Source organism: Streptomyces kanamyceticus (assembly GCF_008704495.1).
GTDB classification, from domain to species: domain Bacteria; phylum Actinomycetota; class Actinomycetes; order Streptomycetales; family Streptomycetaceae; genus Streptomyces; species Streptomyces kanamyceticus.
In genome coordinates this window covers 3,042,971-3,099,987 of record NZ_CP023699.1, presented here as the reverse complement: position 1 = coordinate 3,099,987, position 57,017 = coordinate 3,042,971, and the positions used below count along the sequence as shown (strand labels likewise).

At 70.8% G+C, this 57,017-nt stretch carries 53 protein-coding genes and 5 tRNA genes (2 of these 58 running past the window's edge); 35 read left to right on the top strand and 23 right to left on the bottom strand.

The window, feature by feature from the left end; all coding sequences use genetic code 11:
• The 3 genes from CP970_RS12415 to CP970_RS12405 form a co-directional block, all read left to right on the top strand.
• Positions 1-618: the end of a polysaccharide lyase 8 family protein gene (locus tag CP970_RS12415; RefSeq protein WP_055545920.1), read on the top strand. The gene continues 1,731 nt to the left of window position 1, outside the view; only the last 618 of its 2,349 coding nucleotides appear in the window; the start codon falls outside the window, past its left edge; it ends in the stop codon at positions 616-618.
• A gap of 185 nt (positions 619-803) precedes the next feature.
• The gene (locus CP970_RS12410; protein ID WP_055545922.1) at positions 804-2,405 is read left to right on the top strand and encodes an acyl-CoA carboxylase subunit beta; all 1,602 of its coding nucleotides are present in this window, start codon (positions 804-806) and stop codon (positions 2,403-2,405) included.
• 37 nt (positions 2,406-2,442) lie between these two features.
• Positions 2,443-2,637 carry an acyl-CoA carboxylase subunit epsilon gene (locus CP970_RS12405; protein ID WP_055545924.1) on the top strand — a complete coding sequence of 65 codons (195 nt, stop codon included), beginning with the start codon at positions 2,443-2,445 and terminating at the stop codon, positions 2,635-2,637.
• Positions 2,638-2,681: 44 nt separating this feature from the next.
• Here the strand turns inward: CP970_RS12405 and CP970_RS44920 are convergent, their stop codons facing one another.
• The 10 genes from CP970_RS44920 to CP970_RS12360 form a co-directional block, all read right to left on the bottom strand.
• The gene (locus tag CP970_RS44920) at positions 2,682-4,145 is read right to left on the bottom strand and encodes an NACHT domain-containing protein (RefSeq protein WP_063806050.1); all 1,464 of its coding nucleotides are present in this window, start codon (positions 4,143-4,145) and stop codon (positions 2,682-2,684) included.
• The gene (locus CP970_RS44915; protein ID WP_224058391.1) at positions 4,087-5,724 is read right to left on the bottom strand and encodes an NACHT domain-containing protein; all 1,638 of its coding nucleotides are present in this window, start codon (positions 5,722-5,724) and stop codon (positions 4,087-4,089) included. The genes CP970_RS44920 and CP970_RS44915 overlap by 59 nt, the downstream gene beginning before the upstream one ends.
• 93 nt (positions 5,725-5,817) lie before the next feature.
• A complete protein-coding gene (locus tag CP970_RS12395; protein WP_030361923.1) occupies positions 5,818-6,402 on the bottom strand; it encodes a GTP-binding protein in 585 nt (194 codons plus the stop codon).
• Positions 6,383-6,973, bottom strand: coding sequence for a DUF742 domain-containing protein (locus tag CP970_RS12390; protein WP_150493286.1), 591 nt, complete (start codon positions 6,971-6,973; stop codon positions 6,383-6,385). Before CP970_RS12390 ends, CP970_RS12395 begins: the two co-directional genes overlap by 20 nt.
• A gap of 95 nt (positions 6,974-7,068) precedes the next feature.
• Positions 7,069-7,482, bottom strand: coding sequence for a roadblock/LC7 domain-containing protein (locus CP970_RS12385; RefSeq protein ID WP_055564496.1), 414 nt, complete (start codon positions 7,480-7,482; stop codon positions 7,069-7,071).
• 10 nt (positions 7,483-7,492) lie between these two features.
• Positions 7,493-10,648: a sensor histidine kinase gene (locus CP970_RS12380; RefSeq protein WP_055552775.1), complete on the bottom strand. Its 3,156-nt coding sequence runs from the start codon at positions 10,646-10,648 to the stop codon at positions 7,493-7,495.
• A 339-nt stretch (positions 10,649-10,987) separates the two neighbouring features.
• Positions 10,988-11,572, bottom strand: a complete 585-nt coding sequence (locus CP970_RS12375; RefSeq protein WP_055552773.1) for a GTP-binding protein — start codon at positions 11,570-11,572, stop codon at positions 10,988-10,990.
• Complete coding sequence (locus CP970_RS12370; RefSeq protein WP_055552770.1) at positions 11,553-11,957, bottom strand: DUF742 domain-containing protein; 405 nt, start codon at positions 11,955-11,957, stop codon at positions 11,553-11,555. Before CP970_RS12370 ends, CP970_RS12375 begins: the two co-directional genes overlap by 20 nt.
• 130 nt (positions 11,958-12,087) lie before the next feature.
• Positions 12,088-12,507, bottom strand: coding sequence for a roadblock/LC7 domain-containing protein (locus CP970_RS12365; protein WP_098244998.1), 420 nt, complete (start codon positions 12,505-12,507; stop codon positions 12,088-12,090).
• Positions 12,508-16,584: a sensor histidine kinase gene (locus tag CP970_RS12360; protein WP_224058389.1), complete on the bottom strand. Its 4,077-nt coding sequence runs from the start codon at positions 16,582-16,584 to the stop codon at positions 12,508-12,510.
• 575 nt (positions 16,585-17,159) lie between these two features.
• Here CP970_RS12360 and CP970_RS12355 point away from each other — a divergent pair.
• The 9 genes from CP970_RS12355 (at position 17,160) to CP970_RS12315 (ending at position 21,162) form a co-directional block, all read left to right on the top strand.
• Positions 17,160-17,360 (top strand): hypothetical protein, encoded by a 201-nt coding sequence (locus tag CP970_RS12355; protein ID WP_055552765.1) that lies wholly within the window; start codon positions 17,160-17,162, stop codon positions 17,358-17,360.
• 123 nt (positions 17,361-17,483) lie between these two features.
• Positions 17,484-18,272 (top strand): fumarylacetoacetate hydrolase family protein, encoded by a 789-nt coding sequence (locus CP970_RS12350; RefSeq protein ID WP_055552763.1) that lies wholly within the window; start codon positions 17,484-17,486, stop codon positions 18,270-18,272.
• Positions 18,265-19,743, top strand: a complete 1,479-nt coding sequence (gene gltX / locus CP970_RS12345) for a glutamate--tRNA ligase (RefSeq protein ID WP_079043833.1) — start codon at positions 18,265-18,267, stop codon at positions 19,741-19,743. Before CP970_RS12350 ends, gltX begins: the two co-directional genes overlap by 8 nt.
• 79 nt (positions 19,744-19,822) lie before the next feature.
• Positions 19,823-20,551: an HAD family hydrolase gene (locus tag CP970_RS12340; RefSeq protein WP_055552759.1), complete on the top strand. Its 729-nt coding sequence runs from the start codon at positions 19,823-19,825 to the stop codon at positions 20,549-20,551.
• An 87-nt stretch (positions 20,552-20,638) separates the two neighbouring features.
• Positions 20,639-20,710: transfer RNA gene (locus CP970_RS12335), tRNA-Gln, on the top strand.
• Positions 20,711-20,750: 40 nt separating this feature from the next.
• Positions 20,751-20,823 (top strand) — tRNA-Glu (locus CP970_RS12330).
• 62 nt (positions 20,824-20,885) lie between these two features.
• A tRNA-Glu gene (locus CP970_RS12325) sits at positions 20,886-20,958 on the top strand.
• 31 nt (positions 20,959-20,989) lie between these two features.
• Positions 20,990-21,061: transfer RNA gene (locus tag CP970_RS12320), tRNA-Gln, on the top strand.
• Between the two features lie 28 nt (positions 21,062-21,089).
• Positions 21,090-21,162: transfer RNA gene (locus tag CP970_RS12315), tRNA-Glu, on the top strand.
• A 48-nt stretch (positions 21,163-21,210) separates the two neighbouring features.
• On the opposite strand, the gene CP970_RS12310 is transcribed toward CP970_RS12315, so the two are convergent.
• The gene (locus tag CP970_RS12310) at positions 21,211-21,870 is read right to left on the bottom strand and encodes a MerR family transcriptional regulator (RefSeq protein ID WP_191094906.1); all 660 of its coding nucleotides are present in this window, start codon (positions 21,868-21,870) and stop codon (positions 21,211-21,213) included.
• A gap of 94 nt (positions 21,871-21,964) precedes the next feature.
• On the opposite strand from CP970_RS12310, the gene CP970_RS12305 reads away from it, so the two are divergent.
• On the top strand, positions 21,965-22,450 hold the full coding sequence (locus CP970_RS12305; protein WP_191094905.1) for a DUF4188 domain-containing protein: 486 nt from the start codon (positions 21,965-21,967) through the stop codon (positions 22,448-22,450).
• A 163-nt stretch (positions 22,451-22,613) separates the two neighbouring features.
• Here CP970_RS12305 and ndgR read toward each other — a convergent pair whose 3' ends face one another.
• The gene (gene ndgR, locus CP970_RS12300) at positions 22,614-23,330 is read right to left on the bottom strand and encodes an IclR family transcriptional regulator NdgR (RefSeq protein WP_055552755.1); all 717 of its coding nucleotides are present in this window, start codon (positions 23,328-23,330) and stop codon (positions 22,614-22,616) included.
• Between the two features lie 181 nt (positions 23,331-23,511).
• On the opposite strand from ndgR, the gene leuC reads away from it, so the two are divergent.
• From leuC to CP970_RS12280, 4 genes are all read left to right on the top strand, one after another.
• Positions 23,512-24,936: a 3-isopropylmalate dehydratase large subunit gene (leuC, locus tag CP970_RS12295; protein ID WP_055552753.1), complete on the top strand. Its 1,425-nt coding sequence runs from the start codon at positions 23,512-23,514 to the stop codon at positions 24,934-24,936.
• Positions 24,937-24,941: 5 nt separating this feature from the next.
• Positions 24,942-25,535 (top strand): 3-isopropylmalate dehydratase small subunit, encoded by a 594-nt coding sequence (gene leuD / locus CP970_RS12290; RefSeq protein ID WP_055552751.1) that lies wholly within the window; start codon positions 24,942-24,944, stop codon positions 25,533-25,535.
• Positions 25,536-25,773: 238 nt separating this feature from the next.
• Positions 25,774-26,010 (top strand): SCO5555 family protein, encoded by a 237-nt coding sequence (locus tag CP970_RS12285; protein WP_055552748.1) that lies wholly within the window; start codon positions 25,774-25,776, stop codon positions 26,008-26,010.
• Between the two features lie 162 nt (positions 26,011-26,172).
• Positions 26,173-26,874 carry an HU family DNA-binding protein gene (locus tag CP970_RS12280; protein ID WP_055552746.1) on the top strand — a complete coding sequence of 234 codons (702 nt, stop codon included), beginning with the start codon at positions 26,173-26,175 and terminating at the stop codon, positions 26,872-26,874.
• A gap of 116 nt (positions 26,875-26,990) precedes the next feature.
• Here the strand turns inward: CP970_RS12280 and CP970_RS12275 are convergent, their stop codons facing one another.
• Together CP970_RS12275 and cofC are read right to left on the bottom strand one after the other, a co-directional pair.
• Complete coding sequence (locus tag CP970_RS12275) at positions 26,991-27,194, bottom strand: hypothetical protein (RefSeq protein WP_055552743.1); 204 nt, start codon at positions 27,192-27,194, stop codon at positions 26,991-26,993.
• Positions 27,195-27,252: 58 nt separating this feature from the next.
• Positions 27,253-27,888, bottom strand: coding sequence for a 2-phospho-L-lactate guanylyltransferase (gene cofC / locus CP970_RS12270; RefSeq protein ID WP_055552741.1), 636 nt, complete (start codon positions 27,886-27,888; stop codon positions 27,253-27,255).
• A gap of 199 nt (positions 27,889-28,087) precedes the next feature.
• Here cofC and CP970_RS12265 point away from each other — a divergent pair, with 199 nt between their 5' ends.
• From CP970_RS12265 to CP970_RS12255, 3 genes are all read left to right on the top strand, one after another.
• Positions 28,088-28,870 carry a lysophospholipid acyltransferase family protein gene (locus CP970_RS12265; protein WP_055552739.1) on the top strand — a complete coding sequence of 261 codons (783 nt, stop codon included), beginning with the start codon at positions 28,088-28,090 and terminating at the stop codon, positions 28,868-28,870.
• Between the two features lie 74 nt (positions 28,871-28,944).
• Entirely contained in the window at positions 28,945-29,895 is a 951-nt protein-coding gene (locus tag CP970_RS12260; protein WP_055552777.1) for an NAD(P)H-dependent glycerol-3-phosphate dehydrogenase, read from the top strand.
• Between the two features lie 34 nt (positions 29,896-29,929).
• Positions 29,930-31,111: a D-alanine--D-alanine ligase family protein gene (locus CP970_RS12255; protein ID WP_055552737.1), complete on the top strand. Its 1,182-nt coding sequence runs from the start codon at positions 29,930-29,932 to the stop codon at positions 31,109-31,111.
• Between the two features lie 49 nt (positions 31,112-31,160).
• On the opposite strand, the gene CP970_RS12250 is transcribed toward CP970_RS12255, so the two are convergent.
• Entirely contained in the window at positions 31,161-31,658 is a 498-nt protein-coding gene (locus tag CP970_RS12250; protein WP_055552735.1) for a DUF3515 domain-containing protein, read from the bottom strand.
• A 20-nt stretch (positions 31,659-31,678) separates the two neighbouring features.
• Positions 31,679-31,912 (bottom strand): Lrp/AsnC family transcriptional regulator, encoded by a 234-nt coding sequence (locus CP970_RS12245; RefSeq protein WP_016642988.1) that lies wholly within the window; start codon positions 31,910-31,912, stop codon positions 31,679-31,681.
• A gap of 209 nt (positions 31,913-32,121) precedes the next feature.
• Here CP970_RS12245 and CP970_RS12240 point away from each other — a divergent pair, with 209 nt between their 5' ends.
• Both CP970_RS12240 and thiD read left to right on the top strand, forming a co-directional pair.
• A complete protein-coding gene (locus tag CP970_RS12240; protein ID WP_055552733.1) occupies positions 32,122-33,090 on the top strand; it encodes a thiamine-phosphate kinase in 969 nt (322 codons plus the stop codon).
• Positions 33,087-33,881, top strand: a complete 795-nt coding sequence (gene thiD / locus CP970_RS12235) for a bifunctional hydroxymethylpyrimidine kinase/phosphomethylpyrimidine kinase (protein WP_055552731.1) — start codon at positions 33,087-33,089, stop codon at positions 33,879-33,881. Before CP970_RS12240 ends, thiD begins: the two co-directional genes overlap by 4 nt.
• On the opposite strand, the gene CP970_RS12230 is transcribed toward thiD, so the two are convergent.
• The 3 genes from CP970_RS12230 to rpmB form a co-directional block, all read right to left on the bottom strand.
• Complete coding sequence (locus CP970_RS12230) at positions 33,854-35,125, bottom strand: FAD-dependent monooxygenase (RefSeq protein WP_055552728.1); 1,272 nt, start codon at positions 35,123-35,125, stop codon at positions 33,854-33,856. The genes thiD and CP970_RS12230 overlap by 28 nt on opposite strands.
• A 35-nt stretch (positions 35,126-35,160) precedes the next feature.
• Positions 35,161-38,175, bottom strand: coding sequence for a BTAD domain-containing putative transcriptional regulator (locus CP970_RS12225; protein WP_150493284.1), 3,015 nt, complete (start codon positions 38,173-38,175; stop codon positions 35,161-35,163).
• Between the two features lie 118 nt (positions 38,176-38,293).
• On the bottom strand, positions 38,294-38,479 hold the full coding sequence (gene rpmB / locus CP970_RS12220) for a 50S ribosomal protein L28 (protein WP_016642993.1): 186 nt from the start codon (positions 38,477-38,479) through the stop codon (positions 38,294-38,296).
• Positions 38,480-38,691: 212 nt separating this feature from the next.
• Here rpmB and CP970_RS12215 point away from each other — a divergent pair, with 212 nt between their 5' ends.
• From CP970_RS12215 to mutM, 9 genes are all read left to right on the top strand, one after another.
• Positions 38,692-40,434 (top strand): DAK2 domain-containing protein, encoded by a 1,743-nt coding sequence (locus tag CP970_RS12215; RefSeq protein WP_398656923.1) that lies wholly within the window; start codon positions 38,692-38,694, stop codon positions 40,432-40,434.
• Between the two features lie 83 nt (positions 40,435-40,517).
• Positions 40,518-42,749, top strand: coding sequence for an ATP-dependent DNA helicase RecG (gene recG, locus CP970_RS12210; protein WP_055551077.1), 2,232 nt, complete (start codon positions 40,518-40,520; stop codon positions 42,747-42,749).
• Between the two features lie 70 nt (positions 42,750-42,819).
• Entirely contained in the window at positions 42,820-43,413 is a 594-nt protein-coding gene (gene rsmD, locus CP970_RS12205; protein ID WP_055551075.1) for a 16S rRNA (guanine(966)-N(2))-methyltransferase RsmD, read from the top strand.
• Between the two features lie 26 nt (positions 43,414-43,439).
• A complete protein-coding gene (gene coaD / locus CP970_RS12200) occupies positions 43,440-43,919 on the top strand; it encodes a pantetheine-phosphate adenylyltransferase (protein WP_191095048.1) in 480 nt (159 codons plus the stop codon).
• A 99-nt stretch (positions 43,920-44,018) separates the two neighbouring features.
• On the top strand, positions 44,019-45,128 hold the full coding sequence (locus CP970_RS12195; RefSeq protein ID WP_055551071.1) for a hypothetical protein: 1,110 nt from the start codon (positions 44,019-44,021) through the stop codon (positions 45,126-45,128).
• A 132-nt stretch (positions 45,129-45,260) separates the two neighbouring features.
• Entirely contained in the window at positions 45,261-45,947 is a 687-nt protein-coding gene (locus CP970_RS12190) for a YceD family protein (protein WP_055551069.1), read from the top strand.
• A gap of 2 nt (positions 45,948-45,949) precedes the next feature.
• Entirely contained in the window at positions 45,950-46,123 is a 174-nt protein-coding gene (rpmF, locus tag CP970_RS12185; RefSeq protein ID WP_026165248.1) for a 50S ribosomal protein L32, read from the top strand.
• 7 nt (positions 46,124-46,130) lie between these two features.
• Positions 46,131-46,952: a ribonuclease III gene (gene rnc, locus CP970_RS12180; RefSeq protein ID WP_079043746.1), complete on the top strand. Its 822-nt coding sequence runs from the start codon at positions 46,131-46,133 to the stop codon at positions 46,950-46,952.
• A gap of 102 nt (positions 46,953-47,054) precedes the next feature.
• A complete protein-coding gene (gene mutM / locus CP970_RS12175; RefSeq protein ID WP_055551065.1) occupies positions 47,055-47,915 on the top strand; it encodes a bifunctional DNA-formamidopyrimidine glycosylase/DNA-(apurinic or apyrimidinic site) lyase in 861 nt (286 codons plus the stop codon).
• Here the strand turns inward: mutM and CP970_RS12170 are convergent.
• A complete protein-coding gene (locus CP970_RS12170; protein ID WP_055551062.1) occupies positions 47,888-48,268 on the bottom strand; it encodes a winged helix-turn-helix transcriptional regulator in 381 nt (126 codons plus the stop codon). The genes mutM and CP970_RS12170 overlap by 28 nt on opposite strands.
• Before the next feature lie 95 nt (positions 48,269-48,363).
• Positions 48,364-49,269: a CAP domain-containing protein gene (locus tag CP970_RS12165; RefSeq protein ID WP_055551060.1), complete on the bottom strand. Its 906-nt coding sequence runs from the start codon at positions 49,267-49,269 to the stop codon at positions 48,364-48,366.
• Between the two features lie 129 nt (positions 49,270-49,398).
• On the opposite strand from CP970_RS12165, the gene CP970_RS12160 reads away from it, so the two are divergent.
• The 4 genes from CP970_RS12160 (at position 49,399) to CP970_RS12145 (ending at position 55,713) form a co-directional block, all read left to right on the top strand.
• Entirely contained in the window at positions 49,399-49,680 is a 282-nt protein-coding gene (locus tag CP970_RS12160; protein WP_055551058.1) for an acylphosphatase, read from the top strand.
• A gap of 403 nt (positions 49,681-50,083) precedes the next feature.
• The gene (locus CP970_RS12155; protein WP_055551056.1) at positions 50,084-50,287 is read left to right on the top strand and encodes a hypothetical protein; all 204 of its coding nucleotides are present in this window, start codon (positions 50,084-50,086) and stop codon (positions 50,285-50,287) included.
• A 226-nt stretch (positions 50,288-50,513) separates the two neighbouring features.
• On the top strand, positions 50,514-54,068 hold the full coding sequence (gene smc, locus CP970_RS12150; RefSeq protein ID WP_055551054.1) for a chromosome segregation protein SMC: 3,555 nt from the start codon (positions 50,514-50,516) through the stop codon (positions 54,066-54,068).
• A gap of 220 nt (positions 54,069-54,288) precedes the next feature.
• A complete protein-coding gene (locus CP970_RS12145) occupies positions 54,289-55,713 on the top strand; it encodes a sugar porter family MFS transporter (RefSeq protein WP_055551052.1) in 1,425 nt (474 codons plus the stop codon).
• A gap of 51 nt (positions 55,714-55,764) precedes the next feature.
• On the opposite strand, the gene CP970_RS12140 is transcribed toward CP970_RS12145, so the two are convergent.
• Together CP970_RS12140 and CP970_RS12135 are read right to left on the bottom strand one after the other, a co-directional pair.
• A complete protein-coding gene (locus CP970_RS12140) occupies positions 55,765-56,748 on the bottom strand; it encodes an LLM class flavin-dependent oxidoreductase (RefSeq protein WP_055551050.1) in 984 nt (327 codons plus the stop codon).
• Between the two features lie 156 nt (positions 56,749-56,904).
• Positions 56,905-57,017 carry the 3' portion of a purine-cytosine permease family protein gene (locus CP970_RS12135; protein WP_055551048.1) on the bottom strand. The gene runs 1,345 nt beyond the window's last position, so the window shows 113 of its 1,458 coding nt (coding positions 1,346-1,458); its start codon lies beyond the right edge, outside the window; its stop codon occupies positions 56,905-56,907.

The following is a 57,017-nucleotide window of genomic DNA, read 5'->3' as shown; positions in this document are numbered from 1 at the left end:
ACCCTCGACGACCGCCGAGAACCGCGCTGGGCCCATCTCGAAGGGCACGGCGGCTGGGTCTTCCCCGGCGGCACCGGGGCCCTGAAGACCCTCCGCGAGGAGCGCACCGGAGCCTGGTCCGACATCAACTCCACCAGCTCCACGGAGCGCCGCACCCGCCGCTGGCAGACGCTCTGGCTCGACCACGGCACCGACCCCGAGGACGCCGCGTACGTCTACGTGCTCATGCCGGGAGCCTCGCGCCGCACCCTCGCGGCCCGCTCCCGCGACCGGGGCTGGTTGTCGGTCCTCACCAATTCGGCCACGGTCCAGGCAGTGGCCGTCGACTCGCTCGGCCTGACCGCGGCCAACTTCTGGCAGGCGGGACGGGCCGGGAAGATCGCCGTCTCCCGGCCCGCGAGCGTGCTGGTCCGCCGCCGGGGGAGAAGCGCTACGGTTCATGTGAGCGAGCCTCCGCGCACCGGAGAACCCCTCGAATTCACCTGGAACCGGCCAGGACTCCGGGTCGTCGGCAAGGATCCTTCGGTGGAGGTGCTCGGCACGGGCGGGGCCTTGCGGCTGCGGATCGCGCCGGGGACCGCGTGCGCGAGTCACCGGTGTGAGGTGTCTCTCATCTGACCCGGGTCCCCGGAAGGATCGCTTCCGGAGGGATCTTTTGTGGAATCCCTACAGCTGGCGGGGGGCTGAACAGTCACTTCTTCAGTAACCCCGCCCTCTTCTGTTCGGGGCTGCCAGGAAAACGGCCCGGAGACTGTACAGAGTCGACGGTCCGTTTCCATGGCGCTGCTCCGTAAGGTCGATCCATGACCGTTTTGGACGAGACCGCTTCCGCCGGTGATTCGGCGGGCGAGCCCACCGACGCGCGTGGCCGCGTGGCCGAGCTGCACGGGATCCGTGCCCAGGCGCTGCGCGGGCCCAGCGAGAAGGCGACCGAGGCGCAGCACGCCAAGGGCAAGCTGACCGCACGCGAGCGGATCGAGCTGCTCCTCGACCCGGATTCGTTCAACGAGGTCGAGCAGCTGCGCAGGCACCGCGCCACCGGCTTCGGCCTGGAGGCGAAGAAGCCGTACACCGACGGTGTCATCACCGGCTGGGGCACGGTGGAGGGCCGCACGGTCTTCGTCTACGCCCACGACTTCCGGATCTTCGGCGGCGCCCTGGGCGAGGCCCACGCCACCAAGATCCACAAGATCATGGACATGGCCATCGCGGCCGGTGCCCCGCTGGTCTCCCTGAACGACGGCGCGGGCGCCCGCATCCAGGAGGGCGTCTCCGCCCTCGCCGGGTACGGCGGCATCTTCCAGCGCAACACCAAGGCGTCCGGCGTCATCCCGCAGATCTCGGTGATGCTCGGCCCGTGCGCGGGCGGCGCGGCCTACTCGCCCGCCCTGACCGACTTCGTGTTCATGGTCCGCGAGACCTCGCAGATGTTCATCACGGGACCCGACGTGGTCCGCGCGGTGACCGGCGAGGAGATCTCGCAGAACGGCCTGGGCGGCGCCGACGTGCACGCCGAGACGTCGGGCGTGTGCCACTTCGCGTACGACGACGAAGAGACCTGCCTGGCCGAGGTCCGCTACCTGATCTCGATGCTCCCCTCCAACAACCGGGAGAACCCGCCGGCGCACGAGTCGGAGGACCCGGCCGAGCGCCGCTCGGACGTCCTGCTCGACCTGGTCCCCGCGGACGGCAACCGTCCGTACGACATGACCAAGGTCATCGAGGAGCTCGTCGACGACGGCGACTACCTGGAGATCCACGAGCGCTGGGCGCGCAACATCATCTGCGCCCTGGCCCGCCTGGACGGCAAGGTCGTCGGCATCGTCGCCAACCAGCCGCAGTCGCTGGCCGGTGTCCTGGACATCGAGGCGTCCGAGAAGGCCGCCCGCTTCGTGCAGATGTGCGACGCCTTCAACATCCCGATCCTCACCCTGCTCGACGTCCCCGGCTTCCTGCCCGGTGTCGACCAGGAGCACGGCGGAATCATCCGGCACGGCGCCAAGCTGCTCTACGCGTACTGCAACGCGACCGTGCCGCGGATCTCGCTGATCCTGCGCAAGGCCTACGGCGGCGCGTACATCGTCATGGACTCGCAGTCCATCGGCGCGGACCTGACCTACGCGTGGCCCACCAACGAGATCGCGGTGATGGGCGCCGAGGGCGCCGCCAACGTGATCTTCCGGCGTCAGATCGCCGCCGCCGACGACCCCGAGGCCATGCGCGCGCGCATGGTCAAGGAGTACAAGGCCGAGCTGATGCACCCCTACTACGCGGCGGAGCGCGGCCTCGTCGATGACGTCATCGACCCCGCCGAGACCCGCGAGGTGCTCATCAAGTCCCTCGCGATGCTCCGCAACAAGCACGCCGACCTGCCCTCGCGCAAGCACGGCAACCCTCCGCAGTAATCCTGCGCCGCAGTAGCCCACAAGGAGAACGCTGCACATGACCACCCCCGACATCCGCGTCGAGAAGGGCCACGCCGACCCCGAAGAGGTCGCGGCCATCACCGCCGTCCTGCTGGCCCGCGCCGCGGCCCAGCCCACCGCTCCGGCGGCCCGCCGCGGCCGCGACAGGGCGGGCTGGCGCCGCCTGGAGCGCACCCCGGGCTTCCGGGCGCCGCACAGCTGGCAGGGCTGATTCCCCGCTCACGGCTGCCCCGCCCTCCCACCGGAGGGCGGGGCTCAGCTGTTCCTGCGGTGGGTGCGGCCGTCCGGAGTGCGGCAGCTGCGGATCGTGCACGTGGGCGGCAGCTCCAGGCCGAACGGCAGGACGCATTCGGAGGCGAACCGCAGACACCGGGGGAAGGCGCCGCGCAGCGGCGGCCAGTCGCCGAGGTCGAAACCGCACAGCTCCAGGGCCGTCAGCCGGCCCGAGCGCACCATCTCGTCGATGCCGCGCGGCCGGCCGCTGCCCACCAGGACCAGCCGGGACAGGTGGGGGAGCCGGTCCAGCGCCGTCAGGTCGTACCCCTCGGAGATCTTGTTCAGCTCCAGCTCGGCCAGCGAACCGGGCAGGGCCAGCTCATCGAGCGGCGGCAGCGACGACCACGACCGCAGGGCCAGCATGGCCAGCGCTCCCAACCCGTCGAACCGCACGTTCCGCAAGTGCCCCTGCCCCGCAAGGCCCAGCGCCTCCAGCTCCGGGCGGGCGGTCACGGGGGAGAGGTCGGTTTCCCCGCGCAGCCCGTCCAGGAACAGGCCCCGTAGCGGCGGCAGTTGGTCGAGGCCGGTCAGGTCCTGGGCGGCGGAGAGGTCCACCACCAGCCAGCGGACCTCGGGGAGCCGGGCCACGGCGACCCGCTGCCCGACGTGGGTGAGGTGCAGCGCCAGCTCGTCCAGCGGCAGCTGCCGCAGCACCCGGCCGCCGTACTCCTCGGCGTCGAAGTACTCCCAGGCGCGCGCGAGGAGCCGGCGCACGTTCCTCCTCGGGTCCCTCGCGTACCGCGCCAGATTGGCCAGCGCGCCCTCGCCGCCGATCCGCACGCTGGTGAGGACGGTGGCCTCGGCGGCCGCGTCGGTCAGCCGGTCCAGGGACGGCGGCAGCCGTCTGAGCAGGGGAGTTCCCACGGCCGCCAGGTACTCCGCCTCCGAAGGCCGCTGGGGCGGGATCAGCCGGGCCAGCGTGCTGTCCAGGCGCATGCCCAGGGCGTGCGGCACGGACGGCATGGTCTCCTGGCAGGAGGCCGCCACCAGCCACAGGGCCCGCGTGTGCCGCGGCTCCTGCGCGGCCCGCTCCAGGATGCCGTGGAGCAGCGCCCCCTGCTGGGTCCGGTTCGCATGGCCCGCGGCCATGATCACGGTCTCCCGCCACAGGTCCAGGTGGGCCCGTTCCACCAGGTTCCCGATCCGGTCCTCGACGGCGGCCTCGCTCGCCGCGAGGTACTCCTGGAACGTCCGGTGCAGGAAGTCCAGACTGCCCTCGGCCGACGAGCGCAGCACACCGGAGCGGTGCAGCAGATGGTTCAGTACGTCGGGTCCTTCGAGTCCCTGGAGGTGCCGCATGCCGGCCAGCTTCGCGGTCACGTGCCTGGCCGCCTGGTCGACGGCGATCTCGGAGCGGTTGTTGTCGGACAGGCGCCAGGCCAGGTCACGCAGGACGCAGAGCTTGTCGGTGAGCGTCAGGCGCGCCGACAGCTCGTTGTGCACCCCCCCGGTCCGCGTCCCGCTGCTGCACCAGGACCTCCAGCGCCATCCGGTACAGCTCCATGCGGTTGCGCGGCAGCTGGCCGCGGCGGGCCAGGTGCATGGCGCACAGCAGCGCGGCGAGCAGCGGGTTCGTGGCCAGGGACTGCAGGTGCGGGCGGTCCTTGATGCTCGTCAGCAAGGACCGCTCGTAGCGCGGGAGGTCCTCCGAGAGACACGGCAGGTCCGCCTCGTGGCCGCTCACGGCCTGGTGCCACCGGCGGATGAACGAGGTGAGGTCGGCCGGTGTCATCCGCTCCAGGTGCAGGGTGCCGAACTCTTCCGCGCGCAGCCAGTCGAGGCGCTCCTCCGCGGGCCGCGAGGTGACGATGACCCGGGTCTTGCCGTAGCTGTTCAACAGGGTGCGCAGCCAGTCGCGGATGCCGCGGCGCGGGTCGGCGAGCAGCTCGTCCACGCCGTCCACCAGGAGCAGCACCCGTCCGTCGGCGAACGCCCGGTGCATCCAGCCCGCGGGCATCAGACCGGCGACCGGCGCCGCCGACCGGTCCAGCATCTCCTCCGGGGAGGGCAGGGCGCTCGCGGCGTACTGCCGCAGTTTGATGAGGACCGGGATCAGCCCGTTCCACTCGGCCAGCGGTCCGGTGAACGTCCCCCGCGCGGCCGTCACCGCGAGCCACTGGAGCAGTGTCGTCTTGCCCGACCCCGCCTCTCCCCGGAGCAGCACCCGGGGGGAGTCCTTGAGGGCGGCCTCCACGCGCATGCTGGCGGCGCGCTCGGAGTCGTGCTCCTGCCACTGCCCGGCGCCCGCGCGCGGCATGGCCCTGACGGCGTCCGGGGTGTGCCCGCGGTCGTCCCCGGTCGCCCGCAGGCTCACGTACGCCACCGACAGCTTGGTGCGCGGGGCCCGTTCGGAGGGGCCGAGGCCGAACAGTTCGATCTCGTCGAGGGAGCGGCTCACCAGGCCCAGGTACTCGCGCCGGAACGCCTCGTCCTGGCCGGTGCCCTCCGGCGCGTACAGCGAGCGGGCGGGCAGCCGCTCCAGGACCTTCTCCAGTTCGTCGCCGAAGGTGGTGGCCCGGGCGAGCAGCTCGGTCACCGCGCGTTCGGTGAACACCGGCAGGCGGCGCAGTACGCGTACGTAGCAGTCGCAGCACTCGCCCACGATCACCTCGTAGAAGCGCGTCTCCACCTCGGAGAAGCCGCTCGGCACCGGTGCCGACGCCCGGATGCGGCGGGCGAGCTCGGCGGGGACCAGGTCCGAGCCGAGGACGGTCTCGTCCGAGAGGTCGGCCCGTACGAAGGTGTCGGTGACCGCGGCGAGGACCGCCTCCCTGCCGTTCTCGGTGAGCCCTCGGAACTCGTGTTCGAGCAACGGCTGCACGCGGGCCGCGACCGCGTCCGCGATCTGCTGGAACTGCCGTTCCACGCTCCGCTGAGCGCGCAGCCCCGGCACCCGCAGCCGGATCAGCTCGCCCATCGGCGAGCCCGCCTGCTGCGCCCGCTCCTTGGGCGCGAGCCACAGGCGCACCGCCCGCGTCGCGATCGTCGAGCCAAGCCGCAGCGCAGCCGCCTCAGCACTCATGTGCGCATTGTCGGCGAACACACCCGAGGGCGGGGTCGGTTCACCGCATTCGTGGTGAACCGACCCCGCCCTCGGGCACGTACAGCGCGAGCGCTACCGCAGGCGCGCCATCAGCGCGTGCTCGACCAGCGTGATCAGCGCGCTCTTCGCGTCGGCGCGGTGTCGCGCGTCGGTCGTGATGATCGGGGTGTCGGGTCCGATCTGCAGTGCCTCGCGCACCTCGTCGGGCGTGTACGGCTGGTGGCCGTCGAAGCCGTTGAGCGCGATGACGAACGGAAGTCCGGAGTTCTCGAAGTAGTCGACGGCGGGGAAGCAGTCGGCGAGCCGCCTCGTGTCGACCAGGACGACCGCGCCGATGGCGCCACGGACCAAGTCGTCCCACATGAACCAGAATCGGTCCTGACCCGGCGTACCGAAGAGGTACAGGATGAGGTCCTGGTCCAGGGTGATGCGACCGAAGTCCATGGCCACCGTCGTGGTGGTCTTGTCTCCGGTATGGGTCAGGTCGTCGATGCCCGCGGAGGCGGACGTCATGACGGCCTCGGTGCGCAGCGGGTTGATCTCAGAGACCGCCCCGACGAACGTGGTCTTGCCCACGCCGAAGCCGCCCGCCACCACGATTTTCGCGCTGGTGGTGGAGCGGGCTGTTGCTCCGCCGCTAGAGCTTGCGAAGTCCACTGAGCACCCTTTCGAGCAGTGTCACGTCTGGCTGGCCGCCGGCGGTATCGTCGCCGCCGGGCTGATGGATGGCGACAAGTCCGGCCTCCGCCAGGTCGGCTACGAGGATCCGGGCGACGCCGAGGGGGATGGACAGGAGCGCCGAGATCTCGGCGACCGACTTGATCTCCCGGCACAAGTTGCAGATGCGCTGATGCTCGGGCAACTGGCCCTGCAACTGGTGCGGTTGTGCGGTGGTGTGCACCAGCGCCTCGATGGCGAGCTGGTAGCGGGGCCTGGTGCGGCCGCCCGTCATGGCGTACGGGCGCACCAGGGGGTTGTTCACGGACCCCGCGGGCGCCGGTTCGGGGGCGCGCCGTTGGGGCTGGACCGGCTGGATTCGGCCGGGTCCCTGGTCGTACGGGCGCGGTCCGGGAGCCTGGGGCTGCTGCTGGGGCGGGGTGTAGGGCTGGCGGCGGTGGCTCGGGGCGGAGGGGAAGTTGTACCGGTTCGGGCCGCCGTCGTGCTGACCGCCCTGGCCTTGACCAGGGGACCAGTGCGCCGAAGACGAACCGTCTGGGGGTGTTGCCACGTTGCTTCCTCCTCCAACTGTGCCGGGCACCATCACTGTGGAGCCGCGTCCCGAAACCTTACGGCCACGAGGCGCGAAAACGCACCGTCTGTCTGTTAGTTGAGAAGGCTCCCCTGGAGCTCCGCGCGCAGGTCCGGTGTGAGCACCGTGCCCGCACGATCGACAAGAAGTGCCATTTCGTACCCAACGAGACCGATGTCCGCATCCGGGTGGGCGAGTACGGCGAGGGAGGAGCCGTCGGAGATGGACATGATGAAGAGAAATCCTCGCTCCATCTCCACAACGGTCTGGGTCACGGAGCCGCCCTCGAAGATCCGGGAGGCCCCGGCGGTCAGCGAGGTCAGACCCGAGGCGACGGCCGCGAGCTGGTCGGCTCGGTCACGCGGGAAGCCTTCGGACATCGCCAGAAGGAGTCCGTCGGCGGAGACCACCACGGTGTGGGACACCCCGGGGGTGTTGTCCACGAAGTTGGTGATCAACCAGTTCAGGTTCTGCGCCGCCTGGCTCATCGGGCTCACACTAACGCTCCTGGTTGTAGGTGCTATCAGGGCTGAAGCCCTGGCCATTCGTGTCACTGCTTGCGGTGCGGCCCCGCTGGACGCCGCGGCGCAGGTTGCTCAGCCTGCCCCGCACTTCCTCGGGATCGCGGGAGACCTGGGGGCCGCCCTGTGGGGTCTGTTCCGCGGTGCCCTCGACCAGGTTGGCCTTGGGCACCCGCCGCGGGAGCCCGGACGGGGTGATCCCGCCCGCCTTCGGCTCCTTGAGGCGCTCGGCCCGCTGCCAGCGCTCGTCGTTGGACGAACGCCAGTCCTCGGGACCCTCGTTCGCGTCGGGAGCGCTTCCGTTTCCGTTCGAGGCGGAGGAGCCCCGGCGGGGGAGGCCCGCGTCGGTCATCTCGTGGACGGCGGACGGAGCGGGTCCCGGCCGGTCGAAGCCTACGCGCTCGGCGTCGACCGCCGGAGCGGATTCCGGTTCCTGGCCGTACTCGGGCTGATAGCCGTCACCACTGGGCCAGTCGTCCTGGCGGGACCGCTCCGGATAGGAGATCTGGGGGTCCTGGTAGCCGTCCTGGGCCGGGTAGTACTGCTCACCGGTGTGCTGCTCTTCGGCGTACTGGCCGGGGGCGTACTGCTGGTTGCCGTACTGGTCGTTGCCGTACTGGTCGCCGTACTGCTCGTTCCCGTACTGGTCGTTGCCGTACTGCTGCCCCTGGTCGTACGCGATCTGCTGCTGCCCGTCGTAGACAGGAGCCTGCTGTTCGTACGCACCCTGCCGCGGAGGCTGCTGCTGCGGTTCGATCTCGTCGCGGAAGAGCGGACGGTGACCCTCGGGCTGGTGGGCCTGCGCCTCGAGGGCCGCGCGGCGCTCCTCGCGCATCAGCGAACGGCCGACCGGGTCGAGTCCGTGCTGCGCCTCGCCGCCGTCACCGGGGTAGCGGGTGTCGTCGAAGCCGAGCTCCGCGGCCGTGCGCAGCGGCTCGGGCGCCAGCGCCTGCTGCTCGGGGATGATCGAGGAGACGGTGAACTCGGGGTCCTGCGCGTGGTGATCGCCACCGCCACCGTGCGTGATCCCGTCCGGCAGCATGACGAGCGAGGTGGTGCCCGCCTGCTCGCCCGAGGGGCGCAGCTGGACGCGGATGCCGTGCCGGTCGGAGAGGCGGCCGACCACGAACAGGCCCATGCGCTGCGAGATCGCGGCGTCCACGGTCGGCGGGTTGGCCAGCTTGTGGTTGATGTCCGCGAAGTCCTCGGCGGTGAGGCCGATGCCCTTGTCGTGGATCTCGACCATGACGCGGCCGTCGGGCAGCCGGGTCGCGGTGACGCGGACCTTGGTCTGCGGCGAGGAGAACGTGGTGGCGTTCTCCAGGAGCTCGGCGAGCAGGTGCACGAGGTCGGTCACGGCCAGGCCGTGGATCTCGGCCTCGGGTACGCCGGACAGCTCGATGCGCTCGTACTGCTCCACCTCGGAGGAGGCGGCGCGCAACACGTCGACCAGCGGGACCGGCTGGTCCCAGCGGCGGCCCGGCTCCTCGCCGGAGAGGACGAGGAGGTTCTCGCCGTTGCGGCGCATGCGGGTCGCCAGGTGGTCCAGGCGGAAGAGGCTCTCCAGCTGGTCCGGGTCGGCCTCGTTGTTCTCCAGGTCGGTGATGAGGGTCAACTGGCCCTCGATCAGCGACTGGTTGCGGCGCGAGAGGTTGGTGAAGATCGCGTTGATGTTGCCGCGGAGCAGGGCCTGCTCGGCGGCGAGCCTGACCGCCTCGCGGTGCACCTGGTCGAAGGCGCGGGCCACCTCGCCGATCTCGTCCGTGGAGGTGATCGGGATGGGCTGGACCCGGGTGTCGACACGGCCCGGGTCGGTGCGCGAGAGCTGGTCGACCAGCATCGGCAGGCGCTGCTCGGCGATGCCGAAGGCGGCGGTGCGCAGCTGGCGCATCGAGCGGGACATCTGGCGGGCCATGAGCCCGGCGAGGATGAAGGCGGCGAGCAGCGCGAGGACCACGACGGCACCGGAGATGTACGCGTCGCGCTGGGCCCCGGCGGCGATGTCGGACGCCTCGTCCACGGCCTTGTCCGCGAGGTCCGACTCGATGGTGCGGTACGCGTCGAACTTGGCGGTGGTCGTCGCCCACCAGGCCTCACGCGTGATGCCGTCACCGGCGAGCTCGACCCGGGCGCTGGGCTGGGTGCTCGACAGGGTGGCGAGGGCGGCGACCATCTTCTCCTGCGACGGCGGCGGGACGAACGTCTTGCCCTGGGCCTTCGCGGCGGCCGCGGCCTCCTTGGCCTGCTTCTCGCCGGCGGCCGTCAGCCGCTTCTTGGCGTCCTCCAGCTTGGCGACGTCCTCGGGGGTGCCGCCGCCGGTGTACTCCTCGATGGCGATGCGTTCGAGGTAGGCGTACGAGGAGAGCGAGGTGCGCTGCAGCGTGAGCGAGCCGGTGCCGGGGCCCGGCTTGACCAGCAGGTGCGTGCCGATCGAGCGCTCCAGGGAGACGGCTGCCTTGGAGAGCGAGATGGCGTAGACGGTGCGGCCGTAGCTGGTGATGTTTCCGGTGCCCAGACCGAGTTCGTTGGCGAACTCCATCAGGGGGTGCTGGATGGCGACGTAACCCTCTTCGGTCTTCACGCCGCTGAGCTTGGTGGTGTAGGCGGCCTGACGCAGCGGGGCGAGGTGCGGCTCCACCTTGTGGAAGCCCTCGAGGCGGCGGTTGAGGCCCTCCTTGTCGGGCATCTTCTTTGCGGCCGCGTCGAACTCGTCGGCCGCGCGGTCGGTGGCCTTGCGGGCCTTGAGCACGGCCGGATCGTTCCGGTCGCCCTTGAGCAGCGGGGCGGCGGTGATGTCGCGCTCTTCGATGAGGCGGTTGCCGTAGTTCAGCGACGCCCGCACCAGGCGGGCGGTGCTCTCGGCGTCCTGTGCCTCGTGCCAGGTGTCGATGGAGTCCTTGACCTGGAAGCCGCCCATGACGAGGCCGACGAGCACGGGTATGAGCAGGATCGCGTTCAGCCGGGTGGGCACGCGCCAGTTGCGCGGGGACATCCGTCCGCCGGAGGGAGCCAGGGGCTCGGTGCCGGGTGCGGCCGCGTCAGCGGGGGACGCCGCTGTGCGCGGCGGCGGGGTGAAGTTGCCCCGTGCGTCCCCGGTGGGGGATGCCGCGGGGCTCGGCTTGCTTCGCCTCACTCGACCAACAACCTCTCGGCGGCGGCACTCACGTCGTGCCGCTGTCGTCTCCATAGCCCGTGCTACTGGGCAGTTCAGCGCATTCCAGCACGTCAGGGGCCGCTCTTCCAAACAGTCGGAAGCGGAAGTCACAAGTGGCGTAAGCCTCAGATAAAACGGTCAAAAAGAGCGAGCCCCGCCAAAAGGCGGGGCTCTTGTGCGCGCAGCGGCACCAGATGACCGCGATGTGTGGCGGCCACCTGGCAATTCTCTGTCGAAACGTTATGAACACGGGTGGCGGCCGTGTCAAAGGACACAGGCCGCTCCGTGTGGACTACGGCAACTGCCGTATGGGTCTGCCTACTTGAGACGTGCCATAAGTGCGTGTTCAACCAATGTGATCAGGCCGCTCTTTGCGTCCGCACGGTGTCGCGCGTCCGTCGTGATGATCGGCGTACCCGGTCCGATCTGCAGCGCTTCGCGCACCTCGTCGGGCGTGTACGGCTGGTGGCCGTCGAAGCCGTTGAGCGCGATGACGAACGGCAGGCCGCTGTTCTCGAAGTAGTCGACGGCGGGGAAGCAGTCGGCGAGACGGCGGGTGTCCACGAGCACGACCGCGCCGATGGCGCCGCGCACGAGGTCGTCCCACATGAACCAGAAGCGGTCCTGACCCGGCGTACCGAAGAGGTACAGGATCAGGTCCTGGTCCAGGGTGATGCGGCCGAAGTCCATGGCGACGGTGGTCGTCGTCTTGTCCCCGGTGTGGGTCAGGTCGTCGATGCCCGCGGAGGCGGACGTCATGACGGCCTCGGTGCGCAGCGGGTTGATCTCGGAGACCGCCCCGACGAACGTGGTCTTGCCCACGCCGAAGCCGCCGGCCACCACGATCTTCGCGGAAGTGGTGGAACGGGTCGCCTCCGAACCGCTAGAGCTTGCGAAGTCCACTGAGCACCCTTTCGAGCAGTGTCACGTCAGGCTGGCCACCGGCGTTCTCGTCGCCGCCGGGCTGGTGGATGGCGACGAGCCCGGCCTCCGCCAGGTCCGCCACGAGGATCCGGGCCACACCGAGCGGCATCGACAGGAGCGCCGAGACCTCGGCCACCGACTTGACCTCACGGCACAGGTGGCAGATCCGCTGGTGCTCGGGGAGCAGACCCATCAGCTGGGCCGGGTCGGCCGTGGTGCTCACCAGCGCCTCGATGGCGAGCTGGTAGCGGGGCCTGGTCCGGCCGCCGGTCATCGCGTAGGGACGCACCAGCGGCTGGTCGCCCTCCATTCCGTACGACGCGTCGTTGCCGTACGGGTTGTGAGAGGCGGTGGGCGGGGTCATGGATCCTCCGGGCGGGACAGCAGGTCATCTGCGTGTGCCGTCTGACAGAGCCGGTGGGGGCAGTGTGGCGGCCGGACGGTTGGTCAGTACGTTCGGTCGGTGGGGCGGCCGAAGAGGGCAATGCTTCGGGCTAGTGGAGCAAACTGCCCTGCAGTTCGGCCCGGAGGTCCGGGGTCAGGACGGCGCCCGCGCGGTCGACGAGCAGCGCCATCTCGTACCCGACGAGGCCGATGTCGCACTCGGGGTGCGCGAGCACGGCGAGGGACGAGCCGTCGGAGACCGACATGAGGAAGAGGAACCCCCGCTCCATCTCCACCACGGTCTGGGTGACGGCACCGCCCTCGAAGATCCGGGAGGCTCCGGCGGTGAGGGAGGTCAGGCCCGACGCGACCGCGGCCAGCTGATCGGCGCGGTCCCGAGGGAAGCCCTCGGACATCGCCAGAAGGAGGCCGTCGGCGGAGACCACGACCGTGTGGGACACCCCGGGGGTGTTGTCCACGAAGTTCGTGATCAGCCAGTTCAGATTCTGTGCCGCCTGACTCGGACTCAACTAACGCTCCTGCTGGTGAGTGGGGAAACTGCCGGTCTGGCCGGTGCCGGCCTGGCGACCCTGCTGGATGCCCCGACGGAGATTCGTCAGCCGGCCGCGTACGTCATCGGGCGCACGCGAGACCTGCGGACCTGTGCTGTCCTGCTGCTGCTGAGCCGTGCCCGCGACCAGATTGGCCCGCGGGACGCGGCGCGGCAGACCGGATGTGGTGACGCCGCCCGCGGTGGGCTGCCTGACGCGCTCGGCCTGGCGGCCCAGCTCGTCGTTGGGGGAGGTGCGCCAGGTACCGGGGGCACCGGCGCCGTTGCCGGGATTGCCCGGGTTCCCCGCGTTGTCTGTGTTGGCCCCGTTAGCCCCGTTGGTCGGGGTTCCCGTGTTCGCGGGAGCACCGGTGTTCCCGGTGTTCCCGCCGAAGCTGTTGAAGGCGTTGAACCCGCCGTTGCCGCCCGAGGTCGGGGCGGACGGCGCGGCGGCCTGCTCCTGACGCTGGGGACGCGAGGGCAGCGGACGCTGGGGGGCCTGCGGCGCCTGCGGGGCCTGACGCTGCGGCGGCTCGGGTGCCTGGCCACGGCCACCGAACAGGTCCGTGCCCTGGTGGCCCTGGTCCTGCTGCTGGTCCTGGCGGCCCTGCTGCTGCTCCTGGCGGTCCTGCTCCTGCTGCGCGGCCTGCTCCTGCTGCGCGGCCTGCTGGTTCTGCGCGGCCTGCTGGTTCTGCTGCTGCTGGAACCAGTTGGTCTCCAGCGTGTCGTACAGCGGCGTACGACCGTCACCGGGACCGGAGGCCTGCTGGTTCAGCAGATCCTGCTGGCTCTGGCTGAGCGGGTCCCTGAGCGGGTCCGGCTGGCCCTGCTGTACCTGCTGTGCCTGCTGGCCCTGCGGGTCCTGCTGTCCGCCCTGGCTCTGGCCCGGCTGCTGCGACGAGGTCTCAGGTTGCTGGGGTATGCCCTGGTTCGGCTGGTTCGGGTCGCCCTGGCCGCGGCGCGGGGCGGGCGGACGCGGCACGGTGTAGTCGGGCATCTCCCGGCCGCCGTGCGGCGCCGGGCCGTTGCCCTGGTCCTGCGGCCTGCTCTGCGGAGCCTCCTGCGGCCCGCCGAACACGTCCGAGCGGACGAACTGGCCGGTGCCGTCGGTGCCGCCGGTGCTCTGCGCATCCGAACCGCTGTCCTGCCGCGGCTCGGGGGCGCCGGGCGGCGGCCCGTCGAAGTCGGGGCGCGCGAACTGCGCCGTGGAGCCGGGACCCTGCGTGTCGTCGACGGGGGCGGCGGGCTGGGCGAACTGGCCCGTGGAGTCGTGCTCCTCGTGCCCGCGCGGGGTGTCGAAGGGCTCGCGCGACACCTGCGGCTGCGCGTTCTCGTCGCTCCAGCTGGGCACGCGCGGCTGCGGGTTGCCACCCGGCAGCTCGGCACGGGGCCCGCCGCGCGGCGGCAGCTGCGGCCGACGCCCCTGGTCGCCGGGCTCGTTGATGGCGTTCGTGCGCTGCTGCGGCACCGGAGGCTGCGCGACGCCCGCGTCACCGCGGCCGCCCTGCTGCCCGAAGGCACCGGCGCCCGCACCGGCGCGGTCGCCCTGCTGCGGCTGACCCTGCTGCGGCCGAGCCGGGAGTCCGGACTGCTGCTGGCCCTGCGGAGCGGACGGCGGGCGCTGGCCCGCGTCCCTCGCCGGGAGCGCGGCCCGCGGACCGGAGCCCGCCACCTGGCCGCGGGGCGGCGCACCCGCGCCGAGCAGGCCGGGACCGCCCTGGCCACCCGCGCCGGGACCGCCGCGTCCTGGCCCACCGGGCAGACCGGGAGCGCTGTTGCCCGCGCCGACACCGCGTCGCGCCGCCGCCGCGCCCGCTGCGGCCTGTGCCGCGGCGGGACCGCCGGTCGGAGAGGGCGCGCCGGGCACCTTCTTGCCGCCCTGGGCGACGTCGACGGGCAGCATGACCAGCGCGGTCGTACCACCGGAGTCGGAGGGGCGCAGCTGGATGCGGATGCCGTGGCGCTGCGAGAGGCGGCCGACCACGAACAGACCCATGCGGCGCGAGACCGAGACGTCCACGGTGGGCGGCGAAGCGAGCCGCTCGTTGATCGCGGCGAGGTCCTCGGGGGAGAGGCCGATGCCGGTGTCGTGGATCTCGATCAGGACGCGGCCGTCGGGCAGCGCGTGCCCGGTGACCTTGACCTTGGTCTGCGGCGAGGAGAACGAGGTCGCGTTCTCCAGGAGCTCGGCGAGCAGGTGCACGAGGTCGTTGACCACGCGGCCCGCGACCTCGGTGGAGGGTACGGCGGAGAGCTCGATGCGCTCGTACTGCTCCACCTCGGAGGCGGCGGCACGGAGCACGTCGACGAGCGGCACGGGCCGGGTCCAGCGGCGTCCCGGCTCTTCACCGGCGAGCACGAGGAGGTTCTCGCCGTTACGGCGCATGCGGGTCGCGAGGTGGTCGAGCTTGAAGAGCGAGGAGAGCTGGTCCGGGTCGGCCTCGCGCGACTCCAGCTCGGAGATGAGCGAGAGCTGGCGCTGGATGAGGCCCTGCGAACGGCGCGAGAGGTTGGTGAACATCGCGTTGACGTTGCCCCGCAGGAGGGCCTGTTCGGCGGCGAGGCGGACGGCCTCGCGGTGCACGTCGTCGAAGGCCGCGGCCACCTGGCCGATCTCGTCCCTGGAGTGCACACCGACGGACTCGACGGAGGTGTCGACGTCCTGCGGGTCCGACTCGGAGAGCTGCTTGACCAGCTCGGGCAGGCGGTCCTGGGCGACCTTCGTGGCGGTGTCCTGCAGCCTGCGCAGCGAGCGGATCATGGACCGCGCCACCACGAAGGCGCCGACGAGCGAGACTCCGAGCACGAGCAGGATCAGCGCACCGTTGAGGATGGCGGACTGCTCGGCCTCGTTGCGCAGCTGGCGGGCCTTCTGCTCCATCTCGCCGAGCAGCGTCAGCTCGATCTTGGACATCGCGTCGATCTTGGTGGTGTCCGCGTCGACCCAGTCCTTGTAGGACCGCTTGTCCTGGAGCTTGATGCCGCCTTCCTGCTCGAGCACGCGCTTGGCGTACTCGTTGGCGGCCTTGGTGCCGGGGTTGCCGCCGTCGATCGGCTTGGTCAGCTCGTCGGCGTTGCCCGCGTAGATCTTGCTGAACGTCTGGAGCTCCGCGCGCTCCTTCTCGTTCGCGCTGAGACCGAAGGTGCGGTCGGTCTCGGAGAGCTTGCCGTAGTCGTCGTCGTTGGCGGGCAGCGCCGCGGCGATGATCGCGCGCTGTACGGACGCGTACTCCTTGGCCGAGGAGAAGGCGGCGAGGGCGCGGGTGCGCTGGATCATGTCCGGGTTGCTGGTCGCCTGCGCCATGTCCTGCGACAGCGCGAGCAGCTGCTCGACGAGCTGGCTGTAGGCCTCGACGGTCTGTGAGGTCGAGGCCTTGTCGGCGTAGGCGTCCTTGCGGACCTTGTTGATGCCCTGGAGCTGCTGGGTGATCTGGACCGCGCTGTGCCGGACGCCGAGGAGGCCCTTCTCGCCGTCGGTGTCGTTGAGGTCCTGGGTGCCCTGCAGGAAGTTCCGGTAGACGCGGTCGGTCTTGTCGCGCGCGCCCTTGACCGTGTAGTCGGTGGCCTTCGCGCCGTGCGCGAGGGGGCCCGCCGACTTGTCGCGCTCCTCCTGGAGCGCGGCGGCCAGCTCGGTGGCCTGCTTGGTCATGTCGGTCAGCAGCTTCATGTTGTCGAGCTGCTGGATCTCGTCCATGGACGAGTTGATGCGGAGCGCGCCGAGCGAGGTCGCGGTGATCACGGGGAGCGCGAGCAGCGAGACGAGGCGGGTGGAGATGCGCCAGTTGCGCAGGGCTATTCGGGAGCCGGGGCCGCTGGGCGTCTTGGCGCCGGAACCCTTCCCCTTGCCCTTGGCCGGGGCGGCCGTCAGGCCGGGGCCCGTGGTCCCCTGGCGCGCGGCGCCGGGGCCGCTGTCGCCGGGCGCACCCGGGCCGGGGTTCGGAGCGTGCTGGGGCGAGGAGCCGCGGTCGGTTCCGCGCTCCGGCTCCGCCGAAGCATCCCCTCGGCCGCGGTCGGCCTGGGGAGACCCCTTGCCATCCCTCTTGAAACGTCCCTGCACTAGCGTCGCAACCTCTGGACCAGGCGTCCCTCCGCGTAACGGCGGGACGGTGTCGGCGTCGTGGGGCGGCAAGCGCCCCATGGGTGGTCGTGAGTGACCGGCGCTTGCTCCCCCTCCCCGCCGCCACTCGGCGCTGCGTTGCGCCCCTGCGCGCCGGTTCGATCCCGCGGCGGTCCCGGGAATTCCAGCACAGTGCCGGATCTCCAACAAGGCCCGTGTGTCGCGCCGCGACCTACGTGACACGGTGTGAGTGCAGTGTCACGAGATGTAGAAAATGATCTAGGGGAAATCGGGCGCATCGCCCCAAATCAGTTGGGGGTAAGGGGTGTCCCAGTCTTCATGATCAGGAGCGGAATAGTGCCTTCAGTGGCGCAATGTCCGTTTCCAAGTGGCCATACAGGGGGGTGAATTGACCCTTTTGCCCGCTCCTTCGTGAGCAAACTCACATGAAGATCATGGCCTCTTCCGGACTTTGGCCGGGAATTGGATGTTTAGCCTGACGCTTTACAGGGATGGCGAATCCGACAAGCGGCGTCCACCGTGCGACGCCCCAACCGACAAGGTCCGAACAGCAGATGAAGACTGTGCAGTCGACGATGTTCCGCAACATAGCCAACCCGCGCCGCACCACTCTCGCGCACCTCACGGACGCGGACGAGGTCCAGGCCGCGGCCGACCGCCCGGAGCACGCGGTGGAGCTGCCGACGCAGACCGCCAATCCCAAGCGGACGATCCTGATGGTGGCGCCGGGGGAAAACAGCCCGTCCGGCGTTTGAGGACGAGCCGCGAAGCGGCGATGAGCGCCGGTCACGCGGGGCGGGGCCGCACGCAGGCCGCAGGCCCCCGCGTTAGCCTGGAGCGTCAGACTCCACCCATCCCAGCAAGGGGCTAACGCTCACGTGCGCATCGCCAGATTCTCCATCGACGGCAATGTCGCTTTCGGCGCGGTCGAGGGCGACAAGCCCGACGAACTCGTCGTCGACATCATCAAGGGCAGTCCGTACGTCGCCGACTTCGAGCTCAGCGGTGTCAAGGTCCCGCTGAGCAAGGTCCGGCTCCTGCCCCCGGTCATCGGGCACAAGATCGTGGCCTTCGGCCGCAACTACGCGGAGCACGCCAAGGAGCTCGGCAGCGACGTCCCCGACGTGCCGTTCGCCTTCTTCAAGCCCGCGACCTCGATGATCGGCTCCGGCGACGACATCGCGTACCCCTCGTTCTCCGAAGAGGTGCACCACGAGGCCGAGCTGGCCGTGGTCATCGGCCGCATGTGCCGCGAGGTGCCCCGCGAGCGGGTCAAGGACGTGATCTTCGGCTACACCTGCGCCAACGACGTCACCGCGCGTGACATCCAGCGCCGTGAGAAGCAGTGGGCGCGCGCCAAGGGCTTCGACAGCGCCTGCCCGCTCGGTCCCTGGGTGGAGACGGACATCGACCTGGCCGCGGCGAACGACCTCACGATCCAGTGCACGGTCAACGGCCAGCAGCGCCAGCTCGGCCGCACCAGCGAGATGGTCCACTCCATCGAGGACCTGATCGTGAACATCACCGAGGCCATGACGCTGCTCCCGGGCGACGTCATCCTCACGGGCACCCCGGCAGGGGTCGGCCCCCTCAACGTCGGCGACGAGGTCGCCGTCACCATCGAAGGCATCGGCACTCTCACCAACAAGGTGATCAAGCGTGGCTAACGCGACCCCCGTACGCGTACGGTTCTGTCCCTCCCCGACCGGCAACCCCCACGTGGGCCTGGTCCGCACCGCCCTCTTCAACTGGGCCTACGCCCGGCACAACGAGGGCGTCCTGGTCTTCCGCATCGAGGACACCGACGCGGCTCGCGACTCCGAGGAGTCGTACGAGCAGCTGCTCGACTCGATGCGCTGGCTGGGCTTTGACTGGGACGAGGGCCCCGAGGTCGGCGGTCCGCACGCGCCGTACCGCCAGTCGCAGCGCATGGACATCTACAAGGACGTGGCCGCCAAGCTCATCGACGGCGGCCACGCCTACCCCTGCTACTGCACCACCGAGGAGCTGGACGCCCGCCGCGAGGCGGCCCGTGCCGCGGGCAAGCCGTCGGGCTACGACGGCCACTGCAGGGACCTCACCGCCGAGCGGATCGAGGCGTACGAGGCCGAGGGCCGCAAGCACATCATCCGCTTCCGGATGCCCGACGAGGCCACGACCTTCACCGACCTGGTCCGCGGCGAGATCACGGTCCAGCCGGAGAACCTCACGGACTACGGCATCGTGCGCGCCAACGGCGCCCCGCTGTACACCCTGGTCAACCCGGTCGACGACGCCCTGATGGAGATCACCCACGTCCTGCGCGGCGAGGACCTGCTCTCCTCGACGCCGCGGCAGATCGCCCTCTACAAGGCGCTGATCGAGCTCGGCGTCGCGAAGACGATCCCCGCGTTCGGCCACCTGCCGTACGTCATGGGCGAGGGCAACAAGAAGCTGAGCAAGCGCGACCCCCAGGCCTCGCTCAACCTCTACAGGGAGCGCGGTTTCCTCCCGGAGGGCCTGCTCAACTACCTCTCCCTGCTCGGCTGGTCCTTCTCCGCCGACCAGGACGTCTTCTCGATCCCCGACATGGTCGCCAAGTTCGACCTCGCGGACGTGAACGCCAACCCGGCCCGCTTCGACCTGAAGAAGGCCGAGGCGATCAACGCCGACCACATCCGCATGCTGGACGTGAAGGCCTTCGCCGAGGCCTGCGCGCCCTGGCTCAAGGCCCCGCACGCCAACTGGGCCCCCGAGGACTTCGACGAGGCCGCCTGGCAGGCCATCGCGCCGCACGCGCAGACCCGCCTGAAGGTCCTCTCCGAGATCACGGACAACGTCGACTTCCTGTTCCTCGCGGAGCCGGTCTTCGACGAGCCGAGCTGGACCAAGGCCATGAAGGAGGGCTCCGACGCCCTCCTGACCACGGCCCGCGCCAAGCTGGAGGCGGCCGACTGGACGTCTCCGGAGTCCCTCAAGGAGGCCGTCCTGGCCGCCGGTGAGGAGCACGGCCTCAAGCTCGGCAAGGCCCAGGCCCCGGTCCGCGTCGCGGTCACCGGGCGCACGGTCGGCCTGCCCCTGTTCGAGTCCCTGGAGATCCTGGGCAAGGACAAGACGCTGACCCGCATCGACGCGGCCCTGGCGAAGCTCACCGCCTGATCCACCGCGCGAGCACCGTACGAAACGAAGGGCCCGGAAGCCGAGACGGCTGCCGGGCCCTTCGCCTACCGTCGGCGGTATGCCGATCAGAGCCGTGGTCTGGGACATCGATGACACGATCTTCGACTACGCGCGCGCCGACGCCGCCGGGATGCTGGCGCACCTCACCGCCGAGGGCCTCGTGGAGCGGTACGTGTCCGCCGAGCGCGCCCTGGTCCTCTGGCGGGAGATCACCGAGCGCCACTGGGCCCGCTTCGGCGCGGGGGAGACGGACTTCCAGGAGCAGCGCCGCGACCGCGTGCGGGACTTCCTCGACGCCCCGGCGCTGACCGCCCCCGACGCCGACGCCTGGTTCGCCCGTTACGTCGGTCACTACGAATCGGCCTGGTCGCTCTTCCCCGACACCCTCCCCGCCCTGGACGCCCTCGCGGGCGACTACCGGCACGCCGTCCTCTCCAACTCCGCCCTGGCCGTCCAGGACCGCAAGCTGCGCCTCCTCGGCGTCCGCGACCGCTTCGAGGCCGTCCTGTGCGCCGCCGACCTCGGCGTCTCCAAGCCCGCCGCCGAGGCCTTCCACGCGGTCTGTACGGAGCTGGGTCTCGCGCCCGCCGAGATCGCCTACGTCGGCGACCAGCCGGAGATCGACGCCAGGGGCGCCAGGGACGCGGGCCTGGTCGGGATCTGGCTCGACCGCAACGGCGCGGCGCGGCAAGGTCCGTCGGGCGTCCACCGCATCTCGCACCTCTCCGAGCTCCCCGCGCTGCTGCGTGCGGATACCCGTTTTGGAGCGCCGTCCACCTTCGGGTAATGTTCTTCTTGCGCCGCCCGAGAGGGCCGAAAGGTCCGGCCGGGAAGCGTAAATCAAAACAAAACCCCGCAAGGGGTTGCGCTTTGATGGCCTATGGTGTAATTGGCAGCACGACGGTTTCTGGTTCCGTTAGTCTAGGTTCGAGTCCTGGTAGGCCAGCTCGCAGAGCTCATCTGCAAACCGCGGATCTCATCCGCAGGCCCCCGTTGTGTAGCGGCCTAGCACGCCGCCCTCTCAAGGCGGTAGCGCCGGTTCGAATCCGGTCGGGGGTACAGATCCTTCCCGCGGGGACAGATCGGGTCGCACCCACTGTTTCTGATGCAGGATCGCTAGGGCCCCCGTTGTGTAGCGGCCTAGCACGCCGCCCTCTCAAGGCGGTAGCGCCGGTTCGAATCCGGTCGGGGGTACTGTAGGTACTAGACCTGGTCTAGACCACATTGGGCTATGGTGTAATTGGCAGCACGACGGTTTCTGGTTCCGTTAGTTTAGGTTCGAGTCCTGGTAGCCCAGCTGGATCGAGTGGCGACACGAGATCCTCGCCCCCGTTGTGTAGCGGCCTAGCACGCCGCCCTCTCAAGGCGGTAGCGCCGGTTCGAATCCGGTCGGGGGTACAGAGCAGCACCGAAGGGCCTTCCCGTCAGGGAGGGCCCTTCGTCGTGTCACTCCGGGTCCGAACCGTCCGGCCCGTAGCGGCGGTTGGACTCCTCGGCCTGTGCGATCCGGCGCAGGCTCAGCAGCACCGGCTCGTACAGCACCGTGAGCGCGACGGCCGCCTCCAGCTGCCGGTCGGGCGACGCGTACCGCTCGATCAAGTCCAGATCGGCGACGGCCAGTTGGTGGCCCGCGCGGGCGTAAGGCGTCAAGTCGTCGACGGCGCAGGGGTATCCGAGGCGGGAGAGGGTGGCCACCGCGGTCACCAGCATCCGGTAGGCCGGTGATTCGTCCGCGTACTCCTGGGCGTTGGCCCAGCCGAGACCGGCGAGCAGCGCGTCGACCGTGCGGCGCGCCTCCTGCGCGGCCGTGTCCTCCTCGGTGGATTCGGGGCCGTGCGGCAGGGCCCATACGGCCGTGCCCAGGCGGGAGTTGTGGTCCAGCGAGTCGTCCTCCAGGGCGGTCAGCACCTCGCGCGCCGAGGCGATCGGCACCCGGCCCACCTGGATCAGCGCGCGCACCAGGCGCAGCCGCTGCAGATGCGTCTCGTCGTACTCGGCCTGGGTGGCGCTCACCCGGTGCCCGGCGGGCAGCAGGCCCTCGCGCAAGTAGTACTTGATCGTGGCCGTGGGGACCCCGCTGCGCCGACTCAGCTCCGCCAGTCTCATCCTCTTGCGCCTTCCTTTGGAGAGTGGCACTATCCAATCATGGATAGCGGAACTATCCAATGCTCGGCCAAGGCTCCACGAAGGGGGAACCGTCATGAGCGGCAAGCCGATCGAAGGGCGCATGACCGCCGACGCGCAGGGTGGCGTGGTGGTCTTCCACATCGGGATGCGCATCAACAACTTCCGTGCCGTCCGCAGCTGGTGGCCGGTCTTCCGCGCGATGCCGCGCATGCTCAAGGAGCTGTCGCGGGACCGGGAGACCGGAATGCTGGGCTACCGGCTGCTGCTCGGTGGCACGCGTCTGATGTACGTCGTCCAGTACTGGGAGTCGCAGGAGAAGCTACTGGCCTATGCGGCCGCGAGCGACAAGGAACACCGGCCCGCGTGGGCCGCCTTCAACCGGCGCATCCGGGAGGGCAAGGGGAAGGTCGGCTTCTGGCACGAGACCTTCGTCGTGCCGGCCGGGGCGCATGAGGCCGTGTACGTCAACATGCCGGAGTTCGGCCTGGGGGCGGCCACGGGCGTGATTCCGGTGGGTCGGCGCGGCGAGCGGGCGGCCGATCGCCTCCGGGCGGCCTGAGGGCGGCCTCGGGGTGGCCCGAGGAAGGCCTGAGAACGGCCTGAGAACGGCCTGAGGGCTTCGCCGCGGGGCTTGGGAGGAGCCCGGCGGGGGAGTGGTGGCACAGGGGAGGCGGGGAAGGGGCGCCGCGGCGTTGAGGCGGCCCCTCCCTGTCTGTCGTGTGTCAGCCGGTGCGGCGCAGCGCCTCGGAGAGGCGTCCTGCCGCGTCGATGACCGCCTGCGCGTGCATGCGGCCCGGGTGGCGGGTCAGGCGCTCGATCGGTCCGGAGACCGAGACGGCGGCGACCACGCGGTTGGAAGGACCGCGCACCGGCGCGGAGACCGAGGCGACGCCCGGCTCGCGCTCGCCGATCGACTGGGCCCAGCCCCTGCGGCGTACTCCGGAGAGGGCGGTGGCCGTGAAGCGGGCGCCCTGGAGGCCGCGGTGCAGGCGCTCCGGCTCCTCCCAGGCCATCAGGATCTGCGCCGAAGAGCCCGCCTTCATGGTGAGCGTGGAGCCCACGGGGACCGTGTCCCGCAGGCCCGAGAGGCGCTCCGCCGCGGCGACGCAGATGCGCATGTCGCCCTGGCGGCGGTAGAGCTGCGCGCTCTCGCCCGTCACGTCGCGCAGATGCGTGAGGACCGGGCCCGCCGTCGCGAGCAGGCGGTCCTCGCCCGCTGCCGCGGCCAGTTCGGCGAGGCGCGGGCCGAGGATGAAACGGCCCTGCATGTCCCGCGCCACCATCCGGTGGTGTTCCAGTGCCACGGCCAGTCGGTGGGCCGTGGGTCGTGCGAGCCCGGTGGCCGCGACCAGTCCTGCGAGGGTGGCCGGACCGGACTCCAGAGCGCCCAAGACAAGGGCTGCCTTGTCGAGGACGCCGACGCCGCTAGAGTTGTCCATGCGTCGATACTCGCGTCTCACTCTGTGAAACGCAAGTTCAAATTTCCGTGGAACGCGCCACTCTGTACGAGCGATCCGCGGACCAACGGATTTCGCGGTCGACGTGCGGCACGAGGGGTACGCGCGTCGGCGATCAGATTCTCTAGTTGGGCCGGCGATGCGGCCGGTCGGAGGGAAAGCGATGGGTAGGACACTCGCGGAGAAGGTCTGGGACGACCACGTCGTCCGGCGCGCCGAGGGCGAGCCCGACCTCCTCTACATCGATCTGCACCTGCTGCACGAGGTGACCAGCCCCCAGGCCTTCGACGGCCTCCGCCAGGCAGGCCGCCCGGTGCGGCGGCTCGACCTCACCATCGCGACCGAGGATCACAACACCCCGACCCTCGACATCGACAAGCCCATCGCCGACCCGGTCTCGCGCGCCCAGCTGGAGACGCTGCGCAAGAACTGCGCCGAGTTCGGGGTGCGCCTGCACCCGCTGGGCGACGTCGAGCAGGGCGTCGTCCACGTGGTGGGACCGCAGCTGGGACTGACCCAGCCCGGCACCACCGTGGTCTGCGGCGACTCGCACACCTCCACCCACGGCGCGTTCGGCGCCCTGGCGTTCGGCATCGGCACCTCCCAGGTCGAGCACGTCCTGGCCACCCAGACGCTGCCGATGGCCCGCCCGAAGACCATGGCCATCACGGTCGACGGCGAACTGCCCGACGGCGTCACCGCCAAGGACCTCATCCTCGCCATCATCGCGAAGATCGGCACCGGCGGCGGCCAGGGCTACGTCCTGGAGTACCGCGGCCCGGCCATCGAGAAGCTCTCGATGGAGGCCCGGATGACCATCTGCAACATGTCGATCGAGGCGGGCGCCCGCGCGGGCATGATCGCCCCGGACGAGACCACGTTCGACTACATCCAGGGCCGCGCCCACGCCCCGCAGGGCGCTGACTGGGACGCCGCGGTGGCGTACTGGAAGACCCTGCGGACCGATGACGACGCGGTCTTCGACGCCGAGGTCTACATCGACGCCACCGCGCTCGCGCCGTTCGTCACCTGGGGCACCAACCCCGGCCAGGGAGCGCCCCTTTCGGCGAACGTCCCCGACCCGGCTTCGTACGAAGACGCTTCGGAGCGGCACGCCGCCGAAAAGGCCCTGGAGTACATGGGGTTGACCGCCGGGCAGCCGCTGCGCGACATCAAGGTCGACACCGTCTTCGTAGGTTCCTGCACCAATGGCCGCATCGAGGACCTGCGGGCGGCGGCCTCCGTCGTCGAGGGCCGCAAAGTCGCCGACGGCGTACGGATGCTGGTCGTGCCCGGCTCGGTCCGGGTCGCCCTGCAGGCCGTCGAGGAGGGCCTGGACAAGGTCTTCACCGCCGCGGGGGCCGAATGGCGGCACGCGGGCTGCTCGATGTGTCTGGGCATGAACCCCGACCAACTGGCCCCCGGCGAGCGCTCGGCGTCCACCTCCAACCGCAACTTCGAGGGCAGGCAGGGCAAGGGCGGCCGCACCCACCTGGTCTCCCCGCAGGTCGCCGCCGCCACCGCGGTCACCGGCCACCTGGCCGCGCCCACCGATCTGTCCGACGCCCCCGTGACCGCCGGAGTCTGAGAACCATGGAAGCTTTCACCACGCACACCGGCCGGGCCGTACCGCTGCGCCGCAGCAACGTCGACACCGACCAGATCATCCCCGCCCACTGGCTGAAGAAGGTCACCAGGGACGGTTTCGAGGACGGGCTCTTCGAGGCCTGGCGCAAGGACGGCGAGTTCATCCTGAACAAGCCCGAACGCCAGGGCGCCACGGTCCTGGTCGCCGGACCCGACTTCGGCACCGGATCCTCCCGCGAGCACGCCGTGTGGGCGCTGCAGAACTACGGCTTCAAGGCCGTCATCTCCGCCCGCTTCGCCGACATCTTCCGGGGCAACTCGCTGAAGAACGGCCTGCTCACCGTGGTGCTCGACCAGAAGGTCGTGGACGCGCTCTGGGAGCTGACGGAGAGCGACCCGCAGGCCGAGATCACGGTCGACCTGCGGGACCGCCAGGTCCGCGCGGAGGGCATCACCGCCGACTTCGAACTCGACGAGAACGCCCGCTGGCGGCTCCTGAACGGCCTCGACGACATCAGCATCACGCTGCAGAACGAGCCCGACATCGCCTCGTACGAGACCCGGCGGCCCTCCTACAAGCCCCGCACCGTGCAGGTCTGACATCCCGCAACACCCCCGTGTACCCCCAATCGTGGACGGTTGGGGGTACATCTGTGTGCGCCGCCGGAGGGGCCCCCGATGACCTGAATGGGTGGTCTCAACTCCCTTGTCCCGGAAGGGAGAAGAGGCTTGAAATCCCCTTGTACTCGGCCTGACCGGGTACCCTCAGGAGAGCACCGGACGGCGGTAGTTACCCCCTGCGGAGGCGACAACTCGCCCTAGATGGCACAATCGGTGCATGGAACGTGACAGCCAACTCGAGCTCTACGGGCTCGTCGCGGACCAACTGAAGGAAGCGCACTCCCGGGTGCGTGCACTGCAAGTCCCGGAGGGCGTACGGATGGCGCTGACCCGGAAGCTGCTGGTCATTACGGCCGCGGCCAAACACGATCTCGCCGATGCGGCAAGGCGTCTGGAGCGATTGATGGCGTCCCTCGACGAAGCTGACGAGGGCCGATTCCCCGAAGACGCCTGAGCCACAAGCCTCAACATGCCTTCGAGGAACTCCGAGATGGTCTAGTTCGTTGCGGCACAAGGGTGATTAGGCCGTTTCGTGTTTGATTTGCGGTATATATCTGCCTAACGTGCGAAAAAGCCGGAGTATTTCGCTCCCGGCAATGTCTCCGAAGGGGAAGACGTGAACAAGGCGCAGCTCGTAGAAGCGATTGCCGACAAGGTTGGCGGCCGTCAGCAGGCCGCCGACGCCGTGGACGCGGTCCTGGACGCCGTCGTCCGTGCCGTGGTCAGCGGGGACCGTGTTTCGGTCACCGGCTTCGGCTCGTTCGAGAAGGTCGACCGTCCGGCCCGCTACGCCCGCAACCCCCAGACCGGGGAGCGCGTGCGAGTCAAGAAGACCTCGGTTCCGCGATTCCGCGCGGGCCAGGGCTTCAAGGACCTGGTGAGCGGCTCGAAGAAGCTCCCGAAGAACGACGTCGCGGTCAAGAAGGCGCCCAAGGGCAGCCTGACCGGCGGCGCTTCGGCGACCGTCAAGAAGGCCGCGGCCAAGAAGGCCAGCACCGCCAAGAAGGCGACGGCCACGGCGACGAAGGCCGCCGCCAAGAAGACCACCGCCAAGAAGTCCGCCGCGAAGAAGACCACGGCGACGGCGAAGAAGGCGGCCGCGAAGAAGGCCACCGCCAAGAAGACGGCGACGAAGGCCACGGCCAAGAAGGCCACGGCGACGGCGAAGAAGACCACCGCCAAGAAGGCCGCGCCCGCCAAGAAGGCCACCGCCAAGAAGACGGCGCCCGCCAAGAAGGCCACGGCCAAGAAGGCGCCCGCCAAGAAGTCGACGGCGCGCAAGACGACCGCCAAGAAGGCCACGGCCCGCAAGAAGTAAGGGCACCGAGGGCACTCACGCGCCGGGCCGGACTCCCACGGGGGAGCCCGGCCCGCGTCGTGTGTGCGCACGGCAGGTGCCGCCTCGGGACACCGGCGACTCAGAACATCAGCGGCTCAGAACGTCTGCAGCGTCACCAGGGTGATGCGGCGCGCGGCGCCGTCGCCGTCGACCTCGATGCGCACGCGCTGGCCCGGCCTCAGCAGCCGCAGCCCGCCCGCGTCGAACGCGCGGGCCTCGAAGGGCACCGGAGTGCCGTCGTCGAGCAGCACGCTGCCGCTGCGGGTCTCGGAGTCGTACGTGTACGCGGTGGCCTGCATGGGGGCAGCGTACTCAGTCGCACCCGGCCGCAGCTCAGTCGCTCAGCAGCTCGGTAGCTCAGTCGGCGATCAGGAGCCGGGCCGCGGCCGCCGCGGTGCGCGGGCCCACGCCGAGCGCGAGGGCGGCCCGCAGGTCCTCGCCGGTGTCCACGTCCTGGCGTACGGAATCGACGCCGTCGAGCGCGAGTTCCACCGCGCCGGAAGCCGCGTGCCTGGCCCGGGACGCGGTGCCGAATACCGGCCGCAATTCCGTTCCCGCCGCCGCGGCGAGCAGTGTCGTGCCGATTCCGGCGGCATCGGGCAGGAAAGCCCGGGGGAATTGGGCGGCGCCGTCGAGCACCCGGGCCAATTCCAGGGGGCGCAGCGCCGGTAGATCGGCGTTCAGGGCCGCGACGGCGACTTCGGGCCGTCCGGCGCGCACGGCGGCCGTTCCGTGCCGCAGAGCGGCGTTCAGGCCTTCTCCCGGTGCGTCGGGGACGATCCGCGCGCCCAGCGCGGCCAGCTCCCGGCCCGCCAGGGTGTCGTCCGTGACGACCACCACATCCCGCACCGCGGCACAGGCCGCCACCGCGGCCACGGTGTCCTGCGCGAACGCCAGGGCGAGACCCGGTCGCAGGCCGTCGCCCGCGGTCGCCGCGAGCCTGCTCTTGGCACGCGCCAGCGGCTTCAGAGGGATGACCAGGGTCCACTGCACGAGCGCTCCGTCCTTCGCGTCGCGCCCATTGTGACCTGCCCGGGGGTGAGGGCGGTGAGGGTGGCCGAAGGTGCTTTCCGGAGCGGCTCGGTATAGGGGCGGTGGCGGGAGACGGGTGGGCGTACGGTGTTCTCGACAGATAGGCAGCCTGGGGTGACACTCGTGCGGCCGACCAGGTTCTTGGAGGAAGGTGTCCCGCGTGTCCCGCCGCAGAATCGGCTTCTGGTACCGCCTTGCGGCGGTGATCGCAAAACCGCCGCTGGTGGTTCTGTTCAAGCGGGACTGGCGTGGAATGGAACACATTCCGGCCGACGGCGGATTCATCACGGCGGTGAATCACAACTCGCATATCGACCCGTTCTCGTACGCGCACTTCCAGTACAACACGGGACGGGTGCCGCGTTTCCTGGCAAAGGACGGCCTTTTCAAGGGCGGTTTCGTCGCGAAGGTGATGAAGGGCACGGGCCAGATCCCGGTCTACCGCGAGACGTCGAACGCGCTGGACGCCTTCCGCGCCGCGGTCGACGCCATCGAGCGCGGTGAGTGCGTCGCGTTCTACCCCGAGGGCACCCTCACCAGGGACCCCGACATGTGGCCGATGACCGCCAAGTCCGGTGCCGCGCGGGTCGCCCTGAAGACCAAGTGCCCGGTGATTCCCGTGGCCCAGTGGGGCGCCAACCTCGCCCTGCCGCCGTACAGCAAGAAGCCCTCCTTCTTCCCCCGCAAGACCCTTCAGGTGAAGGCCGGAGCCCCCGTCGACCTGTCGCGCTTCTACGACAAGGAGCCGACCGCCGAGGTGCTGCGCGAGGTGACCGAGACCATCATGGCCGCGATCACCGAACTCCTGGAGGAGGTCAGGGACGAGAAGGCCCCCGATACGCCGTACGACCCGCGCAGGGCACGGCGTGAGCAACGACGCAAGGCGGCGGGTGCCACCGCACCGCCGAGCACCGCAGAGAGCACCCCGGAGGACAGCAAGTGACGAACCCCGTGAACGCGGCGGGTCCGGTGAAGGCCGCCGTCTTCGGAACGGGCTCCTGGGGTACGGCTTTCGGCATGGTGCTCGCCGACGCGGGGTGCGACGTCACCCTGTGGGGCCGTCGCGCCGAACTCGCCGACGCGGTCAACTCCACCCGCACCAACCCCGACTACCTGCCCGGTGTCGAGCTCCCGGAGAACCTCAGGGCGACCACCGACCCGGCAGAGGCCGCCGAGGGCGCCGACTTCACGGTGCTCGCCGTGCCCTCGCAGACGCTGCGCCACAACCTCGCCGCGTGGGCCCCGCTGCTCGCCCCCGACACGGTCCTCGTCTCGCTCATGAAGGGCGTCGAGCTCGGCTCCGCGATGCGGATGAGCGAGGTCATCGAGGACGTCACCAAGGTCCCCGGGGACCGCGTCGCCGTCGTCACCGGGCCCAACCTGGCCCGTGAGATCGCCGCCAGGCAGCCCGCCGCCGCCGTGGTGGCCTGCCGGGACGAGGCGGTCGCACAGCGCCTCCAGACGGCCTGCCACACCCCGTATTTCCGCCCGTACACCAACACCGACGTGGTCGGCTGCGAGCTCGGCGGCGCCGTCAAGAACGTCATCGGGCTCGCCGTCGGCATCGCGGACGGCATGGGCCTCGGCGACAACGCCAAGGGCTCGCTCATCACGCGCGGCCTCGCCGAGACCACCCGCCTCGGCCTCGCCATGGGCGCCGACCCGCTGACGTTCGCCGGACTCGCGGGCCTCGGCGACCTCGTGGCGACCTGCTCCTCGCCGCTCTCGCGCAACCACACCTTCGGCACCAACCTCGGCAAGGGCATGACCCTGGAGGAGACCATCGCGGTCACCAAGCAGACCGCGGAGGGCGTCAAGTCCTGCGAGTCGGTGCTGGATCTGGCCCGCAGGCACGGCGTCGACATGCCGATCACGGAGACGGTCGTCGGCATCGTGCACGAGGGCACCCCGCCGGTGGTCGCCCTCAAGGAGCTCATGTCGCGCAGTGCCAAGCCCGAGCGTCGCTGACTGTTTTTGGGACAGCGGGTACTCTCGACGCGATATGAGCAGCGAGAACCTCCCCCAGAGCCCTGAGCAGCACCCCGAGTCGAGCTCTGAGCGGCCGCTCCGCAAGCCGCGCGTGGCCGTCGTGTTCGGCGGCCGCAGCTCGGAGCACGGCATCTCCGTGGTCACGGCCGGCGCCGTGCTCAGCGCGATCGACCGTGCCAAGTACGACGTGCTGCCGATCGGCATCACCACGGACGGCCGTTGGGCGCTGACCGCCGACGAGCCCGAGCGGATGGCGATCGCCGACCGGCAGATGCCGAACGTGGACGACCTCTCCGACTCCGTGGAGGGCGGCGTCCTGCTGCCGCTGGCCCCCGGCGACCGCGAGGTCGTCTACAGCGAGCCGGGCTCCGTGCCCAAGGCGCTCGGCGAGGTCGACGTCGTCTTCCCGATGCTGCACGGTCCCTACGGAGAGGACGGCACCCTCCAGGGGCTGCTCGAACTCTCCGGAGTGCCCTATGTCGGCTCCGGAGTCCTCGCCTCGGCCGTCGGCCAGGACAAGGACTACATGAAGCGGGTGTTCACGTCCTTCGGGCTGAACGTCGGCCCCTACCTGGTGATCCGCCCCCGCGAGTGGCAGCAGGACGAGGCCGGTGCCCGGCAGCGCATCGCGGACTTCGCGGGCGAGCACGGCTGGCCGCTGTTCATCAAGCCCGCGCGCGCGGGCTCTTCGATCGGCATCACGAAGGTCGACTCCTTCGAGGGCCTGGACGAGGCGATCGCCGAGGCGCAGCGCCACGACCCGAAGATCCTGATCGAGGCGCTGCTGCGCGGCCGTGAGATCGAGTGCGGCGTCCTGGAGTTCGAGGACGGGCCGCGCGCGAGCGTCCCCGCCGAGATCCCCCCGGTGCAGACGCACGACTACTACGACTTCGAGGCGAAGTACATCGACTCGACGCCCGGCATCGTGCCCGCCCCGCTGACGCCCGAGGAGACCGCGGAGATCCAGCGGCTCGCGGTCGAGGCGTTCGACGCCGCGTCCTGCGAGGGCCTGGTGCGCGCGGACTTCTTCCTCACCGAGGACGGCCGGTTCGTGATCAACGAGATCAACACGATGCCGGGCTTCACGCCCATCTCGATGTACCCGCAGATGTGGGAGAAGAGCGGCGTCAGCTACGAAGAGCTGGTGGACCGCCTCATCCAGGCCGCCCTGAACCGCTCGACGGGCCTGCGCTGAAGCTCGCGCCGAGGGTGCGCACCCACGACGCGCACCGCCCCCGAGGGGATCAGGCGATCCCCTCGGGAATGGTCTTCTTGATGGGCCCCGCGAAGTCCGTGAGCGGCCCGAGACCGCCCCCCGTCCGCTCCTCGGGCAGCTTCACCTCGACGTAGGCGAGACGAGCCCCCGTGGTGAAGGTGTACGAACCGTCGTCGTTCTTCTGCAGGAGCCAGGCGACGCCGTTCACCTTCACGCCGTTCTTCGCGGCGTAGTCGGGATCGATCATCTCGGGGGGCCGGGGCACACCGCAGCGCAGTATGATCGCCGGGTCTCCCCACCCGGCGGTCAGCTCGGACTCGGGCCCCGGGTCGGTGCGCTCAAGCCCTTCGACCTTCTTCGGGAGTTGCTCGTGCAGGTCCCGGCAGAGCCCTGCGGCCTTGGCCTTCGGAGAAGGAACCACCACTGACGCCTCGTCGTCCGTAGAAGAGCAGGCCGCTGTCGTGATCAACAGGGCGAGGGCGGACGTTCCTATGAGGCAGCGGCGCCGGAGACGGGGGATGTTCACCGGGCCAGGGTAGACGGGGGCTACAAGTGCACGACCGGGCAGGTCAGAGTTCGGGTGATGCCGTCCACCTGCTGGACCTTCGCGACCACCATGCGGCCGAGTTCGTCCACCGTGTCCGCTTGTGCGCGCACGATGACGTCGTAGGGTCCGGTCACGTCCTCGGCCTGAATCACTCCCGGGATCTTGCCGATCAGCTCGGCGACGGTCGACGCCTTGCCGACCTCTGTTTGGATCAGGATGTACGCCTGTACCACGGAACCTCCAGGGCGGCCACGAGGATCATGTGGGGAGAAGGGACGCCACGGTACCGCGTCACCGCTCGTCACGGGGAGACCCGGGTGAGCTGTGGCGCGCACATCGTGGTGGACGGACAACACAAGTTGACGGTCACGTCGACCGTACCGACGACAGTGGCGGCTCGCGACCGGGGGCCGGGCAGCGCGAAAGGGCATGGTGAGACTCGGTGAAGGGAACCGTGGGCGAGTTGGGGGAGTTCGGGCTCATCAGAGAGCTCACCTCCCGGCTCACCTCCACTCCGGCCGTACGGCTCGGTCCCGGCGATGACGCCGCGGTGGTGTCCGCTCCGGACCGCAGGGTCGTGGCGAGCACCGACATCCTCCTGGAGGGGCGGCACTTCCGCCGCGACTGGTCCACCGCGTACGACGTGGGCCGCAAGGCGGCGGCCCAGAACCTCGCGGACATCGCGGCGATGGGCGCCGTGCCCACCGCGCTGCTGCTCGGCCTGGTGGTGCCCGCCGAACTCCCCGCCAGCTGGCCCGTCGAGCTCATGGACGGCCTCAGGGACGAGTGCCAGGTCGCGGGCGCGGCCGTCGTCGGCGGCGACGTCGTACGCGGCGACACCATCACCGTCTCGATCACCGCTCTCGGCGATCTGCGCAACCACGAGCCGGTCACGCGCGCGGGTGCCCAGCCGGGCGACGTCGTCGCCGTGACGGGCTGGCTCGGCTGGTCCGCCGCCGGACACGCGGTGCTCTCGCGCGGCTTCCGCTCGCCCCGCGCCTTCGTGGAGGCCCACCGCAGGCCCGAACCGCCCTACCACGCGGGCCCCGCGGCCGCCGGGCTCGGCGCGACGTCGATGACGGACGTCAGCGACGGGCTCATCGCCGACCTCGGGCACATCGCCGACGCGAGCAAGGTGCGCATCGACATCCGCTCCGGAGACGTCGACGTGCCCTCCCAGATGAACGACATCGGTCAGGCCGTCGGCGTCGACCCGCTCCAGTGGGTGCTCAACGGCGGCGAGGACCACGCGATCGTGGCGACCTTCCCGCCGGACGTGAAGCTGCCCGCCCGCTGGAAGGTCATCGGCGAGGTCCTCAACCCCTCCGCGCTGCCCCAGGTGACCGTGGACGGCGCCCCGTGGACAAGCAAGGGCTGGGACCACTTCGGGGACAACGGAGACGCCGAGTGACCGCGCCGCCGCGGGTGCTCACCGTCGCCGGATCCGACTCCGGCGGCGGCGCGGGCATCCAGGCCGACCTGAAGACGATGCTCGCCCTCGGCACGCACGGCATGAGCGTCGTCACGGCGGTCACCGCGCAGAACTCCCTTGGCGTGCAGGGGTTCTGGGAGCTGCCGGGCGAGGCGGTGCGGGCCCAGTACCGCAGCGTCGTCGACGACATCGGCGTGCGGGCCGTGAAGACCGGGATGCTGGCGTCGGCCGAACTGGTCGAGACCGTCGCCGAGTTGCTCGCGGGCACGGACGCGCCCACGGTCGTCGACCCGGTGGGCGTCTCCAAGCACGGCGACTCGCTGCTCGCGGCCTCGGCCCTCGACTCCGTCCGTACGAAACTGCTGCCTCGTGCCACCGTCGCGACGCCCAACCTCGACGAGGTCGCCCAACTGACCGGCGTCCACGTCGAGTCGGAGGACGGGCTGCGCCGTGCGGCCGACGCCGTCCTCGCGTACGGACCCCGGTGGGTGCTCATCAAGGGCGGCCACCTCCGCGGTGACGCGGTGGACCTGCTCACCGACGGCTCCGAGGAGCACGTGCTGCGCGCCCCGCGCCACGACAACCGTCACACGCACGGCACGGGCTGCACGCTCGCCAGCGCGATCGCCGCGCAGCTGGCGAAGGGCCAGAGCGTCCCCGAGGCCGTCGCCGCGGCCAAGGAGTACGTCACCGGGGCGATCGCCGCCGGGTTCGCACTCGGCGGCGGGATCGGCCCGGTGGATCACGGCTGGCGGCTCGGCGGGGCGTAGTCCTTGAGCGTGATGTCGCTCGCGGCCTTCTCGGTCAGCCTCTTGAAGAAGCCCGCCAGGAGGCGGGAGCTGAGCACGCGGTACGTCCGGTCGCGGCTGCGGATCTTCCTCTCGGTCGGCGGGGCGAGGAAGGGGCCCGCGTTGCCGGAGATCTTCTGGCAGCCCTTGGCGTAGTCGCGGACCTCCGCCTCGTACGCGGCGAAGGCGACGCGGTGCTCGCCCCGCGCGGCCGCGAGCTCACCGGCGAGGACGTACGCGCAGACCAGCGCGGTGCCGGTCCCGATGCCGCCCATCGTGGCGCCGTACCCGGCGTCCCCGAGCAGGACCACGCGGCCCTGGGAGAGCCGGTCGACGTGGATCTGCGCGATGGCGTCGAAGTACAGGTCGTCGGCGCTCTCCAGGCCGTCCAGGGCTCCTGCCGCGTGCCGCCAGCCGAGCCCCGCGAACCGGTCGGCGAGGATCTTCTTCTGCTGCCCGAGGTCGTGCCGGTCGTAGTCGAGCCGCTCGGAACCGAAGACCAGGCCGACCCCCGCCCTGGCCGGGTCGGCGCCGTAGTTGCTGAGCATGAGGGTGCGGCCGGGTTCGCTGTAGATGCGGGCGGTGCGGTCGAGACCGAGGTGGTTGGGGGCGTCGAACCCCGCTACGTAGTAGTTGAGGAAGCGCAGGTACCGCGACTCGTCGCCGAAGGCCAGGCGGCGCGTGTGGGAGTGCAGCCCGTCGGCGCCGACGACGAGGTCGAACCGGCGGGGAGAGCCGTGGTCGAAGGTGACGGCGACGCCTTCGGAGTCCTCGGTGAGGGAGGCGACGGAGTCCCCGAAGACGTACTCCACCCGGTCCTGGGTGCGCTCGTAGAGGATCGCGGAGAGCTCGCCGCGGAAGATCTCCACGTCACCGCTCATCAGGAACGCGGGCAGATCCACCCGCTCCGTGTCGTCGGCCTCGACGAGGGTCTGGCGGCCCATGTGGGTCTGCCTGCGGTGGACCTCGTCCCAGATGCCCATGCGGCGCAGTACGGTGCGGTGCGCCTCGCCCCGGAAGTCGACGGCGAAGCCGCCCCTGCGCAGCGCGGGCGCCTTCTCCAGGACGGTGACGCGCGCTCCGTAGCGGGCCAGCCAGAGGGCGAGCGCGGGGCCCGCGACGCTGGCCCCGGAAATCAGGACGTTCAGGTGGGCGAGGCTGTGGGTGGCGGTCGGTGCCTGGTTCTTCGTGCTCTTCGTGTTCTCCGTGCTCTTCGAGTTCGTCATGCCAGGAAGCGTCCGGGGTGGCGCTGACCGTTCGCCTACCGTTGCCTGACCGCCGATGACCGAAGGCTCCTGCCCTCCTCGAAGGCGCTCTCGTAGCGCTCGGGGGACAGCCGCGCGCGGGCCGCGTCCGCGACACCCACGACATCGGGGTCACCGGCGATCGACGTGCCGCGCAGGCCGTGCGCGGCGCCGAGGAGCCGGGCGCACTCCTCGGGAGCCGCGGCGACGGCCGCGAGCGCCTCGGCCACATCGGCGAGTTCACCGGTGTCCGTGGCCAGGACGCGGGCCTGCTCGAACCAGTCGGCGGCCTCATCGGCGCGGGACTCGGCGAGCGCGGCACGGCCCATGCCCACGAGCGTCCGCACGCTCTGCCCGAGGCTGAACCAGTTGGCGGCGTACGCCTGAAGGGCCGCTTCGTAGTGCTCACGCGCGCGTGACGTGTCACCGGAGCGCCGGGCCACGTCACCGAGCCCGCGCAGCGCCGTCGCCACCTTGTCGGGGACTCCGGCGGTGCGGGCCAGCTCGGCGGCGCGCGCGTAGTGGGCGGCGGCCGCCGCGAGGTCGCCCCGGTAGAGCAGGACCGTGGCGCGCTGGTGCAGCAGGTCGGCGGTCTCCTCGGGGGCCGCCAACTCGCCGACGTGCACGAGGCCTTCGTCGAGCAGATCGAGGGCCAGGTCCCGCTCGCCCCGCCAGTGCGCGAACATCGCCAGCGGATCGAGGCAGTTGGCCATGCCCCAGCGGTCCCCGGTCTCCCGGAACCCGGCGAGGGCCCGCGCGAACGCCGCGTCCGCCGCGTCAGGACGGCCCGCGAACTGCTCCTGGAAGCCCAGACCGAGATCGAGCAGCGCCACTCCCCAAGGGTGGTCGCCGACCTGCGCGCGCACGCGGTCGGTCATGCTGTGCTCCGGTCCGCCCGTGACCGACCACTGCACGATCAGGTGCGGCAGCCTGAGCGGCCCTTCGAGCTCGGCGACGAGACGGTCGGCGTGGGCGAGGCGCGCCGGTTCCGCGGGATCGGCGCCGTCGCCCGCGAGCGTGTTGATCACGCACAGGGCGTACTCCTCACCGAGGCCCTCCGGTGGCTCGGAGCCGACCGCGTCCAGGAGTTCGATCGCGCGCGCCGTCCGTTCCCCGTTCAGGCCCCGCAGCCGCCAGAACCAGGAGAGGGCGGCCAGCAGCCGCAGCCCGCCGTGCGGGTCGGCGCGGGTCAGATGGCGCAGCGCGGCGTCCAGGTTGCCGCGCTCGGCGGAGAGCCCGGCCAGCCAGGGCAGCTGGTCGCCGCCGCGCAGCATCGGCTCGGCCCGCTCCGCGAGACGCAGGAAGTACCCGGCGTGCGCGTCGCGCAGCCGGTCCTCCTCGCCCGCGTCGGCGAGCTGCCCGGCACAGAACGCGTGGATGGTCCTGAGCATGCCGTAGCGCCCGTCGGCCACCTCCAGGAACGACTTCTCCGTGAGGGAGGCGAGCAGGTCCTCCGGATACGGGATCCCGCAGACGGCCTCCACCGCGTCGAGCGTCGCCCCCGAGGGGAACACCGTCAGGCGGCGGGCGAGCTCCCGCTCCTCCTCGTCGAGCAGCTCCCAGCTCCACTCGACGACCGCGCGCAGCGTGCGGTGCCGGGGCGCCTTCGTGCGATCGCCGCGCGAGAGCAGCCGGAAGCGGTCGCCGAGCCGCGCGGCGAGCTCGTCCAGGGTGAGCGTGCGCAGCCGGGCCGCCGCCAGCTCGATGGCGAGCGGAAGGCCGTCGAGGGCCGCGCAGATCTCGTCGGTCAGCCGCCTCTGGTGCTCGTCGTCGGCGCCCGCGTGACCGGGCCGTACGGCGGCCGCCCGGTCGGCGAAGAGCCGGGCCGCGGGCCCGGCGGTGAGCGGCGGCACCGGGCACAGGACCTCGCCGGTGATGCCGAGCCCCTCGCGGCTGGTGGCCAGGACCCGCACCCCGGGGCAGGCGCCGAGCAGCAGCCCGGTCACCTCGGCCGCCGCGTCGACGAGGTGCTCGCAGTTGTCCAGGACGAGCAGCGGCGCACGCCCGTGCAGCGCGGACAGCAGCCGTTCGGTGGCGTCACCGCCCGGTGTGTGCAGGCCGTCCCGCACCCCGAGCGCGGTCAGGATCGCGTACGGCACCTGGGCCCCGTCGGCGAGCGGCGCGAGCTCCACGAAGCAGACGTCGGGCAGCGCCCTCGCGGCCTCGACGGCGAGCCGCGTCTTGCCCGCGCCGCCGGGCCCGGTGAGCGTCACCAGACGGGTGTCCGCGAGGAGCGCGCCGATCCTGGCGAGCTCGTCGGCCCGCCCGATGAATCGCGTCAGCTGCGCGGGCACGCCCCGCTGTCTGGCGGGCTCCTGTCCCCGAAGCAGCTCCAGGTGGAGCGCGGAAAGACCGGCCGAGGGATCGGTGCCCAGTGCGTCGGCGAGCGCGCGCCGTGCCTCTTCGTAGACCGTGAGCGCCTCCGCGGGCCGCCCGCCCGCGTGCAGCGCCCGCATCAGCTGCCCGTACAACCGTTCGCTCAGCGGCTGCCCGGAGAGCAGCTCCCGCAGTTCCGGTACGAGGTCGGGGCCGCCGCCCAGGGCGAGCTCGGCGTCGATCCGGTCCTGCCCGGCGGCCAGGCGCATCTCGTCGAGGCGGGCCAGGAGGGCGGCGGCGTCCGGCAGATCGGCGAGGGCTCGGCCCCGCCACAGGCCGAGCGCCTCCCTCAGGAGCGCGGCGGCGCGCGCGTGGTCACCGGAGCCGAGCAGCCGTCGCCCCGCGCGGGCGAGGTGCTCGAAGCGGTGGAGGTCGACGTCCTCGGGGGAGACCGCGAGCCGGTAGCCGGTGGGGACCGCCTCGATGTCCAGGCCGAGGCGCTTGCGGAGCCGGGAGACCTGGGACTGCAGGGCGTTCGCGGCGCCCGCGGGCGGCTCGTCGCCGTAGAGCCCGTCGGTCAGCCGCGCGAGGGGGACGGTGCGGCCCGCGTCCAGGAGCAGCAGCGTGAGCAGCGCGCGGGGGCGCGGTCCGCCGGGGTCCAGCGGGGTGCCGTCGGGGGCGCGTACGTCGAGCGGGCCGAGGATGCCGAAGCGCATCCGCCAGATTCTGGCAGCCGCCACGCACGCGTGGGGGCGGGTGGGCGGGCATACGAAAAAGCCGGTTCCCCGAAGGGAACCGGCTGATTCAGCAACCAGCTAGATGGCCGCGCTGGCGTCAGCGCGAGACCTTGCCGGCCTTGATGCACGAGGTGCAGGCGTTGAGGCGCTTCGGCGTCCCGCTCACTACGGCACGCACGCGCTGGATGTTCGGGTTCCAGCGACGGGGCGTACGGCGGTGCGAGTGCGAGATGTTGTTGCCGAAGCCCGGCCCCTTGCCGCAGACGTCGCAGTTGGCAGCCACGGGTCACTCCAAAGACTTCAGATGCACTTACGGTTAAACCCGGCATGCCGGGATCAGTGCAATGATCGGGGTGGCGTTGCCAGGAGGAATGTCCCGATGAGTATCGGGCAACCGGAGCAGCATACAACGACCGCTTCGGTACAACGAAACTACCACGGTCCGCCCGGCCCCCGCCCCGGCCCCCGTGTTCACCCTGGGTCTACGCTGCGTCCATTCCGGATGGTCAAGGAGGCGAACAGGTGCCGCAGAACCTCGACGCGGTCGCGGTGCGCGCCTGGTCCCGACTGGCTCTGGACGCCCTCGGCAGGGCCCGCGAGGAGATCGACTCGATCAACGTCTATCCGGTCGCGGACGGGGACACGGGAACGAACCTCTATCTGACCGTGGAATCGGCGTCCCAGGCGGTCGACGCCGTGTTCACGGGGCACGAACCGTCCCGCCCCTCACTGGCGGAGACCGTGCGCGCGATGGCTCACGGAGCGCTCATCGGGGCCCGCGGGAACTCGGGCACGATCCTTTCGCAGCTGCTCCGGGGGATGGCTCAGGTCATCGGCGGCGCCGAGGGCGAAGGCGATGTCCTTGAGGCGGAGCGGGCCGGTGGCCGTGAGGCAGATCACGTCGACGGGCGGACCCTGGAGCGTGCGCTGCGCCGGGCCGCCGAGTCCGCCTACCAGGCGGTCGCGCACCCGGTGGAGGGCACCGTCCTGACGGTGGCCACCGCCGCGGCCGATGCGGCGGCGGCCGCCGAAGGCGACTGCGAGGCGGTGGCAAGGGCGGCGTACGAAGGGGCCCGCGCGGCCCTGGAGGCGACGCCCGGACAGCTCGCGGTGCTCGGCCGCGCCGGAGTGGTGGACGCGGGCGGCAGGGGGCTCGTCGCGGTCCTCGGGGCGCTGGTGGGCGCTCTGGCGGGGGAGACGGTGGCTCTCAGGGGCGCGGCGCCCAAGGGGGCGGCGGTCTCCAGGAGCGCGGCTTCCAGAAGCAGTGGCCACGCACGCGTGGAGCCCGTCGAGTGCGACGACCTCCCGATGGAGGAGGGCGGTCCCGCCTTCGAGGTGATCTACCTCCTGGAGGCGGAGGACACCGCCGTCGCCCGGCTGCGGAGCCGCCTGGACCGGCTCGGCGACTCGCTCGTCGTGGTCGGCGGCGACGGCCTGTGGAACGTCCACGTCCATGTGGACGACGCGGGTGCGGCCGTCGAGGCGGGCGTGGAGGCGGGCCGCCCGCACCGCATCCGCATCACCCACTTCGGGGTGGGCGACGCGCACACCACCGCGCAGCCGCCCCGGGAGCGCGCCCAGCGGGCCATCGTCGCCGTCGTGCCGGGCGAGGGCCTCGCGGGCCTCTACGCGGAGGCGGGGGCGACCACCGTGCCCACGCGCGTGGGGGAGCCGCCCGCCAGCGGTGAACTCGTCGACGCGATCCGCCGCGCCCACGCGCGCGAGGTGGTGCTCCTGCCGAACGACGCCGAACTGCGGCACACCGCCGCCGCGGCCGCCGCCCAGGCCCGCACGGAGGGCGTGCGCGTCGCGCTGATCCCCACCCGCTCGGCGGTCCAGGGCATCGCGGCGCTCGCCGTGCACGAGCCGGACCGCGGCTTCGACGAGGACGTCGTCGCCATGACGTCGGCGGCCGGCGCGACCCGGTACGGCGAACTGTCCGTCGCCGAGCGGCAGTCGTGGACCATGGCGGGCATCTGCCAGACCGGGGACGTCCTCGGCCTGATCGACGGCGACGTCGCGGTGATCGGCTCGGAGGTCGCACGCACCGCGGCGGGCGTCCTGGACCGGATGCTGTCGGCGGGCGGCGAGATGGTCACGCTCGTGCTCGGCGAATCCGTGCCCGACACCGTCGCGGAGCACCTGGAGAAGCACGTGCGCGAGGCGTATCTGGCCGTGGACACCGTGGTCTACCGCGGCGGCCGCCAGTCGGCGCTGATGCTGATCGGCGTGGAGTAGCCCTCGGCCGAGACCGGCGCGATCCGGCGGACGCAGGCGGGATTCGGGGGACGTTCGGCGGATTGTCAGTGCTGTGGTGTGCAATGGATCTCGTGCCCGCGCTCGAAGAACCCCTGAAGAAAGTGGTCGGTCCCGCCACCGCGAAGGTGATGGCCGAGCACCTCGACCTGCACACGGTCGGCGACCTGCTGCACCACTACCCCCGGCGCTATGCCGAGCGGGGCGAGCTCACCCGCCTCGCCGAACTGCCGCTCGACGAGCACGTCACGGTGGTCGCCCAGGTCGCGAGCGCGCGCATCCTGACGTTCAACGGAGGCAGGGGCCAGCGCCTCGAAGTCACGATCACCGACGGCAGCGGCCAGGTCCAGCTCGTCTTCTTCGGCCGCGGCATCCACAAGCCGCACAAGGACCTGCTGCCCGGCACCCGCGCGATGTTCGCGGGCAAGGTGTCGGTCTTCAACCGCAAGATGCAGCTCGCCCACCCGGCGTACGAACTGCTGAAGGCGGAAGGCGACGAGGTCGGCGAGGCCATCGGCTCCTGGGCGGGCGCCCTCCTGCCGATCTATCCGGCCACCGCCAAGCTGGAGTCCTGGAAGATCGCCAAGTCGGTCGACATGGTGCTGCCCAGCGCCCAGGAGGCGGTGGACCCGCTGCCGCCCGCCCTCCGCGACGGCCGCGGCCTCGTCCCGCTCACCGAAGCCCTCCTGAAGATCCACCGGCCGCATTCGAAGGCGGACGTCGCCGCCGCGAGGGACCGCCTGAAGTGGGACGAGGCGTTCGTCCTCCAAGTCGCCCTGGCCAGGCGGCGGTACGCGGACGCGCAGCTGCCCGCCGTCGCCCGCAGGCCCAAGGAGGGCGGCCTCCTCGACGCCTTCGACGCCAAGCTGCCCTTCACGCTCACCGAGGGGCAGGAGAAGGTCTCCAAGGAGATCTTCGACGACCTCGCGACCGAGCACCCGATGCACCGCCTCCTCCAGGGCGAGGTCGGTTCCGGGAAGACGATGGTCGCCCTGCGCGCCATGCTCGCCGTCGTGGACGCGGGCGGGCAGGCCGCGATGCTCGCGCCCACCGAGGTCCTCGCCCAGCAGCACCACCGCTCCATCGTCGAGATGATGGGCGAGCTCGCCGAGGGCGGCATGCTGGGCGGCGCCGAGCAGGCCACCAAGGTCACGCTGCTCACCGGCTCCATGGGCGCGGCGGGCCGTCGGCAGGCCCTGCTCGACCTGGTCACCGGCGAGGCGGGCATCGTCATCGGCACGCACGCGCTGATCGAGGACAAGGTCCAGTTCCACGACCTGGGCCTGGTCGTCGTCGACGAGCAGCACCGCTTCGGCGTCGAGCAGCGCGACGCCCTGCGCGGCAAGGGCAAGCAGCCCCCGCACCTCCTGGTCATGACGGCCACCCCCATCCCGCGCACGGTCGCGATGACGGTCTTCGGCGACCTGGAGACGTCCGTCCTCGACCAGCTCCCCGCAGGGCGTTCGCCGATCGCCAGCCACGTCGTCCCCGCCCAGGACAAGCCGCACTTCCTCGCCCGCGCGTGGGAGCGCGTGCGCGAGGAGGTGGAGAAGGGCCACCAGGCGTACGTGGTCTGCCCCTGCATCGGCGACGACGCCGACGAGCCCGCGGACCCGAAGGCCAAGAAGAAGGCCGCGAAGAAGGCCGAGAAGAAGGCGGAGGAGGAGGCCACCGCCGAGAAGCGGCCGCCGCTCGCCGTCCTCGACGTCGCCGAGCAGCTCGCCCGCGGCCCGCTCCAGGGCCTGAAGGTCGAGGTCCTGCACGGCCGCATGCAGCCCGACGACAAGGACGCGGTGATGCGCCGCTTCGCCGCGGGCGAGACCCAGGTCCTGGTCGCGACGACGGTCATCGAGGTGGGGGTGAACGTCCCGAACGCCACCGCGATGGTGATCATGGACGCGGACCGCTTCGGCGTCTCCCAGCTGCACCAGCTGCGCGGCCGCGTCGGCCGTGGCTCGGCCGCGGGCCTCTGCCTCCTGGTCACCGACATGCCCGAGGCCAGTCCCGCCAGGGCCCGCCTGGGTGCCGTCGCCTCGACGACCGACGGCTTCGAGCTCTCCCGCATCGACCTGGAGCAGCGCCGCGAGGGCGACGTGCTCGGCCAGGCCCAGTCCGGCGTCCGCTCCAGCCTGCGGATGCTCGCCGTCATCGAGGACGAGGAGGTCATCGCGGCCGCCAGGGACGAGGCGGTCACCGTGGTCGCCGCCGACCCCGACCTGGAGCGGCTGCCCGAGCTGCGCACCGCGCTCGACGCCCTGCTCGACGCCGAGCGCGAGCAGTACCTCGACAAGGGGTGAGGCCCGTGCACGCCATATCGTGGGGTGAGCCCATCAACGGGGCGCCCACCAGCGAGCCAGAAGGAATCAGATGACCCGCGTGATCGCCGGCACGGCCGGCGGACGCCGCCTGGCCGTCCCGCCGGGCAACGGCACCCGCCCCACCTCCGACCGGGCGCGCGAGGGCCTCTTCTCCACCTGGCAGGCCCTGCACGGCACGCTCGACGGGACGCGCGTCCTCGATCTCTACGCGGGCTCGGGGGCCGTCGGCCTGGAGGCGCTCTCCCGCGGCGCCGGACACACCCTGCTGGTCGAGGCGGACGCCAGGGCCGCGCGCACCATCCGGGAGAACGTGAAGGCGGTCGGTCTGCCGGGCGCCGAGGTCAGAGCGGGCAAAGCGGCCCAGATCGTCCGCTCCGGCACCCCCACCATCCCGTACGACCTGGTCTTTCTCGACCCTCCGTACGCCGTCACCGACGACGATCTTCGGGAGATCCTGCTCACACTCCGCTCGGAAAGCTGGCTCACGGACGACGCGCTCGTCACCGTTGAACGCAGTACAAGAGGCGGAGAATTCGGCTGGCCCGAGGGTTTCGAACCCCTCAGGTCCCGTCGCTACGGCGAAGGGACGTTTTGGTACGGTCGCGCCGCCTCTACGTGCGACGACTCAGTGATCGCGCCATGACCGGACCGGAGAGCGAGGGACTCACGTTGCGCCGCGCCGTCTGTCCGGGGTCATTCGACCCCATCACCAATGGACACCTCGACATCATCGCCCGCGCTTCCAAGCTGTACGACGTGGTGCACGTCGCGGTGATGATCAATCAGTCGAAGAAGGGCCTGTTCGAGATCGAGGAGCGGATCGAGCTGATCCGCGCGGTCACCGCCGACTTCGGCAACGTCGAGGTCGAGTCCTTCCACGGCCTCCTCGTCGACTTCTGCAAGCAGCGCGACATCCCGGCCATCGTCAAGGGCCTGCGCGCGGTCAGCGACTTCGACTACGAACTCCAGATGGCCCAGATGAACAACGGACTCTCGGGCGTCGAGACCCTGTTCGTGCCGACGAACCCCACCTACAGCTTCCTGTCCTCCTCGTTGGTCAAGGAGGTCGCGGCCTGGGGCGGCGACGTCGCCCACCTGCTGCCGCCGCTGGTCCACGAGGCCCTGACCGAACGCCTGGGCAAGAAGTGACCCACTGACGGCTCGTCACCCGGTGTCGGGCGGGCGCCCCATGGCCTTACAGTCGTCCCGTCCGTCTCACAACCAGCGGTAGAGAGTGGCGAGCACACGGTGGACGTGCAGAAGAAGATCGACGAGATCGTCGAGGCGATCGGCAGCGCCCGGTCCATGCCCATGTCGGCCTCGTGCGTGGTCAACCGCGCCGATCTGCTCTCGATGCTCGAAGAGGTGCGCCAGGCGCTGCCCGGCTCCCTCGCGCAGGCCCAGGAGCTCATCGGGGGCCGCGAGCAGCTGGTCGAGCAGGCCCGCCAGGAGGCGGAGCGGATCATCGAGACCGCGCACGCCGAGCGCGGCTCGCTGATCTCCGACACGGAGGTCGCCCGCCGCTCCCAGGGCGAGGGCGAGCGCATCCTCACCGAGGCCCGCCAGGCCGCCGAGGAGGTCCGCGTCGAGGCCGACGACTACGTGGACAGCAAGCTCGCCAACTTCGAGGTCGTCCTCACCAAGACCCTCGGTTCCGTCGGCCGCGGCCGCGAGAAGCTCCTCGGCACCGGACCCGGCCTGGACGAGCAGGGGTACGAGGACGAGGACGCCCCCGAGCGCAGCCACGACCCCGAGACGCTGCGCCGCGACGCCGACGCGTACGTCGACGCCAAGCTCGGCGCCTTCGAGGCGGTCCTCGCCAAGACCCTGGAGGCGGTCGGCAAGGGCCGCCAGACCCTGCACGGCCGCGCCCCCGCCGACGAGCTCGGCACCCTCGGCGAGGCCGGCGGCGCCCAGGGCCACACCACCGACGCGGAATACCTGGCGGACCTCGCGGGCCCCGCTGCCGCCGCCCAGCCCGCCTCGCAGCCCCAGGACCAGGCCCCACCGGTCCCGGCGGCGCCCCCGGCCCAGCAGCCCTACCCGCCCCAGCAGCAGCCCGATCCGTACGGGTATCAGCAGCAGGACCAGTACGCGTACCAGCAGCAGGCGTACGGCCAGCAGGATCCGTACGCCGTGTACCAGCAGCAGGACCAGTACGCCTACCAGCAGCAGGGCTATCAGCAGCCGGGGCAGCAGGGCTACGAGCAGGCCGCGCAGCAGGGCTACGACCAGGCGGGCCGGCAGGGCTACGAGCAGCCTCGGTACGAGGCGCCCGCGGCGCTGGAGGAGACCAGCCTCTTCGACACGACCATGATCAGTGCCGAGCAGCTGCGCCAGTACGAGCAGGGCCGCTGAGGGGCGCTTCGGGGTCGGATTGGGCCGAGAGCGAATGGTCCAGTATCCTGGCTCTTCGGTCGCGCATACGTCCGCGACCCGGGCTGCCCACCCGAGCGGTGTTCTCACCGCTTCAGTGCGGCGGCCCCTCGTATGAACTTCCAGGATTCGAAAGCAGGAAAAGCCCTGAGCACGCGCCTCGACCACCGAAACCCCCTCGTGTTCGACACACACGAGCTGGGTCGGCGTCCTGGTGCGCAGCAGCGGCTGACCCGTGAGATCGAAGCGCCGGGTTCGCCGGGCGCCTTCGGCATCGAAGGGGTCATCGGAGTGCCGCAGGGCGCGCCGGTCGAGCTGGAGATCCGCCTTGAGTCGGTCATGGAAGGGGTGCTTGTCACAGGCACCGCCCGTGCATCGGCCGAGGGGGAGTGCGTAAGGTGTCTGGAGCCGCTCGAGCTTGAGCTCGACGCGGACTTCCAGGAGATGTTCTCGTACCCTGACGCCGACGACCGGGGCCGCACCGCGGAACCGGCCGACGACGCCGAGGAAGACGAGGACAGGCTCTATCTCGAGGACGGCTTGTTCGACCTCGAGCCTGTGCTGCGTGATGCGGTGGTGCTCGCACTGCCGATGCAGCCGGTGTGCCAGGACGACTGTCAGGGCCTGTGCTCCGAATGTGGAGTGCGGCTCGCGGACGACCCGGACCACCACCACGAAGCCGTCGACATTCGTTGGGCGGCACTGCAAGGACTCGCCGGGACCATCCAGGACGGCGAGAAGGACGAGATGAGCGGCGGCGCGCCTCGATCAGCGCACGCCGACGAGAAGCAGGAGAAGTAGCCGTGGCTGTTCCGAAGCGGAAGATGTCGCGCAGCAACACGCGCCACCGCCGGTCGCAGTGGAAGGCTGCGGTCCCCACCCTGGTTTCGTGTGAGCGTTGCCAGGAGCCCAAGCAGCAGCACATCGCGTGCCCGAGCTGCGGCACCTACAACAAGCGCCAGGTCCTCGAGGTCTGAGCGGCTGGTGAGAGGCACCGTGTCTAGCCCCAAGAAGGCGGAAGACGCCAAGAAATTGGCGGAGACAACGGCCTCGTCCCACACGCTTCTGGAAGGGCGGCTCGGGTACAAGCTCGAGTCCGCCCTTCTGGTGCGTGCGCTGACCCACCGTTCGTACGCGTACGAGAACGGCGGTCTGCCGACGAATGAGCGGCTCGAGTTCCTCGGGGACTCCGTGCTCGGTCTCGTCGTCACGGACACGCTGTACACCACCCACCCCGACCTGCCCGAAGGCCAGCTGGCCAAGTTGCGGGCCGCGGTGGTCAATTCGCGTGCGCTGGCGGAGGTCAGCCGCGGCCTCGAACTCGGCTCCTTCATCCGGCTCGGCCGGGGCGAAGAGGGCACGGGAGGCCGGGACAAGGCATCCATCCTCGCCGACACCCTTGAAGCGGTGATCGGCGCGGTCTATCTGGACCAGGGTCTGGACGCGGCGGGTGAGCTGGTGCACCGGCTCTTCGACCCGCTGATCGAAAAGTCCTCGAACCTGGGTGCGGGCCTGGACTGGAAGACCAGTCTTCAGGAGCTCACCGCGATGGAGAGCCTCGGCGTGCCCGAGTACCTCGTCACGGAGAGCGGCCCGGACCACGAGAAGACCTTTACTGCTGCCGCCCGCGTCGGAGGCGTCTCGTACGGCACCGGCACCGGCCGCAGCAAGAAGGAAGCGGAGCAGCAGGCCGCGGAGTCCGCGTGGCGCGCGATTCGCGCGGCCGCGGACGAGCGGCTGAAGGCGGCGGAAGCCGCCGCCGCTGCTGTGCAGCCCGAGGGGACCGCCGACACCCCCTCGGCCTGACGGCCCGCCTATCCTTTGGTGCCGGTCGCCCCTGTTCGGGGGGCGACCGGCACCGCGCTTTTCCCTCGCACCCCTCACACCTCTCATCGCCCCGGAGCGGACATGCCCGAGCTGCCCGAAGTCGAAGTCGTACGGCGCGGTCTTGAGCGCTGGGTCAGTGGGCGGGTCGTCTCCGACGTGCAGGTGCTGCATCCGCGTGCCGTGCGGCGGCACGTCGCGGGCGGTGAGGACTTCGGGGCGCGGCTGAAGGGGCACAGGATCGGGCTCGCGCAGCGCCGCGGCAAGTATCTGTGGCTGCCGCTCGCCGACTCCGCGCAGTCCGTGCTCGCTCATCTCGGCATGAGCGGCCAGCTCCTGGTGCAGCCGCACGACGCCGACGACGAGAAGCACCTGCGGATCCGAGTCCGCTTCGACGATGCCCAGGGCACCGAGCTACGCTTCGTCGACCAGCGCACCTTCGGCGGTCTCTCGCTCCACGACAACACCGCCGACGGGCTGCCGGACGTCATCGCGCACATCGCCCGCGATCCGCTCGATGAGGCGTTCGACGACGCGGCGTTCCACCTCGCGCTGCGCGGGCGGCGCACCACGATCAAGCGGGCGCTGCTCGACCAGTCGTTGATCAGCGGCGTCGGCAACATCTACGCGGACGAGGCGCTGTGGCGGTCGCGGCTGCACTACGAGCGGCCCACCGGCACCTTCACGCGCCCACGCACGGCCGAACTCCTGGGCCACGTACGGGACGTGATGAACGCGGCCCTCGCGGTGGGAGGCACCAGCTTCGACAGCCTCTACGTCAACGTGAACGGCGAATCGGGCTATTTCGACCGGTCGTTGGACGCCTACGGCCGCGAGGACGAGCCCTGCCGCAGGTGCGGGACCGCGATCCGCAGGCGCCCCTGGATGAACCGGTCCAGCTATTTCTGCCCGCGCTGTCAGCGGCCGCCGCGCGCCTCGTCGTAACTCTCCTGCGCCTTGTGCACGTCGTCCTGCCTGCTCTGCACGAAGTCGATCAGGGTGAGCAGCCGTTCGGCGATCTCCCGTCCCAGCGGCGTCAGTTGATAGTCCACCCGGGGCGGGTTGGTGGGCTGCGCGTCGCGCCGCACCAGGCCGTCGCGCTCCAGCGCGTGCAGGGTCTGGGACAGCATCTTCTCGCTCACGCCGTCGACGCGGCGGCGCAGTTCGTTGAAGCGGAACGTGCCCTCGTGCAGGGCGCCGAGGGTGAGTGCGCCCCAGCGTCCCGTGACGTGTTCGAGCGTGGTCCGGGACGGGCACTGCTTGGCGAACACGTCGTAGGCGAGGTCCGTGGAGTCCATGAGGACACCCTACTCCCGCACAGCGCTGACTGACGGGTTGCGCTAACTGTGAGTTAGTGCTGGGTGGGCTCGCTCCCGAAGCCTCAGACGAAGCCTCAGAAGCCGAAGTCCTGCGTCCACCAGGGACCACCGGTGCCGAAGTGCACGCCGACGCCCATGGTCTTGTAGTCGCAGTTCAGGATGTTGGCGCGGTGGCCCGCGCTGTTCATCCAGGCGTCCATCACCGACTGGGCGTCGGCCTGGCCGCGGGCGATGTTCTCGCCGCCCAGGTCGGGAATGCCGGCCTTCTCGGCGCGGTCCCACGGGGTCGCGCCGTCCGGATCGGTGTGGGCGAAGAAGTCGCGTGCCGCCATGTCCGCGCTGAAGTCACCGGCCAGCTTCGCCAGCTTGCTGTCCGCGCGCACCGGACGGCAGCCCGCCTTCGCCCGCTCCTGATTGACCAGGGTGAGCACCGCGGCCTCGGCCGCGCTCTCGGCGGACGGCGACTGCACGCTCGGCGCGGGAGCATCGGGCTTCTCCCGCGGCGTACGCGACGGGCTCGGCGCCTTCTTCTTGTCGCTCTTGTCGTTCTTGTCGGCGTCGGGCTCCGGCGCCTTCGGCGTCGGCTTCTCGGCGCTCTTCCCCGGCGTCTTCGACGGCTCGGGGTCGGCCTTGGAGGGGGTGGGCGCGGGGGCCTCGGGCCGACCGGTGCCACGGCTGGGCGCGGACGCCTCGCCGCGCTCGGCGCTGCCGCCCGAACCGCCCTGGGTGTCGACCGCGGACGGCGAGCCCGCCGAGCGCACCTTGGCGGGCTCGTCGCCGCCCAGTTGGTAGCTGTCGCTGCCGGGCAGTACACCGGAGGCGACCGCTACGGCACCCATCGCGACGGCGGCGGAGACGCCGAGCAGGCCCGTGCGGACCGGCTTGAAGGCCCGGCCCCTGCGGCGGTGCGACACCGTCCCGGGGTGGTTCTCGGGGGTGGCGGCGGCCCGCCCAGCGCCGGAGCGTCGGTGGCGTCCCATCTCCTGGCCTTTCGTCCTTACGATCAACGTGACTCGCCCATACGGGTGAGGCTCATCGAATCCGGACTGTACGCGATGGCAGATGAGGGCGAAGTGCCTCCAGAGCAATTGGCCGGTTAGCGTGCAGCCATGAATGAAGAAGTGCGACTCACCGCCTGGGTGCGAGGACGCGTGCAGGCTGTGGGTTTCCGCTGGTTCACGCGGGCCAAGGCGCTGGAGATCGGCGGCCTGAGTGGTTTTGCTCTCAATCTGGACGACGGCCGTGTGCAAGTCGTCGCCGAGGGTCCCCGGGCCGGGTGCCAGACCCTGCTCGACTGGCTTCGCGAGGGCGACACACCCGGGCGGGTCGATGGGGTCACCGAGATCTGGGACACACCGCGTGGCATATACGACACCTTCGCCATCCGCTGACCGTGACCCGGGCGGACGCCTCCCGACGGGGTCCGCGTCTGCCCGTCGGGAGTGTCGTGGGCAGTTGCCTGAGGCAGAAAAGACCTGGTGGTTGCCAAGAATCGGTTGTCGTGGCAGGCTCCCCAGGTAAGGATGATCTCCACGCCCCCAGGGCCCCGAAGGAGAAGCAGCGCCGCCCGTTCCCGGGCCGCGCGCCCCCGGGCCGCCCGTCAATACGGGGCGTGATCGTGTTGACCGTCAAACTTTTTGGTGAGACTCTGGAATCCCCGCGCACCTTAGCTGTTTGGCATGTGAGAACGGCCAGCAAGACCAGCAAGTACAACGAGTGCCAAGCACCGCGGGTGCGATTCCCTCACGACCCACACCGCTTCGGTCGGTCACTCAGTGTGGAGGACCATCCATCATGGCAAAGGCGCTTCTCGGTTACGTCGGCGGCAGCGACCCGCGACTCCTCGCCGAGATGCGACGGCTCCAGCAGCGCGTCCAGGACCTGGAATCCGAGCTCGGCAGGATCCAGGCAGAGAACGACGCGCTCGCGGCTGCCGCTTCTCACGAATCGCTCCTGGAGAGCATCGACGTACCCCAGGCGGAGCCTGCGCTCACCTGACCACTGCTTGAACAGTGATTGCGAGATGCCCTCCAGCAAAGACGTCTCGTAAGCAACAAGTGGTCGGGCTGTTCGTGTCAGCCGCTTGTCTCCAGATCTGCAAGGGACGCTTCGGCGTCCCTTCTTTCTTGTTCTTTCCTGTACCGGCGTACGCTTCTTTCTTTACGTCTGATGTGCCCTGCACCTTCACGGGTGAAACGGTCAGTGAAAGGTAGAGTCCGACGGCGTGCATCTCAAGGCCCTGACTCTGCGCGGTTTCAAGTCCTTCGCGTCGGCCACGACGCTGAAGTTCGAGCCGGGCATCACCTGCGTCGTCGGACCCAACGGTTCCGGCAAGTCCAACGTCGTGGACGCGCTGAGCTGGGTCATGGGTGAGCAGGGCGCCAAGTCACTGCGCGGCGGCAAGATGGAAGACGTCATCTTCGCCGGTACGACGGGCCGCCCGCCCCTCGGCAGGGCCGAGGTGTCGCTCACCATCGACAACTCCGACGGCGCGCTCCCCATCGAGTACGCCGAAGTCACCATCACGCGGATCATGTTCCGCAACGGCGGCAGCGAGTACCAGCTCAACGGCGACACCTGCCGCCTCCTCGACATCCAGGAACTGCTCTCCGACTCCGGCATCGGCCGCGAGATGCACGTCATCGTCGGCCAGGGACAGCTGGACGGGGTGCTGCACGCCGACCCGATGGGGCGGCGCGCGTTCATCGAGGAGGCCGCGGGCGTCCTCAAGCACCGCAAGCGCAAAGAGAAGGCGCTGCGCAAGCTGGACGCGATGCAGGCCAACCTCGCCCGCGTACAGGACCTGACCGACGAGCTGCGGCGCCAGCTGAAACCGCTCGGCAGACAGGCCGCCGTGGCGCGCAGGGCCGCCGTCATCCAGGCCGACCTGCGCGACGTCCGCCTCCGGCTGCTCGCCGACGATCTCGTACGGCTGCGCGACGCGCTCAACGCCGAGGTCGCCGACGAGGCCGCGCTCAAGCAGCGCAAGGAGAGCGCCGAGGCCGCACTCAAGGGCGCCCTGCAGCACGAGGCGCAGCTGGAGGAGGAGGTGCGGCGCCTCACCCCGCGGCTGCAGCGCGCCCAGCAGACCTGGTACGACCTGTCGCAGCTGGCCGAGCGGGTGCGCGGCACCGTGTCGCTGGCCGACGCCCGGGTCAGGAGCGCCACCGCCGCGCCCCCCGAGGAGCGGCGCGGGCGCGACCCCGAGGACATGGAGCGCGAGGCCGCCCGGGTCAGGGAGCAGGAGGCCGAGCTGACGGCCGCGCTCGAAGCGGCCGAGCACGCCCTTGACGACACCGTCTCCCACCGGGCCGATCTGGAACGGGAGTTGGCGGTCGAGGAGCGCAGGCTCAAGGACGTGGCGCGGGCCATCGCCGACCGGCGCGAAGGGCTCGCCAGGCTCGGCGGGCAGGTCAACGCGGCGCGTTCGCGGGCCGCTTCCGCGCAGGCCGAGATCGACCGGCTCGCCCTCGCGCGCGACGAGGCCGCCGAGCGCGCGGCCGCCGCACAGGAGGAGTACGAGCAGCTCAAGGCCGAGGTCGACGGGCTCGACGCGGACGACACGGAGCTCGGCGAGCGGCACGACGCGGCGAAGCGGGACCTCGCCGACGCCGAGGCCGCACTCACCGTCGCGCGGGAGGCGGCCACCGCGGTGGAGCGCGAGCGGGCCGCCGTTGCCGCACGCCGCGAGGCGCTCGCGCTCGGCCTGCGCCGCAAGGACGGCACCGGCGCGCTGCTCACCGCGCGGGAACAACTGGCCGGGCTGCTCGGCCCGGCCGCCGAACTCCTCACCGTCGCCCCGGGGTTCGAGGTGCCGGTCGCCGCCGCGCTCGGCGCCGGTGCCGACGCGATCGCGGTGCGCGACCCCGGCACCGCGGCCGAGGCCATCCGCCTGCTGCGCAAACAGGACGCGGGGCGCGCCGCGCTGCTGCTCGGCGGCGCTCCCGACGACGTACGGCCACAGCGCCCCGAAGGGCCGCCGTACGCAGCCGACTTGGTGCGGGGCCCCGATGAGCTCATGCCCGCCGTGCGGCGGCTGCTGCGTGGCATCGTCGCCGTGGGGAGCCTGGAGGACGCCGAGGACCTCGTCTACGCGCATCCGGAGCTGACCGCCGTCACCGCCGAGGGCGACCTGCTCGGCGCGCACTTCGCACACGGCGGTTCCGCGGGCGCGCCGAGCCTGCTCGAAGTGCAGGCATCCGTCGACGAGGCGGCCGCCGAGCTCGAACAACTCGCGGCGCGGTGCGAGGAGTTGGCCAAGGCTCAGGAGGCTGCCACCGAGCGGCGTGCGGCGTGCGCCTCGCTCGTCGAGGAGCTGGGGGAGCGGCGCAGGGCCGCCGACCGCGAGAAGTCGACGTTCGCGCAGCAGCTCGGGCGGCTCGGGGGACAGGCGCGGGGCGCCGCGGGGGAGGCCGAGCGCGGCACCGCGGCCGCCGCCAAGGCGCAGGACGCCCTGGACCGGGCCGCCGAGGAGGCCGAGGAGCTGGCCGAACGCCTCGCCGTCGCACAGGAGGCGCCGGCCGACGAGGAGCCGGACACCTCGGTGCGCGATCGGCTCGCCGCCGACGGGGCCAACGCGCGCCAGACCGAGATGGAGGCCAGGCTCCAGGCGCGTACGCACGAGGAGCGGGTGAAGGGGCTCGCGGGCCGTGCCGACTCCCTGGACCGGGCCGCGCGCGCCGAACGCGAGGCACGCGCGCGTGCCGAGCAGCGCAAGGCGCGCCTGCGCCACGAGGCGGCCGTCGCCGAGGCCGTCGCGTCCGGTGGACGCCAGCTGCTCGCCCACGTCGAGGTCTCTCTCGTACGGGCGCAGGAGGAGCGCGCCGCCGCCGAGCGCGCCAAGGAGGTGCGCGAGCGCGATCTGGTCGCCGAGCGCAACCAGGGCCGCGAGCTCAAGTCCGAGCTCGACAAGCTGACGGATTCGGTCCACCGCGGCGAGGTACTCGGTGCCGAGAAGCGGCTGCGGATCGAGCAGCTGGAGGCCAAGGCGCTGGAGGAACTTGGTGTGGAACCCGCGGGGCTCGTGGCCGACTACGGCCCCGATCAGCCCGTGCCGCCCTCGCCCGTCGCCGAGGGCGAGGAGCTGCCGGACGACCACCCCGAGCGGCCGCGCCACGAGCCGGTGCCCTTCGTCCGCGCCGAGCAGGAGAAGCGGCTCAAGTCGGCCGAACGGGCGTACCAGCAGCTCGGAAAGGTGAACCCGCTGGCCCTTGAGGAGTTCGCGGCGCTGGAGGAGCGGCACAAGTTCCTGAGCGAGCAGCTGGAAGACCTGAAGAAGACGCGGACCGATCTCCTCCAGGTGGTGAAGGAGGTCGACGAGCGCGTCGAGCAGGTCTTCAGCGAGGCGTACCACGACACGGCCCGGGAGTTCGAGGGCGTCTTCTCGCGGCTCTTCCCCGGCGGCGAGGGGCGGCTGATCCTGACCGATCCCGACAACATGCTCGCCACCGGCGTCGACGTCGAGGCGCGTCCGCCGGGCAAGAAGGTCAAGCGGCTCTCGCTGCTCTCCGGCGGTGAGCGGTCGCTGACGGCCGTGGCGCTGCTCGTCTCGATCTTCAAGGCACGGCCGAGCCCGTTCTACGTGATGGACGAGGTCGAGGCCGCGCTCGACGACACCAATCTGCAGCGGCTCATCCGCATCATGCAGGAGCTCCAGGAAGCCTCGCAGCTCATCGTGATCACGCACCAGAAGCGCACGATGGAGGTCGCGGACGCGTTGTACGGCGTCTCGATGCAGGGCGACGGCGTCTCCAAGGTGATCAGCCAGAGGCTCCGCTAGCCGGTCCGGCGCGCCCCCCTTCAAGAGTTCAAGACTTGAACATATGTAGCCTCACGCTGTCCTTAAATTCACAGCAGCCCACCTATTGACTTCGAAACTTGAAGACATAGTCTCTGCAACGTTGCTTTTAACTTCAGGTGGTGGGCGGCGTGAAGTTGTGCGCCACTTGAAGAGCTCGCCCCCACCCCCGGCAACGCAGCCGGTGGCCCGAGGAGTACACGTGACCAGCACAGCGCAGGCGCCAGGATCCGGAGCCAGGCAGGCCCAGCCGGACCATCTCGGCCATGTCATCTTCATTACGGCGGCCGCCGCGATGGGTGGCTTCCTCTTCGGCTACGACAGTTCGGTGATCAACGGCGCGACGGTCGCCATCCAGCACCGCTTCGACGTCGACGCCAACATGCTCGGCTGGATCATCGCCACCGCACTGCTCGGCTGTGCCGTCGGCGCCGCGATCGCCGGTCGCATCGCCGACCGCATCGGCCGCATCCGCTGCATGCAGATCGCCGCCGTACTCTTCGCGGCCAGCGCCGTCGGTTCGGCCCTGCCCTTCGCGGCCTGGGACCTGACGATGTGGCGGCTCATCGGCGGCATCGGCATCGGCATGGCCTCGGTGATCGGCCCGGCCTACATCGCCGAGGTCGCGCCGCCCGCCTACCGCGGCCGCCTCGCCTCCTTCCAGCAGGCCGCCATCGTCATCGGCATCGCCGTCTCCCAGCTGGTCAACTGGGGCATCCTGAACATGGCCGACGGCGACCAGCGCGGCAAGCTGATGGGCCTGGAGGCCTGGCAGTGGATGCTCGGCGTCATGGTCGTCCCGGCCCTCCTCTACGGCCTGCTGTCCTTCATCATCCCGGAGTCGCCGCGCTTCCTGATCACGGTCGGCCGTAACGCCGAGGCCAAGAAGGTGCTCGGCGAGGTCGAGGGCACCGACATCGACCTGGACGCGCGCGTCGCCGAGATCGAGGCGGGCCTGCACCGTGAGCACAAGCCCTCCTTCAAGGACCTGCTCGGCAAGGTCGGCTTCCTGCCGATCGTGTGGATCGGCATCGGGCTCTCGGTCTTCCAGCAGCTCGTCGGCATCAACGTGATCTTCTACTACTCGAACCAGCTGTGGCAGTCGATCGGCAAGGACCCGTCCAGCTCGTTCCTGTACTCGTTCGAGACGTCGATCGTGAACATCGTCGGTACGGTCATCGCGATGATCTTCGTCGACCGGATCGGCCGCAAGCCGCTGGCCATCATCGGTTCCGCGGGCATGGCGGCGGCGCTCTTCACCATGGCGTGGGCGTTCTCGTACCGGACGGGATCCGGTGACAGCGTCTCGCTGCCCAACGCGCAGGGCCTGACCGCGATCATCGCCGCCAACGCCTTCGTGCTCTTCTTCGCCCTCTCGTGGGGCGTGGTGGTCTGGGTGCTGCTCGGCGAGATCTTCCCCAACCGGATCCGCGCCGCGGCGCTCGGCGTGGCCGCGTCCGCCCAGTGGCTCGCCAACTTCGCGATCACCAAGACCTTCCCGAGCATGTCCGAGTGGTCGCTGACCGGCTCGTACATCATCTACGGCGCCTTCGCCGCCATCTCGATCCCCTTCGTCATGAAGTTCGTCAAGGAGACGAAGGGCAAGGCCCTGGAGGAGATGGGCTAAACCCCGCTGCCCCCTCCTCATCAGGAAGCTGCCCCGGCTCAGGACTCGTTGCTACTTGTCCTTGAGCCGGGGCAGTACGTTTTCGCAGAAGTGGTGCAGGCTGCGCCAGCCCTCGTCGACCGGCATGCCCCCGGAGAGCGGGTGCAGGACCAGGCTGCCGGTGTCGCCCTTCGCGTACGTCACGCACTCCTCGGGCGTCAGGATCCGGTAGACGCCCTCGGCGCGCAGCTCCTCGACCGTCGTGGCCGCCGACTTCACCGCCGAGCGGATGTCCTTGTTCTGCCAGGAGGCGTAGGTGCGCGCCTCGTGCAGGAAGTGCTTGCCGTGCTCGGCCCAGGCCCGGTCGGGGTCGTCGGCGATGTGCAGGAGCGGGGTCTCGGCGGCGGGCATCATCGTCCAGCCCTCGGTGCCGTGCTCCGCGAGCTGTTCGTTGTAGTACGCCTCGAGGTCGGGCAGGTGCGCGCTCGGGAAGAACGGCAGGCCGAACCGGGCCGCGCGCCGGGCCGCCGCCTTCGAGGAGCCGCCGACCAGGAGCATCGGGTGGGGCTGGGTGAAGGGGCGCGGGGTGATGCGCACGGTGCGGCCGCGGAAGGTGAAGGGCTCGCCCGTCCAGGCCGCCAGGAGCGTCTCCAGGAGCTCGTCCTGGAGCTTGCCGCGCCGCTTCCACTCGACGCCCGACTGTTCGTACTCCTCGGGCCGGTAGCCGATGCCCGCCACGGTGACGAGGCGGCCGCCGCTGAGCAGGTCGAGCACGGCGATGTCCTCGGCCAGGCGCAACGGGTCGTGCAGCGGGCCGATGATCGCGGAGACCGTCACCGCGATGCGCCGGGTCGCGCCGAAGACCGCGCCCGCGAAGGCGAAGGGAGAGGGCAGCCAGTTGTTCTCGGCGCCGTGGTGCTCCTCGGTCTGGACGGTGGAGATGCCGCGGTCGTCCGCGTACGCGGCCATCTCCAGGGCGGCCTGATAGCGCTCGCTCAGCGAGGCGGGCGTCGCGGCGGGATCGACGAGATTGAAGCGTACGACTGTGACGGGCATGGAAGACGTCCCCCTTCACCGAGCGTGGGCGGGCGAAGGGGGACGCTAGTTGACGCCACATCAGATGGGTAGCCTCGTACGGAAGTTGGACGCCGCCGTACGCAAGTTGGCGCGGATCGGGTCGCTCCGAGGCCAGCGGATCGGGTCGCTCCGAGGTCAGGCGGAGACCAGCTCGGTCTCGCCCTCGCCCTTGCCGTCCGTGGATGCCGCGTCCCTCTCGACGAGCGGGGTCTTCGGCAGGACCGCGTACAGCACGGCGGCGATGACGA

What these genes read in the sequence shown, in the direction of transcription:
- CP970_RS12410 (WP_055545922.1), top strand. Translation starts at nt 804, where the DNA reads ATGACCGTTTTGGACGAGACCGCTTCCGCCGGTGATTCGGCGGGCGAG.
- CP970_RS12405 (WP_055545924.1), top strand. Translation starts at nt 2,443, where the DNA reads ATGACCACCCCCGACATCCGCGTCGAGAAGGGCCACGCCGACCCCGAA.
- CP970_RS44915 (WP_224058391.1), bottom strand. Translation starts at nt 5,724, where the DNA reads ATGAGTGCTGAGGCGGCTGCGCTGCGGCTTGGCTCGACGATCGCGACG.
- CP970_RS12385 (WP_055564496.1), bottom strand. Translation starts at nt 7,482, where the DNA reads ATGAGCCAGGCGGCGCAGAACCTGAACTGGTTGATCACCAACTTCGTG.
- CP970_RS12370 (WP_055552770.1), bottom strand. Translation starts at nt 11,957, where the DNA reads ATGACCCCGCCCACCGCCTCTCACAACCCGTACGGCAACGACGCGTCG.
- CP970_RS12355 (WP_055552765.1), top strand. Translation starts at nt 17,160, where the DNA reads ATGAAGACTGTGCAGTCGACGATGTTCCGCAACATAGCCAACCCGCGC.
- CP970_RS12340 (WP_055552759.1), top strand. Translation starts at nt 19,823, where the DNA reads ATGCCGATCAGAGCCGTGGTCTGGGACATCGATGACACGATCTTCGAC.
- CP970_RS12310 (WP_191094906.1), bottom strand. Translation starts at nt 21,870, where the DNA reads ATGAGACTGGCGGAGCTGAGTCGGCGCAGCGGGGTCCCCACGGCCACG.
- CP970_RS12305 (WP_191094905.1), top strand. Translation starts at nt 21,965, where the DNA reads ATGAGCGGCAAGCCGATCGAAGGGCGCATGACCGCCGACGCGCAGGGT.
- ndgR (WP_055552755.1), bottom strand. Translation starts at nt 23,330, where the DNA reads ATGGACAACTCTAGCGGCGTCGGCGTCCTCGACAAGGCAGCCCTTGTC.
- leuC (WP_055552753.1), top strand. Translation starts at nt 23,512, where the DNA reads ATGGGTAGGACACTCGCGGAGAAGGTCTGGGACGACCACGTCGTCCGG.
- leuD (WP_055552751.1), top strand. Translation starts at nt 24,942, where the DNA reads ATGGAAGCTTTCACCACGCACACCGGCCGGGCCGTACCGCTGCGCCGC.
- CP970_RS12285 (WP_055552748.1), top strand. Translation starts at nt 25,774, where the DNA reads ATGGAACGTGACAGCCAACTCGAGCTCTACGGGCTCGTCGCGGACCAA.
- CP970_RS12275 (WP_055552743.1), bottom strand. Translation starts at nt 27,194, where the DNA reads ATGCAGGCCACCGCGTACACGTACGACTCCGAGACCCGCAGCGGCAGC.
- CP970_RS12260 (WP_055552777.1), top strand. Translation starts at nt 28,945, where the DNA reads ATGGTGCTCGCCGACGCGGGGTGCGACGTCACCCTGTGGGGCCGTCGC.
- CP970_RS12255 (WP_055552737.1), top strand. Translation starts at nt 29,930, where the DNA reads ATGAGCAGCGAGAACCTCCCCCAGAGCCCTGAGCAGCACCCCGAGTCG.
- CP970_RS12230 (WP_055552728.1), bottom strand. Translation starts at nt 35,125, where the DNA reads ATGACGAACTCGAAGAGCACGGAGAACACGAAGAGCACGAAGAACCAG.
- CP970_RS12225 (WP_150493284.1), bottom strand. Translation starts at nt 38,175, where the DNA reads ATGCGCTTCGGCATCCTCGGCCCGCTCGACGTACGCGCCCCCGACGGC.
- recG (WP_055551077.1), top strand. Translation starts at nt 40,518, where the DNA reads ATGGATCTCGTGCCCGCGCTCGAAGAACCCCTGAAGAAAGTGGTCGGT.
- rsmD (WP_055551075.1), top strand. Translation starts at nt 42,820, where the DNA reads ATGACCCGCGTGATCGCCGGCACGGCCGGCGGACGCCGCCTGGCCGTC.
- CP970_RS12190 (WP_055551069.1), top strand. Translation starts at nt 45,261, where the DNA reads ATGAACTTCCAGGATTCGAAAGCAGGAAAAGCCCTGAGCACGCGCCTC.
- mutM (WP_055551065.1), top strand. Translation starts at nt 47,055, where the DNA reads ATGCCCGAGCTGCCCGAAGTCGAAGTCGTACGGCGCGGTCTTGAGCGC.
- CP970_RS12170 (WP_055551062.1), bottom strand. Translation starts at nt 48,268, where the DNA reads ATGGACTCCACGGACCTCGCCTACGACGTGTTCGCCAAGCAGTGCCCG.
- CP970_RS12165 (WP_055551060.1), bottom strand. Translation starts at nt 49,269, where the DNA reads ATGGGACGCCACCGACGCTCCGGCGCTGGGCGGGCCGCCGCCACCCCC.
- CP970_RS12160 (WP_055551058.1), top strand. Translation starts at nt 49,399, where the DNA reads ATGAATGAAGAAGTGCGACTCACCGCCTGGGTGCGAGGACGCGTGCAG.
- CP970_RS12155 (WP_055551056.1), top strand. Translation starts at nt 50,084, where the DNA reads ATGGCAAAGGCGCTTCTCGGTTACGTCGGCGGCAGCGACCCGCGACTC.
- CP970_RS12140 (WP_055551050.1), bottom strand. Translation starts at nt 56,748, where the DNA reads ATGCCCGTCACAGTCGTACGCTTCAATCTCGTCGATCCCGCCGCGACG.